This window comes from Micromonospora sp. NPDC023633, from assembly GCF_040640035.1.
Classification (GTDB): Bacteria; Actinomycetota; Actinomycetes; order Mycobacteriales; family Micromonosporaceae; genus Micromonospora.
In genome coordinates this window covers 1-52,948 of record NZ_JBFABB010000042.1, presented here as the reverse complement: position 1 = coordinate 52,948, position 52,948 = coordinate 1, and the positions used below count along the sequence as shown (strand labels likewise).

The 52,948-nt window shown below is 74.1% G+C and carries 46 protein-coding genes; 18 read left to right on the top strand and 28 right to left on the bottom strand.

Annotation, left to right across the window (positions count from 1 at the left end):
• Positions 1 to 98 precede the first annotated feature (98 nt).
• The 3 genes from nudC to AB0G13_RS15585 form a co-directional block, all read right to left on the bottom strand.
• Positions 99 to 1,037, bottom strand: a complete 939-nt coding sequence (nudC, locus tag AB0G13_RS15595; RefSeq protein ID WP_357874349.1) for an NAD(+) diphosphatase — start codon at positions 1,035 to 1,037, stop codon at positions 99 to 101.
• On the bottom strand, positions 1,034 to 2,377 hold the full coding sequence (locus AB0G13_RS15590) for a pitrilysin family protein (RefSeq protein ID WP_357874346.1): 1,344 nt from the start codon (positions 2,375 to 2,377) through the stop codon (positions 1,034 to 1,036). The genes nudC and AB0G13_RS15590 overlap by 4 nt, the downstream gene beginning before the upstream one ends.
• Positions 2,378 to 2,492: 115 nt before the next feature.
• Entirely contained in the window at positions 2,493 to 3,803 is a 1,311-nt protein-coding gene (locus AB0G13_RS15585) for a pitrilysin family protein (protein WP_357874343.1), read from the bottom strand.
• Between the two features lie 263 nt (positions 3,804 to 4,066).
• Here AB0G13_RS15585 and AB0G13_RS15580 point away from each other — a divergent pair, with 263 nt between their 5' ends.
• From AB0G13_RS15580 to AB0G13_RS15565, 4 genes are read left to right on the top strand one after another with little or no spacing between them, the layout of a single operon-like run.
• Complete coding sequence (locus AB0G13_RS15580; RefSeq protein WP_357874340.1) at positions 4,067 to 5,131, top strand: ABC transporter substrate-binding protein; 1,065 nt, start codon at positions 4,067 to 4,069, stop codon at positions 5,129 to 5,131.
• Entirely contained in the window at positions 5,128 to 5,907 is a 780-nt protein-coding gene (locus AB0G13_RS15575; protein WP_357874337.1) for an ABC transporter ATP-binding protein, read from the top strand. Before AB0G13_RS15580 ends, AB0G13_RS15575 begins: the two co-directional genes overlap by 4 nt.
• Positions 5,897 to 6,781, top strand: a complete 885-nt coding sequence (locus AB0G13_RS15570; protein ID WP_357874334.1) for an ABC transporter permease — start codon at positions 5,897 to 5,899, stop codon at positions 6,779 to 6,781. Before AB0G13_RS15575 ends, AB0G13_RS15570 begins: the two co-directional genes overlap by 11 nt.
• 1 nt (position 6,782) lies before the next feature.
• Positions 6,783 to 7,232 carry an Rrf2 family transcriptional regulator gene (locus AB0G13_RS15565; protein WP_357874331.1) on the top strand — a complete coding sequence of 150 codons (450 nt, stop codon included), beginning with the start codon at positions 6,783 to 6,785 and terminating at the stop codon, positions 7,230 to 7,232.
• 30 nt (positions 7,233 to 7,262) lie between these two features.
• Here the strand turns inward: AB0G13_RS15565 and AB0G13_RS15560 are convergent, their stop codons facing one another.
• The 7 genes from AB0G13_RS15560 to AB0G13_RS15530 all read right to left on the bottom strand — a co-directional run bounded on the left by AB0G13_RS15560 (position 7,263) and on the right by AB0G13_RS15530 (position 18,071).
• On the bottom strand, positions 7,263 to 7,442 hold the full coding sequence (locus AB0G13_RS15560) for a hypothetical protein (RefSeq protein WP_357874329.1): 180 nt from the start codon (positions 7,440 to 7,442) through the stop codon (positions 7,263 to 7,265).
• A gap of 178 nt (positions 7,443 to 7,620) precedes the next feature.
• Positions 7,621 to 8,952: a DEAD/DEAH box helicase gene (locus AB0G13_RS15555; protein WP_357874326.1), complete on the bottom strand. Its 1,332-nt coding sequence runs from the start codon at positions 8,950 to 8,952 to the stop codon at positions 7,621 to 7,623.
• A gap of 223 nt (positions 8,953 to 9,175) precedes the next feature.
• Positions 9,176 to 9,379: a cold-shock protein gene (locus AB0G13_RS15550; RefSeq protein ID WP_007464836.1), complete on the bottom strand. Its 204-nt coding sequence runs from the start codon at positions 9,377 to 9,379 to the stop codon at positions 9,176 to 9,178.
• Positions 9,380 to 9,584: 205 nt separating this feature from the next.
• A complete protein-coding gene (locus AB0G13_RS15545) occupies positions 9,585 to 12,971 on the bottom strand; it encodes an ATP-dependent DNA helicase (RefSeq protein ID WP_357874323.1) in 3,387 nt (1,128 codons plus the stop codon).
• Positions 12,968 to 16,486 carry an ATP-dependent DNA helicase gene (locus AB0G13_RS15540; protein ID WP_357874320.1) on the bottom strand — a complete coding sequence of 1,173 codons (3,519 nt, stop codon included), beginning with the start codon at positions 16,484 to 16,486 and terminating at the stop codon, positions 12,968 to 12,970. The genes AB0G13_RS15545 and AB0G13_RS15540 overlap by 4 nt, the downstream gene beginning before the upstream one ends.
• A 177-nt stretch (positions 16,487 to 16,663) precedes the next feature.
• Positions 16,664 to 17,209: a TIGR00730 family Rossman fold protein gene (locus tag AB0G13_RS15535; protein WP_357874317.1), complete on the bottom strand. Its 546-nt coding sequence runs from the start codon at positions 17,207 to 17,209 to the stop codon at positions 16,664 to 16,666.
• A 1-nt stretch (position 17,210) separates the two neighbouring features.
• A complete protein-coding gene (locus tag AB0G13_RS15530) occupies positions 17,211 to 18,071 on the bottom strand; it encodes a TIGR00730 family Rossman fold protein (protein WP_357874315.1) in 861 nt (286 codons plus the stop codon).
• 225 nt (positions 18,072 to 18,296) lie between these two features.
• Between AB0G13_RS15530 and AB0G13_RS15525 the strand changes: the two genes are divergently transcribed.
• Positions 18,297 to 18,458: a hypothetical protein gene (locus tag AB0G13_RS15525; RefSeq protein ID WP_199729509.1), complete on the top strand. Its 162-nt coding sequence runs from the start codon at positions 18,297 to 18,299 to the stop codon at positions 18,456 to 18,458.
• An 87-nt stretch (positions 18,459 to 18,545) separates the two neighbouring features.
• On the opposite strand, the gene dapE is transcribed toward AB0G13_RS15525, so the two are convergent.
• Positions 18,546 to 19,619 (bottom strand): succinyl-diaminopimelate desuccinylase, encoded by a 1,074-nt coding sequence (gene dapE / locus AB0G13_RS15520; RefSeq protein WP_357874312.1) that lies wholly within the window; start codon positions 19,617 to 19,619, stop codon positions 18,546 to 18,548.
• A 105-nt stretch (positions 19,620 to 19,724) separates the two neighbouring features.
• Here dapE and dapD point away from each other — a divergent pair, with 105 nt between their 5' ends.
• Positions 19,725 to 20,681: a 2,3,4,5-tetrahydropyridine-2,6-dicarboxylate N-succinyltransferase gene (gene dapD / locus AB0G13_RS15515; protein ID WP_357874309.1), complete on the top strand. Its 957-nt coding sequence runs from the start codon at positions 19,725 to 19,727 to the stop codon at positions 20,679 to 20,681.
• Between the two features lie 51 nt (positions 20,682 to 20,732).
• Here dapD and AB0G13_RS15510 read toward each other — a convergent pair whose 3' ends face one another.
• Positions 20,733 to 24,101: a S8 family serine peptidase gene (locus AB0G13_RS15510; RefSeq protein ID WP_357874307.1), complete on the bottom strand. Its 3,369-nt coding sequence runs from the start codon at positions 24,099 to 24,101 to the stop codon at positions 20,733 to 20,735.
• A gap of 98 nt (positions 24,102 to 24,199) precedes the next feature.
• On the opposite strand from AB0G13_RS15510, the gene AB0G13_RS15505 reads away from it, so the two are divergent.
• Together AB0G13_RS15505 and AB0G13_RS15500 are read left to right on the top strand one after the other, a co-directional pair.
• Positions 24,200 to 24,757, top strand: a complete 558-nt coding sequence (locus AB0G13_RS15505; protein ID WP_357874305.1) for a sugar O-acetyltransferase — start codon at positions 24,200 to 24,202, stop codon at positions 24,755 to 24,757.
• Positions 24,758 to 24,859: 102 nt separating this feature from the next.
• Positions 24,860 to 27,487 carry a hypothetical protein gene (locus tag AB0G13_RS15500; RefSeq protein WP_357874302.1) on the top strand — a complete coding sequence of 876 codons (2,628 nt, stop codon included), beginning with the start codon at positions 24,860 to 24,862 and terminating at the stop codon, positions 27,485 to 27,487.
• A gap of 98 nt (positions 27,488 to 27,585) precedes the next feature.
• On the opposite strand, the gene AB0G13_RS15495 is transcribed toward AB0G13_RS15500, so the two are convergent.
• From AB0G13_RS15495 to fdxA, 5 genes are all read right to left on the bottom strand, one after another.
• Positions 27,586 to 28,260: a nucleoside/nucleotide kinase family protein gene (locus AB0G13_RS15495; RefSeq protein WP_357874299.1), complete on the bottom strand. Its 675-nt coding sequence runs from the start codon at positions 28,258 to 28,260 to the stop codon at positions 27,586 to 27,588.
• A complete protein-coding gene (locus tag AB0G13_RS15490) occupies positions 28,260 to 28,904 on the bottom strand; it encodes an SIMPL domain-containing protein (protein WP_357874296.1) in 645 nt (214 codons plus the stop codon). Before AB0G13_RS15490 ends, AB0G13_RS15495 begins: the two co-directional genes overlap by 1 nt.
• Before the next feature lie 143 nt (positions 28,905 to 29,047).
• Positions 29,048 to 30,100 (bottom strand): prephenate dehydrogenase/arogenate dehydrogenase family protein, encoded by a 1,053-nt coding sequence (locus tag AB0G13_RS15485; RefSeq protein WP_357874293.1) that lies wholly within the window; start codon positions 30,098 to 30,100, stop codon positions 29,048 to 29,050.
• 16 nt (positions 30,101 to 30,116) lie between these two features.
• Positions 30,117 to 31,223, bottom strand: coding sequence for a succinyldiaminopimelate transaminase (gene dapC, locus AB0G13_RS15480; RefSeq protein ID WP_357874354.1), 1,107 nt, complete (start codon positions 31,221 to 31,223; stop codon positions 30,117 to 30,119).
• Positions 31,220 to 31,546 carry a ferredoxin gene (fdxA, locus tag AB0G13_RS15475; protein ID WP_091422126.1) on the bottom strand — a complete coding sequence of 109 codons (327 nt, stop codon included), beginning with the start codon at positions 31,544 to 31,546 and terminating at the stop codon, positions 31,220 to 31,222. Before fdxA ends, dapC begins: the two co-directional genes overlap by 4 nt.
• A gap of 79 nt (positions 31,547 to 31,625) precedes the next feature.
• On the opposite strand from fdxA, the gene AB0G13_RS15470 reads away from it, so the two are divergent.
• On the top strand, positions 31,626 to 32,585 hold the full coding sequence (locus AB0G13_RS15470) for a GNAT family N-acetyltransferase (protein ID WP_357874290.1): 960 nt from the start codon (positions 31,626 to 31,628) through the stop codon (positions 32,583 to 32,585).
• Positions 32,586 to 32,606: 21 nt separating this feature from the next.
• On the opposite strand, the gene AB0G13_RS15465 is transcribed toward AB0G13_RS15470, so the two are convergent.
• The 3 genes from AB0G13_RS15465 to mshB form a co-directional block, all read right to left on the bottom strand.
• The gene (locus AB0G13_RS15465) at positions 32,607 to 33,074 is read right to left on the bottom strand and encodes a hypothetical protein (protein WP_357874288.1); all 468 of its coding nucleotides are present in this window, start codon (positions 33,072 to 33,074) and stop codon (positions 32,607 to 32,609) included.
• A 78-nt stretch (positions 33,075 to 33,152) separates the two neighbouring features.
• Positions 33,153 to 33,590: a hypothetical protein gene (locus AB0G13_RS15460; protein ID WP_357874351.1), complete on the bottom strand. Its 438-nt coding sequence runs from the start codon at positions 33,588 to 33,590 to the stop codon at positions 33,153 to 33,155.
• A 17-nt stretch (positions 33,591 to 33,607) separates the two neighbouring features.
• On the bottom strand, positions 33,608 to 34,534 hold the full coding sequence (gene mshB / locus AB0G13_RS15455) for an N-acetyl-1-D-myo-inositol-2-amino-2-deoxy-alpha-D-glucopyranoside deacetylase (RefSeq protein ID WP_357874287.1): 927 nt from the start codon (positions 34,532 to 34,534) through the stop codon (positions 33,608 to 33,610).
• An 87-nt stretch (positions 34,535 to 34,621) separates the two neighbouring features.
• Between mshB and AB0G13_RS15450 the strand changes: the two genes are divergently transcribed.
• Entirely contained in the window at positions 34,622 to 36,766 is a 2,145-nt protein-coding gene (locus AB0G13_RS15450) for a prolyl oligopeptidase family serine peptidase (RefSeq protein ID WP_357874285.1), read from the top strand.
• 71 nt (positions 36,767 to 36,837) lie between these two features.
• Here the strand turns inward: AB0G13_RS15450 and AB0G13_RS15445 are convergent, their stop codons facing one another.
• From AB0G13_RS15445 to AB0G13_RS15425, 5 genes are all read right to left on the bottom strand, one after another.
• Positions 36,838 to 38,580, bottom strand: coding sequence for an ABC transporter substrate-binding protein (locus AB0G13_RS15445; RefSeq protein ID WP_357874283.1), 1,743 nt, complete (start codon positions 38,578 to 38,580; stop codon positions 36,838 to 36,840).
• A 154-nt stretch (positions 38,581 to 38,734) separates the two neighbouring features.
• Positions 38,735 to 39,721 carry an ABC transporter permease gene (locus AB0G13_RS15440; protein ID WP_357874281.1) on the bottom strand — a complete coding sequence of 329 codons (987 nt, stop codon included), beginning with the start codon at positions 39,719 to 39,721 and terminating at the stop codon, positions 38,735 to 38,737.
• 10 nt (positions 39,722 to 39,731) lie between these two features.
• The gene (locus AB0G13_RS15435; RefSeq protein WP_357874278.1) at positions 39,732 to 40,739 is read right to left on the bottom strand and encodes an ABC transporter permease; all 1,008 of its coding nucleotides are present in this window, start codon (positions 40,737 to 40,739) and stop codon (positions 39,732 to 39,734) included.
• Positions 40,736 to 41,845 (bottom strand): dipeptide ABC transporter ATP-binding protein, encoded by a 1,110-nt coding sequence (locus AB0G13_RS15430; RefSeq protein ID WP_357874275.1) that lies wholly within the window; start codon positions 41,843 to 41,845, stop codon positions 40,736 to 40,738. The genes AB0G13_RS15435 and AB0G13_RS15430 overlap by 4 nt, the downstream gene beginning before the upstream one ends.
• Positions 41,842 to 42,945 carry an ABC transporter ATP-binding protein gene (locus tag AB0G13_RS15425; RefSeq protein WP_357874273.1) on the bottom strand — a complete coding sequence of 368 codons (1,104 nt, stop codon included), beginning with the start codon at positions 42,943 to 42,945 and terminating at the stop codon, positions 41,842 to 41,844. Before AB0G13_RS15425 ends, AB0G13_RS15430 begins: the two co-directional genes overlap by 4 nt.
• A 209-nt stretch (positions 42,946 to 43,154) precedes the next feature.
• Between AB0G13_RS15425 and AB0G13_RS15420 the strand changes: the two genes are divergently transcribed.
• The 6 genes from AB0G13_RS15420 (at position 43,155) to AB0G13_RS15395 (ending at position 50,528) form a co-directional block, all read left to right on the top strand.
• Entirely contained in the window at positions 43,155 to 43,277 is a 123-nt protein-coding gene (locus AB0G13_RS15420) for a hypothetical protein (RefSeq protein ID WP_357874270.1), read from the top strand.
• Between the two features lie 113 nt (positions 43,278 to 43,390).
• On the top strand, positions 43,391 to 44,827 hold the full coding sequence (locus AB0G13_RS15415; RefSeq protein WP_357874268.1) for a TldD/PmbA family protein: 1,437 nt from the start codon (positions 43,391 to 43,393) through the stop codon (positions 44,825 to 44,827).
• A gap of 82 nt (positions 44,828 to 44,909) precedes the next feature.
• Positions 44,910 to 46,373, top strand: a complete 1,464-nt coding sequence (locus AB0G13_RS15410) for a metallopeptidase TldD-related protein (RefSeq protein WP_357874265.1) — start codon at positions 44,910 to 44,912, stop codon at positions 46,371 to 46,373.
• Positions 46,374 to 46,678: 305 nt separating this feature from the next.
• The gene (locus AB0G13_RS15405) at positions 46,679 to 47,485 is read left to right on the top strand and encodes a hypothetical protein (protein ID WP_357874263.1); all 807 of its coding nucleotides are present in this window, start codon (positions 46,679 to 46,681) and stop codon (positions 47,483 to 47,485) included.
• 12 nt (positions 47,486 to 47,497) lie between these two features.
• Entirely contained in the window at positions 47,498 to 49,426 is a 1,929-nt protein-coding gene (locus AB0G13_RS15400; protein WP_357874262.1) for a fumarate reductase/succinate dehydrogenase flavoprotein subunit, read from the top strand.
• Positions 49,427 to 49,430: 4 nt separating this feature from the next.
• Positions 49,431 to 50,528 carry a succinate dehydrogenase/fumarate reductase iron-sulfur subunit gene (locus AB0G13_RS15395; protein ID WP_357874259.1) on the top strand — a complete coding sequence of 366 codons (1,098 nt, stop codon included), beginning with the start codon at positions 49,431 to 49,433 and terminating at the stop codon, positions 50,526 to 50,528.
• Positions 50,529 to 50,604: 76 nt separating this feature from the next.
• Here the strand turns inward: AB0G13_RS15395 and AB0G13_RS15390 are convergent, their stop codons facing one another.
• Positions 50,605 to 51,042 carry a (deoxy)nucleoside triphosphate pyrophosphohydrolase gene (locus AB0G13_RS15390; RefSeq protein WP_357874257.1) on the bottom strand — a complete coding sequence of 146 codons (438 nt, stop codon included), beginning with the start codon at positions 51,040 to 51,042 and terminating at the stop codon, positions 50,605 to 50,607.
• A 183-nt stretch (positions 51,043 to 51,225) separates the two neighbouring features.
• Here AB0G13_RS15390 and AB0G13_RS15385 point away from each other — a divergent pair, with 183 nt between their 5' ends.
• Positions 51,226 to 51,531, top strand: coding sequence for a 4a-hydroxytetrahydrobiopterin dehydratase (locus tag AB0G13_RS15385; protein WP_357874254.1), 306 nt, complete (start codon positions 51,226 to 51,228; stop codon positions 51,529 to 51,531).
• Positions 51,532 to 51,985: 454 nt separating this feature from the next.
• Here the strand turns inward: AB0G13_RS15385 and AB0G13_RS15380 are convergent, their stop codons facing one another.
• Positions 51,986 to 52,276, bottom strand: a complete 291-nt coding sequence (locus AB0G13_RS15380) for a VOC family virulence protein (protein ID WP_357874251.1) — start codon at positions 52,274 to 52,276, stop codon at positions 51,986 to 51,988.
• 100 nt (positions 52,277 to 52,376) lie between these two features.
• On the opposite strand from AB0G13_RS15380, the gene AB0G13_RS15375 reads away from it, so the two are divergent.
• Positions 52,377 to 52,739: a PH domain-containing protein gene (locus AB0G13_RS15375; protein ID WP_357563583.1), complete on the top strand. Its 363-nt coding sequence runs from the start codon at positions 52,377 to 52,379 to the stop codon at positions 52,737 to 52,739.
• Here the strand turns inward: AB0G13_RS15375 and AB0G13_RS15370 are convergent.
• Positions 52,732 to 52,887: a hypothetical protein gene (locus tag AB0G13_RS15370; RefSeq protein WP_357874248.1), complete on the bottom strand. Its 156-nt coding sequence runs from the start codon at positions 52,885 to 52,887 to the stop codon at positions 52,732 to 52,734. The genes AB0G13_RS15375 and AB0G13_RS15370 overlap by 8 nt on opposite strands.
• Positions 52,888 to 52,948: the final 61 nt, after the last annotated feature.

Sequence of the window (52,948 nt, the reverse complement as noted above, 5' to 3'; positions counted from 1 at the left end):
CACACCGGGCCCGCCGCCGGCGACCGGGCCGCCGCCCGGCTGCTCGACGCCGCACCCCGCCGCGCCGCCGCCCGGCAGGACCGGGGGCGGAAACCGGCTCAGCAGTGCCCGTCGAGCCAGCGGTGGATCAGGAAGAGCGCGATCGACGACGGCGGCGGCAGCACCAGCCGGGCGCCGCCCACCTCCACCGGCCGTCCCGCCAGGGCCGCGCCGATCTCCCTGCGGGAGAACCACCGGGCGTACGCGATCTCGGTCGGGTCCACGTGCACCGGATGCTCCGGGTCGGCGGTGGCGAGGAAGCCGAGCATCAGCGAGCCGGGAAACGGCCAGGCCTGGCTGCCCGCGTACGCGATGTCCTCGACCGGGACGCCGACCTCCTCGCGGACCTCGCGCAGCACCGCGGCCTCGGCCGACTCCCCCGGCTCGACGTAGCCGGCGAGGCAGGAGAACCGGCGCTCGCCGGCGGTGTGCGGCCAGGTGGCGTTGTTGCCGAGCAGGCACCGCCCGCCCGGGCCCGCGACGCCGTCGTGCACCAGCACGATCATCGCGGGATCGGTACGCGGCCAGACCCGCTCCCCGGCCGGGTCCACCCGGGACCAGCCTGCCTCGTCCACCTCGGTCGGGTGCCCGGTGGTCGACGAGTAGCGGTGCCGCAGGTGCCAGTTGAGAAGTGCCAGCGCGGTGGTGAACAGCCCGGCGTCGCGGTCGCCGAGCAGGTGGCCGACCTCGCGCAGGTGCGCGGCCCGGGCACCGGGCACCGTCAGCAGCGGGGCGTCCACGGCGAAGACCGGCACCCCGTCCGGCTCGACGCCGAGGAACATCGGTGCCGTCGGCTCGGGCAGCCCGGCCGGGTCGAGCAGCACGAGCGTCGGCGGCGACGTGTCGGTACGCACCAGCGCCCGGCCGCCGTCGGCGGAGTCGAGCACCAGCACCCGGGCCTGGCTCCACGCCCGCGCCAGCCAGTCGGGGTCGGTGCGCCGGTGGGCCGCCCGGTCCAGGGTGGAACGGGCCAGCGGCGGCGCGGCCTCCCCGCTCACGGCCGCGCCGGCTCGGTGGTGACCGGGGCGAGCGCCGCCACCTGCGGCCCGATCCGTTCGGCGTCACCCAGCACGACGGTGACCGCCCGCGCCGGGGCGAGGTAGCGGGCCGCCGCATCGGCCACGTCGCCCACGGTCGCCTTCGCCAGCCGGGCGGCGTGCTCGGCCAGGAACTCCAGGCGCAGCCCGCTGCCGGCGTACGCGCTGGTCAGCGAGGCGAGCCCGGCCTGGGTGGACATCCCGAGCTGGAGGGTGCCGAGGGCGTACTGGCGGGCCTGCTCCAGCTCGTCCTCGCGGGGCGGAAGGCTGGCCAGCCGGCCGAGTTCGTACGTCGTCTCCAGCAGCGCCGGCCCGGTGACCTCGGTGGCCACGTCGACGGCGGCGACCAGCACCGACCCGGCCACCGAGTGCTCGACGACGGAGTGCCCCCCGTACGTGTAGCCCTTGTCCTCGCGGATGTTCTCCACCCAGCGGGAGGAGAAGTAGCCACCGAAGATCAGGTTGGCCAGTTGCAGCGCGGCGTGGTCGGGGTGGGTGCGGGGCACCGCCGGCAGCGCCATCCGCAGCGAGGACTGCACCGCCCCCGGGCGGTCGACCAGCAGCAGCGGCCCGGGCTCCAGCGGCGGGGCGGGTGGCAGGTCGGCGGTGTGCCCGGCGCCGTTCCACCCCGACAGCGCCTTCTCGGCGGCGTCCAGCGCCCGCTCCGGCTGCACGTCACCGACCAGCACCAGCACGGCGTCGGCGGGGTGCACCCGTTGGGCGTGCAGGGTCCGCAGCACTCCCGGCCGGACCGCCCGGACCGCCTCCGGTTCGGGGGTCTGCACCGCGTACGGGTGCGTGCCGTAGACCCGCCGCAGCAGGGCGGTGCGGGCCAGGTGCGCGGGCTGGCTCCGCGCCACGTGGATCCGGTCGATCAGCCGGTCCCGCTCGGTGGCGACGTCGTCGTTCGGGTAGCTCGCGTCGGTCAGCACCTCCGCGAGGATCTCCAGCATCCGGTCCAGCCCGGTGACCAGCCCGGCGCCGGAGAGCATCAGCCGGTCCGGGTCGATCCCGGCGGAGAGCCCGCCGCCGACCTTCTGCAACTCGGCCGCGATCTGCACGCTGGACATGCTCTGCGTGCCGGAGAGCAGGGTCTGCGCCAGCATGGCGCCCCGGGCCAGGTGGGTGCGGCCGAACGGCATCCACAGCCGCACCTCCACCAGCGGCACCGCCGGCCGGCGTACGGCGATCACGGTCAGCCCGTTGCCCAGCGTGCGCTCGGCCTGCTTCGGCAGCTTGAGCCTGCGGTTCGGGCCGAGCGGTGGCAGCGCCCGCGGCGCGGCCTGTGCGGTTGCCGTCACTGGCTCTCCTTCGTTCGCGACTGCGGGGCTCGCAGACCCGGCTCACTCCTCGCGCTCACCTGACTCGCCTTCGTTCGCGACTGCGGGGCTCGCAGACCCGGCTCACTCCTCGCGCTCACCTGCCCCCTCCGGGGATGACCTCGATGGACGCGCGGCGCTCGGGCCGCAGGGTGGCCGCGGCGGCGCGGACCTGTTCGTCGGTGACCTCGCCGACGAGCCGGGGCAGGTCGTTGAGCAGCCCCGGCTCGCCGCGCTGCTGCTCCAGCACGGCCATCTGCAACGCCCGGCCGAGCACCGCGTCGGTGTCGCGCAGCAGGTGGGTCGCCATCCGGGCCTGGGTGCGGGCCAGTTCCCCCTCGGCCACGCCGTCGGTGGCCAGCCGGTCCAGCTCCTCGTCGATGGTGCGCAGCACCTTGTCGACGTCCCCGCCGGGCGGCAGGTGCGCCTGGAGCAGCAGCGCCGTCGGGTCCCGCACGTCGAACGGGTCGCCCATGAAGCCGACGTAGCCGCCGAGGCTGGTCACCGCCCGGTCCCGCTGGACCAGCCGCTCGACCAGCCGGGACGCGTCGCCGTCGGTGAGCACCTCGGCCAGCACGACGTACGGCAGGTAGGCGGCGAAGTCGGTGATCGGGTCGGGCACCCGCCAGGCGCCGGCCACCGCCGGCAGGGGGGCCAGCTTGTCGGTGTACGAGGTGCGCCGCTCCTCGGTCAGGTCGGGCTCGGTGAAGTCGGGCCGCGCCGGGGCGGGCCGCGCCGGCACGTCGCCGAAGTGCCGCTCGATCAGCGTGGTCGCCTCGGCGACGTCGACGTCGCCGCTGACCGCCAGCACCGCGTTGCCGCTCGCGTAGTAACGGCGGAAGAAGTCGGCGGCGTCGTCGACGGTGGCCGACTCCAGGTCGACGAAGGAGCCGTAGCCGTCGTGCGCGTTCGGGAAGGTGTCGAACATCACCGGCGGCAGGGTCAGCCAGGGGAAGCCGCCGTACGGGCGGTTGAGCACGTTGACCCGGATCTCCTCCTTGACCACGTCGACCTGGTTGCGCAGGTTCTCCTCGGTCAGCCGGGGGCCGCGCATCCGGTCGGCCTCCAGGAACAGCGCCCGCTCCAGGGCGTTGCTCGGCAGGGTCTCGAAGTAGTCGGTGTAGTCCAGGTGGGTGGAGCCGTTGAAGGTGCCGCCCGCTCCCTGCACGTGCCGGAAGTGCGCCAGCTTCTCCAGGTTCTCCGAGCCCTGGAACATGAGGTGCTCGAAGAGGTGGGCGAAGCCGGTGCGCCCCTCGGGCTCGGAGCGGATGCCGACGTCGTAGACGACCGCCACCCCGATCACCGGGGCGCTGCGGTCGGGCGTCAGGACCACCCGCAGGCCGTTGTCGAGGGTGAACCGCTCGACCGGGTACTTCGTCGCTGGAATTCTCGATCTCCGCGCCGCCACGGGGTCGACCCTAGCGCGTCGGCACCCCCGCCACCGGCGACCTCTCGCCAGCCGCCCCGACCGGCGCCCGGGGCGTCGCGCCCACCTTCCCGGCCGACCGGGGTCGGCGGGCGGGCCACCCGCCGCAAAACCCATCGAACCAGTAGAGATTGCCGCTTTGTTCGGGACGCGGATCCCGGCATGTGGTTGGCCCTTGACGTCAACTCACCGGCTGACCCACTCTTCCTACCAACTAAGTAGGAATACTGCGGATTGGATGGACGATGAGACGGCTCCCCCTGCGTCGGTGGGTCTCCCTGGCCACCCTCGCCGTCATCGGCGCGGCGACCCTGGGCACCGCCGCCGCCTGCGGCGACGACAGCGAGAGCGCGGGCGGCGGCTCCGGCCCGACCACGCTGCGGCTCGGCTACTTCCCCAACATCACCCACGCGCCGGCCGTGGTCGGCGTGGAGAAGGGCATCTTCGCCGAGAAGCTCGGCGGCGACGTCAAGCTGGAGACGAAGACCTTCAACGCCGGCCCGGCCGCCATCGAGGCGATCTTCTCCGGCGCGCTCGACGCCACGTACATCGGCCCGAACCCGACCGTGAACGCCTTCTCGAAGTCCAAGGGCGAGGCCGTCCGGGTCATCTCCGGCGCGGCCTCCGGCGGCGTCGCGCTCGTCGTCAAGCCCGAGATCACCTCGGTGGAGCAGCTCCGGGGCCGGAAGATCGCCACCCCGCAGCTGGGCAACACCCAGGACGTGGCCGTCCGCCACTGGCTCAAGGAGAAGGGCCTCACGACCACCAAGGAGGGCGGCGGCGACGTCAAGATCATTCCGCAGGAGAACGCCCAGACGGTGGAGACGTTCAACAGCGGGGCCATCGACGGCGCCTGGGTGCCCGAGCCGTTCGTGTCCCGGCTGGTCAACGCCGGGGGCAAGGTGCTCGTCGACGAGCGCGACCTCTGGCCGGACCGGAAGTTCGTGATCACCAACCTGATCGTCAGCACCAAGTTCCTCAAGGCCCACCCCGACGTGGTGAAGAAGCTGGTCGAGGGTCAGGTCGCCGCGAACGAGTTCGTCAACGGCAGGCCCGACGAGGCGCACCAGGCCATCTCCGACCACATCGGCAAGATCAGCGGGAAGCCGCTGGACCTCAAGCTGATCAAGCAGGCCTGGCCGACCCTGGAGTTCACCAACGACCCGATCGCCTCGTCGCTGAAGACCGGCCTCGACCACGCCGTCGCGGTCGGGCTGACCCAGCCGGTCAGCCTCGACGGCCTCTACGACCTGACCCACCTCAACGAGGTGCTCAAGGGCCAGGGCAGGCCCGAGGTCGGCCAGCCATGACGTCGACCACGACGACGCCACGCAGCGCGACCGGCTCGGTCGCGCTGCACGGCGTCACCAAGGTGTACGGGCGCGGGGCGAACGCCGTCGTCGCCCTGGACGGGGTCTCCCTCGACGTCGCGCCCGGCGAGTTCGTCTGCCTGGTCGGGGCCTCCGGCTGCGGCAAGAGCACCCTGCTCAACCTGGTCGCCGGCCTCGACCGGCCCAGCGGCGGACGGATCACCCTCGACGAGGGCGTCGACCCGGGACTGATGTTCCAGGAGCCGGCCCTCTTCCCGTGGCTGACCGTCGAGGGCAACGTCGAGGTGCCGCTGAAGCTGCGCGGGCTGTCCCGGGCGGCGCGGCGGGACCGGGTCGCCGAACTGCTGGGCACCGTGCACCTGGCCGACTTCGGCCGCAAGCGCCCGCACGAGCTCTCCGGCGGCATGCGCCAGCGGGTGGCGCTGGCCCGCACCCTCGCCCTGGACACGCCGGTGCTGCTGATGGACGAGCCGTTCGGCGCGCTCGACGCGATGACCCGGGACATCCTGCACGACGAGCTGGAACGGATCTGGACCGAGCGGCGGCTCAGCGTGCTCTTCGTGACGCACAACGTCCGCGAGGCGGCCCGGCTCGCCGACCGGATCATCCTGCTCTCCAGCCGGCCCGGCCGGATCATCTGGTCCACCCCGGTCGACGTGCCCCGGCCGCGCCGCATCGACTCCCCCGAGGTCGCCGCGATCGCCGCCGAGGTCACCGACCGCCTGCGTACGGAGGTGGGCCGCCATGGCCGGTGACACCCTCGCCACCGTCCCGCACACCGACGCGGAGATCTCCGGGCTGGACGCCTTGGAGTTGGCCGGCCGGGAGGAGAGCCGCACCCGGGCCAGCCGGCTCTGGGCGGCGACCTGGCCGAAGCTGGCCGCCCTCGCCCTCGCCGTCGGCGCCTGGCAGGTCGTGGTCTGGACCGGCTGGAAGCCCGAGTACTCGCTGCCCGGCCCGGTGGCCGTGGGTCAGGAGCTGCTCCGGCAGGTCAGCGGCGTCCAGCTCTGGGACGGGCTGGCCACCACCCTGCGCCGGGCGGCCCTCGGCTACCTCTTCTCGGTCGCCGTGGGCCTGCTGCTCGGCCTCGCGGTCGCCCGGTCGCGGATCCTGCGGGCCGCGATCGGCTCGATGATCACCGCACTGCAGACCATGCCGTCGATCGCCTGGTTCCCGCTGGCGATCCTGCTGTTCGAGCTGAGCGAGAAGGCCATCTTCTTCGTGGTGGTGCTCGGCGCCGCGCCGTCCATCGCCAACGGCGTGATCGCGGGCGTGGACTACGTGCCGCCGCTGCTGCTGCGCGCCGGCCGCAACCTCGGCGCCCGCGGGCTGAACCTGTACCGGTACGTCATCGCGCCCGCCGCGCTGCCGGCCATCGTGGCCGGTCTCAAGCAGGGCTGGGCGTTCTCCTGGCGCAGCCTGATGGCCGGCGAGCTGATCGTGGTCGGCATCTCGCAGACCTCGCTGGGCGCGCAGCTGACCTACTCGCGGGAGCTCTCCGACTCGCCCTGGCTGATCTCCACCATGATCGTGATCCTGGTGCTGGGCCTGGTGGTCGACGCCGCGTTCGGGGCGGCGGACAAGGCGATCCGGCGTCGCTGGGGCGTGCTGGACCAGGCGGGCCAGTGACGTGTACGTCTCCGCGCGCAGTGACTACGCGCTCCGGGCCATGCTCGTCGTCGCCGCCGCGGCCCCCGGCGGTGGCGGCGAGCTGGTCAAGGCGGGGGCGCTGGCCGACAGCCAGGGCATCCCGCTGAGCTTCCTCCAGGGCATCCTGGTCGACCTGCGCCGGGCCGGTCTGCTCGTGAGCCACCGGGGCACCGAGGGCGGGTACGCCCTGGCCCGCCCCGCGGTCGAGATCAGCGTCGGCGACGTGCTCCGCGCGATCGGCGGGTCGCTGACGACCGTCCGCGGGCTGCCGGCCGAGCGGGCCGGCTACGCGGGTGTGGCGACCGGCCTGCGCGACGTCTGGCTGGCCGTGCACGGTGCGATCGCCCTGGTGGTCGACCGGACCACCCTCGCCGACCTGCTGGGTGTGCAACACCGGCCGTCCGGCGCCGGGGAGACCCGCGCCCGCTGACGCCCGGCCGCCGGCGGGCGGCGGCGGTGCTCAGCCGGCGGTGGACGCCGGCCGCTCCGTCGGGCTGCGAAGCTCGACCGGAGCGGCCCCGTCCGGGGTGACGTGCCACGGCGCGAACACCACGACCACGGCGAGCAACAGCCCGGCCAGCGCCACCGCGAGCACCAGCAACAGTTCCCGCGCCGCGCCCGAGCCGGCGTCGCCCACCATGGTCACCCCTCCCACGCCCGGGCGGTCCCGCCCGGATCTTTCCCCCGCCCTCAGCTTCCACCACCCGCGGCGGCGGAAACAGTCGCCGATCGGACGTAACGTCCGCTGATTCCGGACTCAGTGACCGGCTCCGGGCACGGGTGCCCGGAGCCGGTGGGAGGAGCGGTTGGGGAGTCGGTCAGGAGGCGTGCGGAGCGCGGGGACGGCGGGAGCGGCGGGGCCGCCCCGAGGCGCGGTGCGGAGCCCGGCCGCCGTCACCGGCGCGACCGGCCGACCGGCCGCCGGCTGATCCGGAGGAGGCGGCCTGCGGCGGGGGCGGCGCGATCGTCACCGGCACGCCGGACGGCTCCCGGGCACCGGTCACCCGGGCCAGGGCCTCGTCGCCGGGACGCACCTGGACGGACTCGGGACGGATGCCGGCGGTCGACATCAGCCGGGACACGTCCCGGCGCTGCTCCGGCAGGACCAGGGTGACCACCGCGCCGGACTCCCCCGCCCGGGCGGTACGCCCACCACGGTGCAGGTAGTCCTTCGCCTCGGTGGGCGGATCCACGTTGACCACCATGTCCAGCCCGTCGACGTGGATGCCCCGGGCCGCCACGTCGGTGGCGACCAGCGCCGTCACCTGCCCGGTGCGGAACTGCTCCAGGATCCGGGTGCGCTGCGGCTGCGACTTCCCGCCGTGCAGCGCGGCCGCGCGTACCCCCTTGGACAGCAGCTGCCGGGCGAGCCGGTCGGCGCGGTGCTTGGTGCCCATGAACAGGATGGTGCGGCCCTCGCGGGCGGCGATCCAGGTCAGGGCGGCCGGCTTGTCCGCCGCGTCGACGTGCAGCACGTGGTGGGTCATCGCGGTCACCGTGGCGGTGCCCGGGTCGACCGAGTGCGAGACCGGGTTGGTGAGGAAGCGGCGCACCAGGCGGTCCACGCCGCCGTCGAGGGTGGCCGAGAAGAGCATCCGCTGCCCGTTCGGGGCGACCTGCTCCAGCAGCTTGGTGACCTGCGGCAGGAAGCCCATGTCGGCCATCTGGTCGGCCTCGTCGAGCACGGTGATGCCGACCTGGTCCAGCCGGGCGTCACCGCGGTTGATCAGGTCGTGCAGCCGGCCGGGGGTCGCCACGACCAGCTCGGCGCCCGCGCGCAGGGCGTCCGCCTGGCGTTGCAGCGACAGCCCGCCGACGACGGTGGCGCAGCGCAGCCCGACGGCCCGGGCGTACGGGTCGAGCGCGGTGGTGACCTGCTGGGCCAGCTCGCGGGTCGGCACCAGCACCAGGGCCAGCGGCCGGCCCGGGCGGGCCCGACGGCCGGCGGTGCGGGACAGCAGGGGGAGCCCGAAGGCGAGCGTCTTGCCGGAGCCGGTGCGGCCCCGGCCGAGCACGTCGCGGCCCGCGAGCGAGTCCGGCAGGGTCGCCGACTGGATCGGGAACGGCTCGGTGATGCCCTGGGCGGTCAGCTCGGCGAGCAGCGCCGGGGCCAGCCCGGTAAGGGCGAAAGAGGGTACGACGGTGGTCATGCGGAAGCCTTCCTCGACGCGGCACGTGTCGAGGGAGGGCGCCGAAGGCGGCGCTGTCACCGGCGGACCAGGCCGCAGGTGACTCACAAGCACGAACCGAAAGGGGTACGGGGCCCGGCCCGCCGCCGTCTTGCCGCCTGCTCACGCAGGTCGACGACGCGGCGGACCGGTCCCGTCACCGCGCCCGGAGGGCGCGGTGGGTGTTACCTAGGAGATCCGAAGATCAGAGCGGGCGGATGTTCTCCGCCTGCGGGCCCTTCTGGCCCTGGGTCACCTCGAACTCGACCCGCTGGTTCTCGTCCAGGCTCCGGTAGCCGGAGGACTGGATGGCCGAGAAGTGGGCGAAGACGTCGGCGCCGCCGCCGTCCGGGGTGATGAAGCCGAAGCCCTTGTCAGCGTTGAACCACTTGACGGTGCCAATAGCCATTTTTGTTTCGTCTCCTTGACGGAACGTCGAACCCGCACTTGTTGCGGGCTCGAAGAGGAGCGCGCCACGCGGAACTGCCTGGCTCGCTTGTCGCTTCTGGTCGCCCCGCCCGGAGAACTCCGGACACAACAAAGAGCGCCTGGGCCACAATCCTCCAGGCGCACACAGAGTCTCTGGGAACCATAACTGCAACGCGACCAACCTATCACGGATTCGGCCCAGCACCACCGTCTGCCGGAATTTCCGGTACGGAAGCGATCAGCGCGGTCAGCCCGTCCGCGTCGAGCAGGTCCGCCGGGCGGACCGTGACCCCGTCCCGCACGTAGTGGAACGCCGCGCCGACCCGCTCCACCGGTACGCCGGCCAGCTCCGCCCAGGCCAGTCGGTAGACCGCGAGCTGCACGGCGGCCACGTCGGCGGCGGCGCCGGCGGGCTGCCGGCCGGTCTTCCAGTCGACCGCGTCGAACCGCCCGCCGGGCCGGGCGAAGACGGCGTCCATCCGCCCCCGCACCACGACCCCGGCGATCACGGTGGCGAAGGGCACCTCCACCTCGACCGGCACCCGGTCGGCCCACTCGCTGGCCAGGAAGCGCTCCTGGAGCTCGGCCAGCGCCTCGTCCGGCGCCGCGTCCGCGTCGGCCGCGCCCGGCAGCTCGTCCAGGTCGAGCAGCCGGTCGGCGCCGAACCGCTGCTCCAGCCAGGTGTGGAAGGCGGTGCCCCGGCGGGCGTACGGATTGGGCTCGGTGGGCACCGGGCGGCGCAGCGCGCGGGCCAGCGCCGCCGGATCCCGGCGCAGCGCCACCAGCTGGGTCACCGACAGCTGGCCCGGCAGCGCCACCTCGACCGCACCGGACTGCCGGGTCAGCTCGGCCCGCTCGGCGAGCAGCAGGTCGGCCTCCCGCCGCCACCGCGCCACGTCCGGGTCGTCGACCGGCTGATCCGGGCTTTCGCCGGAGGCCCCGTCGCCGTCGGCGAGGAAGCGGCGGACCAGGGCGGCCGCCTCCGCCAGCGCCGGCCGCCGTGCGCCCAACGGGTCGGCCGGCCACTCGGCGCGCAGCACCACCTCGGTCGTCGGGTTGACCGCGTCGCCGGGCGGCTCCGGCGCCCACTCGTCGACCAGGTGCCCCGCGCCGGCGTCCAGGCAGGCGTCGTGCACCTCGCGCAGCAGCACCGACGGGCCGCGCGGGCGTTTGGTGCCCTCCCCCCACCAGTAGCCGGAGCAGAGCAGCAGCCGCCGGGGCCGGGTCACCGCCACGTACGCCAGCCGGCGTTCCTCCCGCTCGTCGTGCGCCCGCCAGGCGTCGGTGAAGTCCTCCAGCGCCCGGGCCACCCCCCGCTGGTCCTCGGCCTCGGCGAGGCCCAGCTCGGGCAGCCCGTCGGCGTCGCCGCGCAGCGGGAACGGCAGCACGCCGAGCCCGCCGAGCCAGTGGTCGGAGTTGCGCACCGGCCCCGGCCAGACGCCCCGGCTCAGCCCGGCCACCGCCACCACGTCCCACTCCAGGCCCTTCGCGGCGTGCGCGGTGAGGATCTGCACCGCGCCCTCGACCACCTCCACCTCGCCCGGGGTGAGGCCGCGCTCCTCGTCCTCGGCGGCGGCCAGGTAGGCCAGGAACCCCGACAGGGTGGCACCCGGCGTCTCGCCGCTGAACCGGGCGGCGACGTCGCCGAGCGCGTCCAGGTGGCCCCGGGCCAGGCCGGCGTCCCCGGCCCCGTCCCGGCCGGCCCGCACCGCCACCTCCACGTCCAGACCGATCGTCCGCTCGATGTCCGCGATCAGCTCCGGCAGGGACTGGTCCAGCCGGTAGCGCAGCAGGCCCAGCTCCCGGGCGTACGCCCGCAGCCGCGCGTAGCCCTCCGCCGAGTACGCCTGCGCCGGACCCGGGTCGGCCAGCGCCTCGACCAGCGTCGCCTCGTCGAGCAGGTCCGGGCTGATCTCCGGGGTGCCGTCGTCGGCGAGCCTGCGCCGGGCCGCCGCGATGGCCTTCGCCCGGCGGTGCAGGGCCACCAGGTCACGGGGCCCGATCCGCCAGCGCGCGCCGGTCAGCAGCCGCAGCAGCGCGGCCCCGTCCGTCGGGTCGGCCAGCACCCGCAGCGTGCACACCACGTCCCGCACCTCGGGGGTGTCCAGCAGGCCGCCCAGGCCGACCACCTCGACCGGGAGGCCGCGCTCGCGCAGCGCCGACTCGATCGCCGGGATCTGGCTGCGCAGCCGCACGAGCACGGCGGTGGTGGGCCGCAGCGGCACCGGGATGTGCTCGGGCAGCGCGCCCGGCATCCCCGCCGCGCCGCGCCAGGCGTGCAGCACGCTGTCGGCGATCCAGTCGGCCTCGTCGGCGTACGTCCGGAGCAGGGCGCAGTGGACGGTGCCGCCGGCGGCGCCGCGGGCGCTGCGGTGCGGGACCGGCTCCCGGACGCTCATCGCCGCGCGCAGCTCCGGCACCCGCGCGCCGGCGGCCCGCAGCGGGGTGGCCAGGGCGTTGGCGACGCCGAGGATCTCGGGCCGGTTGCGCCAGCTCGTGGTGAGGCCGAGCATCTCGGCCGGCGCGCCGTCGGCGCGGGCGAACTCCGTGGGGAAGCGGTCCAGGGTGCCGGCGCTCGCCCCGCGCCAGCCGTAGATCGACTGGCAGGGGTCACCGACAGCCGTCACCGGGTGCCCGCCGCCGAAGAGCGCGTTGAGCAGCACCACCTGGGCGTGGCTGGTGTCCTGGTACTCGTCCAGCAGCACCACCCGGAAGCGGTCCCGCTCGATCTCGCCGACCCCCGGGTGGTCCCGGGCCACCCGGGCAGCCCGGGCGAGCTGGTCGGCGAAGTCCATCGCCTCGAAGTCCTCCTTGCGCCGGGCGTACGCGCGCACCAGCGGGAGCAGCTTCAGCCGGGTCTGCTGGAGTTGCAGCGCCCTGCGGACGTCGGCGTAGACCCGGCCGGGGCGCGCCTGCACCTCGGCGAAGAACCGGCCCGTCCAGGCGGCCAGCGCGTCCGGGTCGACCAGGTGCTCGTCCAGCTCCCCGGCGAGCGCCAGCACCGCGTCGGTGACCGTGCTCGGCATCCGGTCCACCCCGGACATGTCGCCGTCGTAGTTGCGCACCAGCAGGTCGACCAGCTGCCAGCGGGACGCCTCGGTGAGCAGGCGGGTGGACGGCTCGTAGCCGGCCCGCAGCCCGTGCTCGGTGACGATCCGACCGGCGTACGAGTGGTAGGTGGAGACGGTCGGCTCCCCGGCCAGCGGATCGTCGAGCGGGTCGCGCCCCCGCCGCCCGAGCCGCCGCACCAACTGGTCGAGCCGGGTACGCACCCGGTGCGCCAGCTCCCCGGCGGCCTTGCGGGTGAAGGTGAGCCCGAGCACCTGCTCCGGCCGCACGTACGAGTTGGCGACGAGCCAGACCACCCGGGCGGCCATCGTCTCGGTCTTGCCCGACCCGGCACCCGCCACCACCAGCAGCGGCTCCACGGGGGCAGCGATGATCGCCGCCTGCTCCCGGGTCGGCGCGGGCAGCCGCAGCAGCTTCGCCAGCTCCACCGGGGTGTACCGGGGACCGGCGTCGGCGACCCGGGGCGCGGGGGTCGCGCTGCTGAACAGGGCGGGCTGCGTCAAGTCTTCTCCGGGCGGTGCACGGTCGGCGGCTCGACCACCTGGCGGCCCTGCCCGGACACCGGGCAGCTCGTCCGCACCGGGCAGACCCGGCACTTCGAGTTGGCGACCGCGGCGAAGGTGGCGGCGGCCATCGTATCGGCGGTGCGCCGCACCAGCGCGGTCGCCCAGCCGGCCTCCGGACCCTCCCCGGCCGGCGGCTGGCTCTGCTCCCTCGCGTCCTTCGCGCCGGTGCCGAGCTGCACCAGGGCCGCCCCACCGGACTCCTCGCCGAAGTCGGCGAAGGCTCCCGCCTCCACCGCCGCCTGGTAGGCGCCGAGCTGCGGGTGCTCGGCGAGGTCGTGGGCCGTGACGGCGGTGGACTTGCCGGTCTTCAGGTCGATCACGACCAGCCGGCCGTCCTCGTCGACCTCCAGCCGGTCCACCCGGCCGACCAGCTCGACCGGCCGGTGCGGGTCGTCGAGGCGCACCGCGAACTCGTGCTCGATGGCGAGCAGCCGACGCGGGTTCGCGGCCAACCAGCGGAGCAGCTTGTCCACCATCGCCTCGGCGCGGCTGTGTTCCGGCCCGACCATCCAACGGGCGGCCAGCTCGATCGCGTCGAACCGGGCGGCGACGTAGTCCAGCAGGGCACCCCGGTCGGCGCTGGCGTCCTCGGCGAGCATCGCGGCGGCGTGCACCAGGTTGCCGACCCCCTGGGCGGCGCTGGCCGGCGGGCTGCCGCCGTGCCGCTCCAGCAGCCAGCGCAGGCTGCACCGCAACGCGCTCTCCATCGCCGACGGAGTGACCCGGACCGGCTCCCCCTCCTCGACCAGCGGGCGGTCGTCGGAGAGCTGCCGCAGCCCCCACCAGTCGTCCGGGTGCGCGCCGGCCACCCCGGCGGCGGCGAGCCGGGCCAGCTCGGCAGCCGCCGCCTGCCGCCGGGCGTAGGGCGCGGCCGGGTCACTGACGGCGGTACGCAGCTCCGCCACCAGCGCCGGCAGGGTCAGCGCCCGGGGCGGCCGGCTCACCGGCAACGCGCCCGGCCGGTCCGGTTCCTCCTCGGCTCCGGCGGGACCGCCGTCGCTCGGGGGCGGAGGGCCGTCGCCCGGGGGCGGAGGGCCGTCGCCCGGGGGCGGAGGGCCGTCGCCCGGGGGCGGAGGGCCGTCGCCCGGGGCGGGCGGATCGGTCGGGCCCAGCTCGTAGAGGAAGCGGCTCGGCTGCTCCTCGTGGTCGTCGCCGCCCACGGCGGCAGAGGCGACCGCGCTGACCAGCAACCGCCGCCGGGCCCGGGTGACCGCGACGTGGAACAGCCGGCGCTCCTCGTCGAGCAGCGCCGAGGTCTGCCCGACCAGGGCGGCCACCGCGCCCGCGCCGGCCGTCCGGCCGGCGAGCACGTCGACCAGGCGCTCCGAGCCGAGCAGGCTGCCCCGCAGCCGCAGGTCGGGCCAGACGCCCTCCTGCACCCCGGCGACCGCCACGAGATCCCACTCCAGCCCCTTCGCGGCGTGGGCCGTGAGCAGGCGCACCGCCTCCCCCCGGTCGGCGGTCGGGGCGAGGGTGTCGGCCGGCAGGTCCTGGCCGAGCACGTGGTCGAGGAAGACCTCCGTGCGCGCGCCGGGCAGCCGGTCGGCGAACCGGGCCGCCGCGTCGAAGAGCACCATCACGGCGTCGAGGTCGCGGTCGGCCGCCTCGGCGCGGCGGCGCCGCGCGACGTCGCCCTCGCCGGCCACCGTCTGACCACGGCCGGTCGCCGCCGACCACAGCTCGGCGAGCCCGCTGGCCCGCCAGACCGCCCAGAGCACGTCCTCCGCCGTGGCGCCGGGCCGCGCGGCGGCCTCCCGGGCGACGGCCAGCAGGCCAGCCACCGTCTGCGCCGGCTCCGCCCAGTGCCGCTCGATCCCGGCCAGCTCCGCCGGGTCGCGCAGCGCCTCCACGATCAGCTCGCCGGAGGGCCGGCGGTCGCCGCCGGCCAGCGCCAGGGCGCGCAGCCCCTGCCGCAGCCGCCGCTCCGCCAGCGGATCGGCGCCGCCGAGCGGCGAGTGCAGCAGGGCTACGGCGGCCTCCTCGTCGAGCCGCTCGGGCTCCAGGGCGCAGCGCAGCAGGAGCAGCAGCGGCGCGACCGCCGGTTGCAGGTGCAGCGGCAGGTCCTCGCCGTGCACGACGGTGGGCACCCCGGCGGCGTGCAGGGCGCGTTGCAGCGACGGCAACTGCCGCCCGGTGGAGCGCACCAGCACGGCCATCTCCGACCAGGGCACGCCGCCGAGCAGGTGCGCCTCGCGCAGCGCGTGCGCCAGCCAGGCCGCCTCGCTGGTGGCCGAGCGGAAGGTGCGTACCTCGACCGAGCCGGGCGACGCGTCGGGCAGCGGGTGCAGCCGGCGGTGCGCCGCCGGGCCACGCAGTCGCCGCGCCAGCCGGCCGGACGCGGCCAGCAGCCGGGCACCGGCCCGGTAGGAGGTGGTGAGCACCACCTGTGCCGCGGGCGCCCCGGAGGCGGTGCGGAAGCGGTGCGGGAACGTCGCCACCCCGGCCGGGTCCGCGCCACGGAACGCGTACGTGGAGGAATCCGGGTCGGCGAACGCCACCAGGGGCTTGCCGCCCCCGGCCACCGTCGCGAGCAGGTCCTGCTGGGCCGGGTCGGTGTCGGCCAGCTCGTCGACGTAGACGTACGCCAGCCGCCGGCGCTCGGCCGCGAGCAGCTCGGGGTCGTCGAGCAGCATCCCGGTGGCGGCCCGGACCAGCTCGGCCGGGTCGTACGCGACAGAGCCACGGTTGCTGACGTCGCGCAGGGCGAGCACGGCCACGTACTCCCGCAGGAAGCGCGCGGCGGCGGGCCAGTCGGCGCGGCCGAGCTTCTCGCCCAGCCGGGCCAGCTCGACGGGGCCGACGCCCCGCTCGGCGGCGCGCATCAGCAGGTCGCGCAGCTGCGCGGCGAAGGCCCGGGTGCGCAGCGCCGGGCGCAGGTCCTCCGGCCAGCCCACCGGGTCGTCGTCGGGTTCCTCGCCGACCACGTCGAGCAGCTCACGGATGATCAGATCCTGCTCCGGACCGGTGAGCAGCCGGGGAGACGGCTCGCCGCGCTCGGCCGCGGCCCGGCGCAGCAGCCCGAAGGCGTACGCCGGAAGGGTGCGCACCAGCGGCTCGCGCAGCACGCGGTGCCCGTCCTCGGCGGCCCTGGCCTCGATCCGCTGGCGCAGCGCGGTGGCGCCCCGGCGGCCGAAGGTGAGCACCAGGATCCGCTCCGGGTCGACGCCTTCGGCCACCCGCGCGGCGACGGCCTCGACCAGCGTGCCGGTCTTGCCCGTGCCGGGGCCGCCGAGCACCAGCATCGGCCCGTCGGTGTGCGCCACGATCTCGGCCTGGCGCGGATCGGTCAGCCGCGCCGCCCCACGTTGCGCGTCCCCGCCGGCCGGCCCACCGGACCGCCGTTCACCCTCGACCGGCCCCTCGGACCGACCGTCGCCCCGGGCCGGCCCGCCGGGCCGGTGGTCCCCCCGGACCGCCTCGGCAGGCCGGCGCACCAGCCGGTACGCCTGCATCCGTCCATCCCACCACGCCGGTACGACACCCCCACCCCGCCACCCCGCCCGCGCACCCCCGGGCGCACCCTCCCGGATGGAGTCGGCGTCGATCATGAGGTTGGCCGCACGGTTCGCCCCTTTCGTCCCCGCCAACCTCATGATCGACGCGGAGGTACGGGGGGCGGGGCGGGTGGGTCAGGTCAGGTGGAGTTCGAGGGCGTCCAGGGCGGCGGGGACCGTGTCGGTCACGGTGAGCAGGCCCAGGCCGGCGGGCTTGAGGAAGGTCTGGTCGGCCAGGGCGCCCAGCCAGTCGAGCACCGGGCGGTAGAAGCCGTCGGTGTCGACCAGCACCATGGGCTTCGTGTGCAGGGCCAGGGTGGCGGTCGTCCAGACCTCGAACAGCTCGTCGAGGGTGCCGAGCCCGCCCGGCAGGGTGAGGAACGCGTCCGACTTGTCGATCATGAGGGTCTTGCGGCTGGCCATCGAGTCGGTGACGAGCAACTCGTCCGACGCCAGGTCGGCGACCTCCAGGTCGACCAGCGACTGCGGGATCACGCCGACCGTCCGGCCACCGGCGGCCCGCGCCCCGTCCGCCAGCGCGCCCATCATGCCGACGCACCCGCCGCCGCTGACGAGGGTGTGCCCGCGCCGGGCGATCTCCGCGCCCGTCTCGGCCGCGAGGTCCAGCCAGCGCTGGTCGAGCGTACGGGAGGAGGCGCAGAACACGCAGATCGCCGCCACGTCAGCGGTCCCGGTTCCCGTCGCCCGCCTCGGCGGCGGCCTGCTGCTCGGCGGCGGTGACGGCGACGGCCTCCTCGCGGACCGCCTCCTGCTCGACGTTGAGGGCGGCCTCGGCCTCCACGATGTGCCGGACCGCCGCGTCGACCTCATCGGTCACGCAGATCAGCTCCAGGTCGACCGGGCCGATCTTGCCGTCGGCGGCCATCGTGTCCCGCAGCCAGTCCAGCAGGCCGCTCCAGTAGGCCGCGCCCATCAGCACCACGGGGAACCGGGTGACCTTGCCGGTCTGCACCAGGGTCAGCGCCTCGAAGAGCTCGTCCATGGTGCCGAACCCGCCGGGCAGCACGACGAACGCCTGGGCGTACTTGACGAACATGGTCTTGCGGGCGAAGAAGTAGCGGAAGTCGATGGCCAGGTCGACCCAGTCGTTGAGCCCCTGCTCGAAGGGGAGCTCGATGCCGAGGCCCACCGACAGCCCGCCGGCCTCGCTGGCCCCCCGGTTGGCCGCCTCCATCACGCCCGGCCCACCGCCGGTGATCACCGCGTAGCCGGCCCGGGCCAGGGCCGCGCCCAGCGCCTCGGCCATCCGGCACTCCGGGCTCTCCGGCCGGCTGCGGGCGGAACCGAACACGCTGACCGCGGGGGGCAGGTCGGCGAGGGTGTCGAAGCCCTCAACGAACTCGGAGAGGATGCGCAGCGCCCGCCAGGCGTCCTTGGTCTTCCAGTCGCCGCGCCCCCGCGAATCGAGCAGGCGCTGGTCGGCGGTGCTGCTCGTGATCGCCTGCCGACGCAGTGTCACGGCCCCCCGGTGCCGCTCCCGTCCCGGCTCGCGGCCGGCCTCCCGCCCGTTGCTCTGACCCATGGGAGCAACCGTAGTGGAGTGGCACCTGCCAGGTGCGCGGCACCGCGACCCGGCCCGCCGATGACCGACGGCCGGGGGCGACGGCCGGACCGGGCAACGGGCAACGGGCCGGACGACGAGCGAAAAAGTATTTCCGGATCTTGGGCAACTAATTCAGTCGCACGGACGTCTTACTATTCACATACCGGGTATGCCCCGGCGCGCGCCTTCGGGGGAGGAGCCAGCGTGATCAGCAACAGCGAGATGATCCGGATCCGGCGGCAGATGCAGCGCCGCATCCGCGACGTGGTGGCCGAGCGCCGCCGTGCCCGCCTGATGGAACCGTCCACCGACCAGGGCGGCCAGACCGACGCCCGGCCCACCGCCGACGCGTCCACCACCGTCTGAGCCGCACCGACAGCACCGCGAGCGGAAGGTCCGCGTCATCCGACGCGGACCTTCCGTCCATGCGGGGGACGCCCCGCCCCCGGGGGCTCAGGCGGAGGCGAGCCAGCGGTGCAGGGTGGCGGCACCGTCGCGGATCTTGCTGATCTCGACGTGCTCGTCGGGGTGGTGGGCCAGGTTGGGGTCACCGGGACCGAAGTTCAGCGCCGGGATGCCCATCGCGGCGAACCGGGCCACGTCCGTCCAGCCCAGCTTGCCGATCGGCGCGGCACCGACCGCCGCGAGGAACTCCTGGGCGGGCGCCGCCTCCAGCCCGGGCGGGGCGCCGGCGGCCGAATCCGTGATCCGCACCTCGAAGCCGGCGAAGACCTCGCGCAGGTGCGCCTCGGCCTCGGCCGGGGTCCGGTCCGGCGCGAACCGGTAGTTGACCTCCACCTCGCACCGGTCGGGCACCACGTTGCCGGCCACGCCGCCGTGGATGCGGACCGCGTTCATGCCCTCCCGGTAGTCGCAGCCGTCGATGGTGACCCGGCGCGCCTCGTAGTTGGCCAGCCGGTCGAGCACCTCGCCGGCCGCGTGGATCGCGTTCACCCCGTGCCAGGAGCGGGCCGAGTGGGCGCGAACGCCGGTGGTGGTGACGACCGAACGCATGGTGCCCTGGCACCCGGCCTCGACGATGCCGTACGTCGGCTCCAGCAGCACCGCGAAGTCCGCCTCCAGCCACTCCGGGTGCGCCTCGGCGACCAGGAAGAGGCCGTTGTACTTCGACTCGATCTCCTCCGCCTCGTAGAAGAAGTACGTCACGTCGTAGCGCGGGTCCGGCAGGCTCACCGCGAGGTGCAGCGCGTACGCCACCCCGGACTTCATGTCCGAGGTGCCGCAGCCGTACATCAGGTCGCCGCGCATGGTCGACGGGAAGTTGTTGTTCAGCGGCACGGTGTCCAGGTGGCCGGCGAGCACCACCCGCTGGTCACGGCCCAGGTCGGTCCGCGCCATCACCGTGTTGCCGTGCCGGTACGTGGTCAGGTGCGGTACGCCCCGCAGCACCTCCTGCACGCAGTCGGCGATCGCCTTCTCGTTGAGGGACACGGACTCCATGTCGACCAGCGCACGGGTCAGCGCCACCGGATCGGCCAGGACCTCGGGGGTCAGCGGGTTCTCCATGGTTCGCACGGTACCGTCAGTTCTGGCGAGCGCGCGGAGCGAGCGTTCCGGGACGGCCCGGGTAGGACGCGCTCGCCGCCCGCAGCACGAACGAGAGGTGAATCAGTGACGTCCGAATCCGCCTGGGGCATCGGCCTGGCCACCGTGACCGCTGACGACCAGGTGCTCGACACCTGGTACCCGACCGGCAAGCTGGGCCTCGGCGAGCTGCCGCTGGTCGCCGGCGAGGACGAGGCGGACGTGCTGGACCTGCCGCCGGGGGCCGTCGGCGACCGGGCGCTGCCCGGGCTGCGTACCGTCCAGGTGGTCACCGTGATCGGCTCGCTGGACGACCCGATCAAGGACGCCGCCGACGCGTACCTGCGGCTGCACCTGCTCTCCCACCGCCTGGTGCGGCCCAACGAGCTCAACCTCGACGGCATCTTCGGCAAGCTGGCGAACGTGGCCTGGACCTCCGCCGGGCCGTGCCCCCCGGAGCGGGTGGACGAGCTGCGCGTCATCGAGCGGGCCGCCGGCCGCCACCTGGCCGTGTACGGGGTGGACAAGTTCCCCCGGATGACCGACTACGTGGTGCCGTCGGGCGTGCGGATCGCCGACGCCGACCGGGTGCGACTCGGCGCGCACCTGGCGGCCGGCACCACGGTCATGCACGAGGGCTTCTGCAACTTCAACGCCGGCACGCTCGGCGCCTCCATGGTCGAGGGACGGATCGTGCAGGGCGTGGTGGTCGGCGACGGCTCCGACGTCGGCGCCGGCGCCTCCATCATGGGCACCCTCTCCGGCGGTGGCACCGAGAAGGTGCGCATCGGCGAGCGCAGCCTGCTCGGCGCGAACGCCGGCATCGGCATCTCGCTCGGCGACGACTGCGTGGTGGAGGCGGGCTGCTACGTCACCGCCGGCTCGAAGGTCACCCTGCCGGACGGTCGGGTGGTCAAGGCCCGCGAGCTCTCCGGGGTGGACGGCCTGCTGTTCTGGCGCAACTCGGTCACCGGCGCGCTGGAGGCGAGGCCCCGCACCGGCCGGGGCATCGAGCTGAACGCCGCGCTGCACGCCAACGACTGACGGTCGCCCCGCCGGGTCCGCGGTTGGCCGCGGACCCGACGGGGGTACGCCTCAGCGCAGGCGGTACGCCTGGATGACGCGCTGGGTGACCGTGTTGCCGGCGGTGTCCCGTGCGGTGGCCCGCAGCGAGACGTGTCCGGTGCCGGCGGGGTGCCGCACGGTGGCCGTCCAGCCGTCTCCGCCGGGGTGGACCCGGGCCGGCTGCCAGGTCTTCCCGCCGTCGTAGGAGACGTCGACGGTCAGCGCGGCGACCTGGGCCGAGGGCGCGCCCGGCTGCCGCTGCACCTGGACCGGGATCACGAAGCTCCGGCCCGCCGGGGCGGCGTTCTCCCGGTCGAGCCGGGGCGTGAACCGGATCGCCGACGCCGGCAGCGCGGCCCGGTCGTCCCCGGCGACGTGCCGGGACCGGAACGTCCACGTGGCCGCCACCTCGGTGGCGAGGTCGGTGAAGCTCCGCTTCGACGACACCTCCAGCCGGTAGTCGGCCGCGCCCGGCGGCACGTCGAACCCGCCGTATGCCGGTTCGTTAATCTCCCCGACCAGCACCCCGTCGCGGTAGAGGGCGGTGCGGGCGGTGTCGGCGACCGAGCCGCCGGGGTGCCCCTCGGCGTCACTGTGCAGCGGCAGGTTCACCGCGATGCGGTCGCCCTGGCGGGTGATCCCGGCCGCCGGGAACGACGGCCCGTACGGCGCGCTGTTCCAGCTCTCCCGGTAGTGCCGGCCGGCCCGCAGGCTCCGCTCCTCGGAGAACAGGATCGCCTTGGTGTCGTTCCAGCCGTCCGGGGTCGGCACCCCGAAGTCCAGCTCGGAGGACCAGCGCAAGCCCCGGGTGTTGTAGCGCTCGACCCGCTGTCCCGGCGTGGCGGTGGGCAGGCCGACCGCCCAGCCGCCGAGGTCGGGATCCCGGTGCGCGAAGACCAGGCGGTCGGTGACCAGCCCCGGGCTGCCGCCGTTGAACCGGTGGGTGACGGTGGCCAGGTCCTTCGCCCGGTAGTGCCGGACGAAGCCGGTCGGCATCCGGCCCGGCACGGCCTCGTTGAGGGCGTAGAGGTAGGGGCTGCTCGCCGCCTCCAGGTCGGCGAACTGGCTGCTGACCGTGGCGACGAACCGTTGCGCGGGCACCGGTTGCCCGAGCCCGGCGGTGAAGAGACCGTCGAAGTCGGAATCCAGCAGGCCGAAGGTGTAGCTGCCCGCCTCGGCGAGGAAGCTCGCCTCGGTGACGACGAGCGCCGGGGTGGCCGAGCGCTGCGGGACGCTCATCTCGATCGGCTTGCCCCGTCGGGCGTCGAGGGTGATCCGCGTGTCCCCGCCGACCACCAGCTCCGGCTGGACGAGCTGGGTGGCCGCGGTGAACTCCTCGCCGTCCACGTCGAACACGTAGCTGACCAGCCCGTACCGGCCCTTGGGGACCCGCAGCTCGGCGGTGCCGTCCGGGTCGTACAGGTCGTACGGGTTCAGCTCGTCCAGGGAGACCAGCGTGGTCCCGTGCTCGCCGGCGGGCGCGCCGGCGCGGTTCAGGTGCCGGGCGGTCACCGTGTAGCTCTCCACCTCCCGGTGCACCGCCAGCGGGGTGGTGGCCACCACCGCGCCGTCGGAGCGGGCGACGATCCGGCCGGTGTAGTGGCCGTCCGGGCCGTCGACCCGGGTGTCGGCGGTTACGGTGGCACTCGCCGTGCCACCGCCCGGCACGGCGATCCGGCTCGCGCCGAGGGTGAACATGCCAGCCGGGGCCGGCTTGCCGTCCGGACCGGTCGCCTCGACGGCCAGGTCCAGGTCGGCCGTGGTCGCGCCGTCGTTGCGCCAGGTCACCGTGCGGGTGATCGGGGTGTCGTCGCCGTGCGGCCAGAGTGCCCGCCCGAGCGACACGCTCGGCGGGTCGCTGGTCACGGTCTGCCGGATCGCGTCGGCCACGTCGACCCGCCCGGCCCCCTGCTCGTACGCGGTCAGCTCGGGTTGCGGCTTCGCCGAGGACGTCAGGAGGGCCTTGAGCCGGTCGGCCTTCCCGCCGTGCTTCTGGGCGAGCAGCGCCGCCGCGCCGCTGACGTGCGGGGCCGCCATCGAGGTGCCCGACAGCGCCACGTACCCGTTCCCGGCCGGGTCGCCGATCACCCCGTCCCGGCTGCGCGCCGCCACGATCCCCACGCCGGGGGCGGTGATGTCGGGCTTGAGCGCGTCGTCACCGGTGCGGGGGCCACGGCTGGAGAAGTCGGCGAGGCTGTCGTCCCGGTCGACGGCGCCCACCGAGAGGGCGGCGTCGGCAGTGCTGGGGGAGCTGACCGGCGCGAACCGGCCGGAGTTGCCGGCGCTGATCACGAAGAGGGCGCCGGTCTGCGCGGTGAGCGTGTTGACGGCCTCCTCCAGCGGGTCGACCTCCGGGGTGTCGAAGCCGCCGAGACTGAGGTTGACCACGTGGGCCCGCTGCTCGACCGTGGCCCACTGCATGCCGGCGAGGATCGCCGACTCGGGACAGCCGTACGTCTCGCAGACCTTGCCGTCGAGAAGCGTCGCGTCCGGGGCGACACCCCGCATCCGGCCGCCGGAGGCGGCGCCGCTGCCGGCGATGGTCGAGGCGACGTGGGTGCCGTGCCCGACGACGTCGCCCGGCGCGGACTCCTCGGTGAAGTTCCGCACCTGCGCCACCCGGCCGGCCAGGTCCGGATGCGTGGCGTCGATCCCGGTGTCCAGCACGGCGACCCGCACGCCCCGGCCGGTGTAGCCGGCCCGGTACGCCTCCGGCGCGCCGATCTGCGGCACGCTACGGTCGAGCGTGAGCTGCCGCCGGCCGTCGAGCCAGATCCGGTCGGCACCCCCTGCCGCGCCGACCCTCGCGCCGGCGGCGGTGACCGCCGCCCAGACCTCGGCGGCCCGCCGCTTGCTCGCCGTGGCGGCGAGCCCGCCGACGGCGGGCAGCTCGCGGGTGACCGTCACCCCGCCGGGCAGGGCGGAGCGCCGGGCCGCGCCGGTGCCGCCGGTGATCAGCAGGGGCAGGTCGTCGCGCCGGGCGTCGTCGTAGCCGGCGGCGACCAGTTCGGTGACGTCGAACAGCCGCCGGTCGATCCGCCCGTCCCGGATCGGCGCCAGGGCGTCCTCGGGTACGACCGAGAGGTGGCCCCGCTCCCGTCGGGTCAGGAAGCGGACGTCCTCGCGCCCGGGCGCGGGTCGCACGCTGGCCCGGGAGCCGCTGAGAGTGACCCGGTCGCCGGTGAGCAGGGTGACGGTGGCCGAGCGGCTGCCGGCGCCTGCCGCCGGGGACGGCGGGGTCGCGTCAGGACGGACGGTCGGGGCGGCGGGCTTCTGGGCGACGGCCATGCCGGGGGTGCCGAGCACCATGCCGAGCACCAGGCCGAGACCGAAGAGTTTTCTTCTTCGCTGCAACGGATCCTCCTCGTCGGGCGTTACTACCTGTAGGGAGAGACGCATTGACAGTCATCAGGGTTGCATACCGGGTATGCAAAATGAAGTCGCGAAGATGACGGACCAGCCAACGAACGGAACCGCCCCTCGGAGATGATCGGTTCATGACCTCCATGAAGGAACGCATGCTGGCCGGCGAGCCCTACATCGCCGACGATCCGGAGATCGCCGCCGACCTCGACCGGGCCACGCGACTGATGGAACGCTTCAACACCAGCCCGGCCGCCGAGCCCGAGACCCGGCTCGCGGCCCTGCGCGACCTGCTCGGCGAGGTGGGCGAGGGAGCCTGGGTCCGACCGCCGCTCCACGTCGACTACGGCTGGCAGGTCCGGATCGGGCCGCGCAGCTTCGTCAACTTCAACGCGGTCCTCCTCGACGTCGCCCCGATCACCATCGGCGCCGACGTCCAGATCGGACCGAACGTGCAACTGCTCACCCCCACCCACCCCGTCGAGCCCGGGCCGCGCCGCGACAAGTGGGAGGCGGCCAAGCCGATCACCATCGGCGACAACGTCTGGCTCGGCGGCGGGGCCATCGTGCTCGCCGGCGTCACCATCGGGGAGAACACCGTCGTCGGCGCAGGCGCCGTGGTGACGAAGGACCTGCCGGCGAACGTCGTCGCCGTGGGTAACCCGGCCCGCGTCGTACGCCAGCTCGACTGACCCCCATCAAGCCCGCCACCTGCACAAACACCCTTCCGACACTGGCGCGTCGACCCCGGCGCACGGCACTGTGGGTGGTGACGTCGTCACCGGGAGGCGAGCATGGTCGGTCGGGTGCTCGAACTGCGCGTGCACGGGGTCTCCAACACGCCCCCCGGTCAGATCCTCGGCCTGCGCCCGGCACCCGGGGGCGACGCGCCGCCCCCGCCGTGGCTCGTCGCGGGCGGGCCGGTCACCGGCTTCTACCGCTCCCCCGTCGCCGAGCCGGCCGAGCCGGTCGTCGTGGAGGCGTACAGCTGGGGGCGGCTGACCTCCGGCGCGCGGACCGCGCGGGACGTGGAGCGCGCACTGTGGACGCTGCTGCTTCCGTTCACGCTGGCCAACGTCGCGCTGCACGCCCGGCCGTCCATCCCGGCCGATTCCCGCACCGAACGCTGGAACAGCGCCTCGGGGATCACGGCCTGGCTGATCCGGCTGTTCTGCCTGAGCCTCACCGGCACCTGCGCCCTCACCCTCACCGCCGTCGGGGTCGACCTCGTGGGCTGGCAGTGCGTCGACGACGACTGCCTGCGCCGGATCCCCGGACCCTGGGAGTTCCTGGGGCGGGGCTGGTGGAGCGAGGGTGCGAGGCCGTTGGCCGTCGGCCTGCTCGTGCCGCTCGGCGTGCTGGCCCTGCTCGGGCTCGTGAGCTTGCGGACCTACCAGTACGAGGCACAGATGCCCGCCGAACCGGTTCCCCCGCCGAGCGCCCGGCAACCGGTGGGGGCCCCGGCGGACGGGCGGGAACGATCCGAGGCGGGTCCGGCCGCGCCCGAACCGCCCCCCGGCCCGCCCGACAACCCGTTGCAGGACCGCACCTTCTGGGTCGGCGAGGGCCAGTTGCGCAGGGGCGCCGTGCTGCACCTGTGCACCGGCGTGGTCGTCGCCGCCGCCGTACCGCTCGGTGCCGTCCTCGCGGTGGACCCGCCCCGGGGCGGCCGCGCGGCCGTCGCCTGGCCCACCGTGGCGGCGCTCGCCGCCGTCGTGCTGGTCGCGGTCGTGGCGCTCGCGCGGCCCGGGCTGACCCGGCGCGCGGGGGCCACCCCGCTCGGCGGATGGAGCGTCGCCGTCGCCGTGCTCGCCGGTACCGGGCTGGTCGGGACGATGCTGATCCTGCTGCTGCCCGACGGTCCCGCCGGCACCACCCTGGCCGACCTGCGCCCGGCGCCCGACTGCGCCCGGCATCCCGTCGCGCCGACCTGTGCGGCCGACCGGTCGCTGCCCGGCCTCGACTGGATCATCGCCTGGCTGGGCACGGGACAGTTGCTGCTGCTGATCGCGATCGGGTCCGCGGCCCGGTCCGGACGGCGGGCGCTGGCCGCGCCGGCGGCGGCCGCCCTGCTGCTCACCCTCGGGTTCGCCTGGTTCACCGGCTGGCTGCCCGGGCTGCCGCCCGCGCCCGCGACGCTGGAGTTCTGGACGGTCGTCGTCCCGGTCGTCGCCCTGGCTGCCACCGGCCTGCTGCTGCCGCGCGTCCCGTCGCCGGCCGAACGACAGCCGCTGGCGCCCCACACCGACCTGGCCTGGGGCGGCAGGGCTCCGGCGGTCATCGCCGGCTTCGGCTGGATGCTCTGCGTCTCCTACAGCGCCGGGCTGCTCTACTGGGTCACCGGCCGGCTCAACGACCGGCCGGCACCGGGCGGGCTCTCCCCCGTGGTGCCCCCGGTTCCGGTGCTGTGGGCCGGGCTCGTCTTCGCCGTCGCCCTGCTCGTGCTCGCCGCCGCGGTCGCCCGGGCCGGGCTGCTCTACCTCCGTCTCCGCCGGGACGAGTACGCGAAGGCGACGGCACAGACCGACCCGCTCTCCGCGCACGACCTGCGGCGCTGCCGCGACGTCAGCGCGTGGCAGGCGCTGCACCGGCTGGTCGGCGAGCACGCCGTGCGGCTGGTCGGCTGCTACGCCGTCGTGTCGGCCGTGCTGGCGACCCTCGGCTGCGCCGCCCTGCTCTCCCGCAGCCCGCCGCATCCCAGGCAGGCGACCGGCGGTGCCGCGGTGGTCGAGTGGATCTCCGAGGTGGGCGGGCGGCTGCTCGGTTGGCTGCCGGTGCTGATCGCCGCGATGGGCCTGCTGGTCTACCGCAACGAACTCGTCCGCCGCTCGGTCGGTGTGGTCTGGGACGTGGGCACCTTCTGGCCCCGGACCGCGCACCCGCTGGCCCCGCCCAGCTACGCCGAACGGGCCGTACCCGAGTTGCAGACCCGCACCGCCGGGCTGCTGGCGCTCGCCGAGGACGACCCCCGGAGCGTGGACGGGATCATCCTCTCCGGGCACAGCCAGGGCACGGTGATCTGCGCGGCGGTGATCCTCCAGCTGCCCGCCCGCTCGCGCCGGCGGATCTGGTTCCTCTCGTACGGCTGCCAGCTGACCCGGCTCTACGGGCGGGTCTTCCCCGGGTACTTCGGCCCGGACCGGCTGCCGGTGCTGGCCGAGGCGCTGACCCCGCCCGGCGGTCGGGTCCGCTGGACCAACTTCTGGCGGGACACCGACCCGCTCGGCTGGCCGGTCACGGCGGGGGAACGGGACGTGCCCGTACGCGACCCGGAGGCGCTGCACCCCAGCGACGGGGAGGTGGCCGACCCGCCGATCCGCAACCACAGCGCCTACCCGGAGGCGCCCGAGTTCCACCGGGAACGCTCTCGGGTGGCGTGGCTGCTGCGCCGGGGCGTCCCGGCACCCCGGCGCCCCGGCTGACCCGGCTCGCGCCGGCGACGGCCGCCACGGCCGGCCGACCGTCTCAGCCGTCGCGGCCGGCCGATCCGCCTCAGCCTTCGCCAGCCGCCCGATCCGCCTCAGCCTTCGACGGGCGGCCGGTGCGGCTCGACGGGTGGTGGCTCGGCGAGCCGGACGACCAGGTCGGCGCGGTGCGCGGTGCCGGCCACCAGGGTGGCGTTGGTCTCGTCGCTGCCCGTCGCCCACGCCCGGGCCTGTTCCGCCGACCGCCCGTACGCCTCGTGCCGGGCGGTCAGCCGGCGCAGCCGCAGCTCGGCGTCGAGGTCGAGGAACCATGCCTCGTGCAACAGCTGCCGCACCTCGTCCCACGGCGTCGCCGCCACCAGCAGGTAGTTGCCCTCGGTGACCACCAGCCGCACCGACGGCGGCACCTCGATCGAGCCCGCCACCGGCTCCTCCAGGTCGCGACGGAACGCCGGCGCGTAGACCGCCGTCGGCTCCAGCCGGCGCAGGCGGCGCAGCAGCGAGACGTAGCCGTTGGCGTCGAAGGTGTCCACGGCGCCCTTGCGCTCCGCCCGGCGCAGGCGGCGCAGCTCGGCCTGGGCGAGGTGGAAGCCGTCCATCGGCACCAGCCGGGCCGTCGGGCCGACCGCCTCGACGATCCGCTCCGCCAGCGCTGACTTCCCGGCGCCGGGCGGCCCGGCGATGCCGAGCAGTTGCCGCGGGCCGGCCTCGGCGAGGGCCCGCGCCCGCGCCACCAGCTCGTCGGTCCCGACGACCCGGGTGCCGGCCATCAGCCGAGGACCGGCTCGCTGATCGCGAACCGCGCCTGCACCGCGGCGTGCACCGTCTGCGGCTGCGGGTCGAGTTCCAGCTCCGGCGGGCTGCTCTCGGCGCCGTCCATCGCGTACGCCATCCGGCTCATCATCGGCTGCTCCGCCGCGCCCGCGTCGGCCAGCTCGATCAGGGCGGTCACCCGGGCGCCGAGCGCCTCCGCGTACTCGCGGGCGCGCAGCAGCGCGTCGGCGAGCGCGGCGTGCCGGGCCTCCCGGTGGGCCGGGCTGCCCGGCCGCAGCGACCACCACGGCCCGGCCACCTCGACCTGGTCCTGGTCGGCCAGGCGCAGCATCAGCTCGCCGAGCGCGGTGAAGTCGCTGACCGTCACGGTGGTGGTCACGCTGCCGCTGTACGCCACCACCCGCTCACCGGAGCGCCGGGTCTCCGGCCTGACCTGGAGCTCGCCGGTTTCCCGCCGGTCGATGCCGGGGCCCTCGCCGTCGAGCAGCACCCGGACGGCGGCGGCCCGCTCGGCCAGCCGGGTCAGCGTGGCCTCCCGGTCCCGGTCACGTGCCCTGGCGGTCACCGCGAACCGGGCGATCTCCGGAGCGACCTCCCGGTACGCCTCGCCGCGCACCACCACCACCGGCCCGTCCACCATGCCCTCACCCTAACCGCGCGCCCACCGGTCCGCCCGCCGTCCACGACCACCGTCCGACGGGCGCGAGCGCGAGCGCGAAGGGATCGTGGCCGTTCGCCCGCCCGTCCCGGCCGGGCCGGGCGGGCGCGAAATCCGGAAGGAGCTCAGGCCGGCGCGGGGCCCGCCGGGACGTGCGCGGTGTAGGAGACCGTGCCGGCCACGTCCCGGCAGGTGCTCAGGTGTCCCCCGCCTGCTCCCAGCCGCCGCAGCCAGGCCACCTCGGCGGCATGGTCACCAGCGGCCGGGAACTCCCGGACGAGGGTGTCGAACGGGCGGGCGAGCAGCGCGGAGCGGGCCTTCCCGGCCTCGTCGTACAGCGCGATGAGGGATGCCGCGTCACCGACCCGCAGCGCGTCCGTCAGCCCGTCGAGGAAGGCGGTGACGCCGGCCAACTCGGTCAGCACCCGGTCCCGGTTGCCCAGCAGCATGTTCGCGGTACGCACGGCCGGGGTGCCGGCGACGCGGGTGCCGTCCCGGAAGCTCCCGGCGGCGAGCGCGAGGACCGCGTCGCGCAGGGCGCTGCGCTGCGCCGCCCCCGCCAGCGCCCCGGCGAGCAGGTGCGGGATGTGGGAGGCGAGCGCGGCGGCCTGGTCGTGCTCCTGCGGGGACATCGGCACCACCCGGGCGCGGAACACGTCGATGACCAGGCCGGCGAGCCACCGGAACGCGGTTGTCGCCGGGCCCGCGGACGGGCAGAGCACCCAGGCGGCGGAGTCGAGCAGCGTGGCCGTGGCGGAGGTGAGCCCGGCGGATCCCGCGCCGGCCATCGGGTGCCCCGGCACGAACCGGTCGACGAGCCCGTGCCGGGCGGCGAAGGTCGCCAGCTCGGCCTTCGTGCTGCCGACGTCCGTCAGTACGCAGTCGGGCGGGGCCGCCCGGGCGACCCGCAGCAGGGTGTCCGAGAGCGTGCGCAGCGGGCCGCAGAGCAGGACCACGCTGCGGCCGGCGACCGCCTCGTCGAGCGTCTCCGGGGCCTCGACGCCCTGCCGCCGGGCGTGCCGGCGGGTCGCCGGGTCCGGATCCCACCCGGCGACGTCCAGACCGGCGTCGCGCAGCCGGAGCAGGACGGAACCACCGATCAGGCCGGTGCCCACGACCGCCGCCCGCTCCCCGGCCCACCGACCGGTCGGGTCCGGCCGGGACGCGTCGTCGGTCATGACCGCGCCTCGGCGCTCAGGCGCTCAGCCGGCCGGCGACCGCCGCCACGTGCTCGTCGGACTCGGTCAGCGCCACCCGGACGTGCTGCCGGCCACCCGGGCCGTAGAAGACGCCCGCGGCAGCCAGAATGCCCCGCCGGGCCAGCCAGTCGACCGTCTCCCAGCAGTCCTCGCCCCGGGTCAGCCAGAGGTAGAGCCCGGCCTCCGAGTGCTCGACGGTGAAGCCGGCGCCGGTGAACGCGGCGTGCAGGGTGTCCCGCCGGGCGCGGTAGCGCTCCCGTTGCTCGTCGGCGTGCCGCTCGTCGCGCAGCGCGGCCACCATCGCCGCCTGCACCGGCGCCGGCACGATCATCCCGGCGTGCTTGCGGACCTTGAGCAGCTCCGCCACCAGCGCCGGGTCGCCCGCCACGAATCCCGCCCGGTAGCCGGCCAGGTTGGACCGCTTGGAGAGCGAGTGCACGGCCAGCACGCCGTCGTACGAGCCACCGCAGACCTCGGGCGAGAGCACCGAGACGGGTTCGGCGGACCAGCCCAGCGGCAGGTAGCACTCGTCGCTGGCGACCACCGCGCCGCGCTCCCGGGCCCAGTCGACCACCTTGCGCAGGTGCGCCGCAGGCAGCACCCGGCCCGTCGGGTTGCCCGGCGAGTTGACCCAGACCAGGCGCACGCGGGAGGTGGGGCCGACGGCGGTCAGCGAGTCGGCGCGCACGACCGTGGCGCCGGCGAGCCGGGCCCCGTCCTCGTAGGTCGGGTAGGCGATCGACGGCACCACGACGACGTCGCCGGGCCCGATCCCGAGCAGCGTCGGCAGCCAGCCGACCAGCTCCTTGGAGCCGATCGTCGGCAGCACGCCGAAGCCGTCGACGCTGATGCCGCAGGCCCGTGCCACCCAGGCCGCGATCGACTCGCGCAGCACCGGGGTGCCGGCGGTCAGCGGGTAGCCCGGCGCGTTCGACGCGTCGGCCAGCGCCTGCCGGATCACCTCGGGCACCGGGTCGACCGGCGTACCCATGGAGAGGTTGATCATGCCCTCGGGATGCGCCGCGGCCAGTGCGGCCGCGGCGCCCAGGGTGTCCCAGGTGAACTCCGGCAGCCGCGACGAGACCGGCGCGGGACGGTTCAGTGGCCCTCGCCGCGCGGCGGCTGCGCGGCGACGAAGGTCGCGTCCTTCTCGACCTTGCCGATCTTCGAGGCGCCACCGGGCGAACCCAGTTCCTCGAAGAACTCGTAGTTGGCGCCGGTGTAGTCCTTCCACTGCTCCGGGACGTCGTCCTCGTAGAAGATCGCCTCGACGGGGCAGACCGGCTCACACGCACCGCAGTCGACGCACTCGTCGGGGTGGATATAGAGCATCCGGTTGCCCTCGTAAATGCAGTCGACCGGGCATTCCTCGATGCAAGCCTTGTCGAGCACATCCACGCACGGTTCGGCGATGATGTAGGTCACCGGTCTTCTCCTCCGCAAGACACGCCGCGATCACCCGCGACGGTAAGAGCCTAGTATCTCGCCGGGGAGGGGGTCGATCGTGCTCCGACAGCAAGATGTGGGACACCGGATCGTGGTCCGCCGAATCGTGGGGATTCGCGAAGGTCGGCCGCTCTTCTCGGACGCCCTCGGCGAACTGGTCGAGCTGAGCGAAACCCATCTCACACTCGCCACCGCGCAAGGCCGGCTCCGGGTCCCGATGGCCGAGGTGCACCGGGCCAAGCGGGTGCCGCCGACGCGCCGGCCCACCGCCGCGGCGGTGGTCGAGCTGGAACTGGCCGCCGACGAGGCCTGGCCCGCCGCCGTCCGGGGGCGGCTCGGCGACTGGCGGCTGCGCGCCGCCGACGGCTGGACCGGCCGGGCCAACTCGGCGCTGCCCGTGGGCGACCCGGACCGGCCCCTGCCCGCCGCCCTCGACGCGGTGGAGCGCTGGTACGCCGACCTCGGCCAGCCGCCGATGGTCAACACGCCGCTGCCGCTCGCCGCCCCGGTCGGCGCGGAGCTGGACGCCCGTGGCTGGGGCGGCCGGCCGCCCGTGCTGGTGCAGACCGTGCCGCTGGCGGGGCTGTCGCCGGCCGCGCCGGAGCCCACCGGAGCCCCGCCGGTCGAGCTGGCCGCCGGCCCGTCGGACGACTGGCTCGCCGTCGCCGCCGGCCGCAAGGGCGGCCTGCCGGACGCCGCCCGGCACGTGCTCACCGCCGTGGACCAGGTCCGCTTCGCCCACGTGTACGCCGGCGGCACCCTGCTCGCCATCGGCCGGGGCACGGTCACCGGGCAGGGGCGCTGGCTCGGGCTCAGCCTGGTCGAGGTGCTGCCCGAGGCGAGGCGGCAGGGCCTGGCGGGACGGATCATCCGTGCGCTCGCCGCCTGGGGCGCGGCGACCGGCGCCTCGCACGCCTTCCTCCAGGTTGAGCAGCGCAACACGCCGGCCGTGGCCCTCTACCGCAGCCTCGGCTTCACCACCCACCACACCTACCTCACCCGCACCCCGCCCGCCTGAACCCGGCCCGGCGGGGTCGGGTCAGCGGCGGACGACGCGGCGGGGCTTGGTCGCCCTCAGCTCGGCGTACCGCTTGAGCGACTGCGAGCGGTGGTCCAGGCCGAGCGCCGTGAGGAGCAGGTAGCCGAGCAGCGCGCCGACGCCGGCCGCCGCGAGGTAGAGCCAGATCTGGGCGAAGAAGGTGGCCGCGCCCCCGCCGAACGGGTTGTCGCCGACCAGCAGCGGCCCGACCAGCACCGTCAACAGCAGCGCGAGCCCGACCGCGGCGGCCAGATCCGCCCCCCAGGCGGCGACGGGCCGACGCTTCCCCCAGACGAAGGCGACCGCGGCCAGGACCAGCCCGATCACCACGAACATCCCCAGCGACACCCGGTCGGCGGCGGCCGTCTCGTCGCCGTCGAAGCCGAACCGGGTGACCAGCCGGGCGACCACGTTGACCGCGAACAGCGCGACCGCGAGAACCCCGATCGCGCGCCACCGCTCACTCATCGCACGCCTCCCGCCGTACCGCCCGCTCCGGTGGCGGGCTTCCTGGCAGGAATGTCTACCACCGCGACCGGTGCGTCGTCAGTCCCCCGACCGGACCGGTGGCGGTGCCAGGATCTGCCGGAAACCCATCACCGCGAAGGTCATCGCGCCGGCCACGATCATCGCCAGGCCGACCCAGTTGTCGCCGGTGACGAGCAGGTCCCCCTCGGCGGTGCGGACCGCCGCGACCGCCATCAGGACGAACCAGGGCGTCGCGGGCAGCGCCACCGCCCACCGGCGGCCGACGGCCTCGTGCGCGAACCAGCTCAGGGCGATGTTCGCACCGATGGCGACGAGCACCGAGACGCCGATCAGCTGCCCGCCGACCCGGAGCGTGGCCAGCAGCAGCTCCAGGGTCGCGGTGAGCGTCCCGGCGAGGACGGCGACCAGCCCGCCGGCCACCCGCAGGGCGAGGTCGAGCAGCCGCCGGGACCGTCCGGACGGTGGCGGGACGCTCTGCTCCGGGGCGGCCGACATCGACGCGACAGGCAGGGTCACCGGAGGCCGGCCGCCGCGACCGGGGACCGGCCCGGGCCGTCGGCGACGTCGAGCCCGGCGAAGAGGTCGTCCTCCCAGCCGTACGGGCCGCTGCCCGGTCCCCTCTCCCCCACCGCGAGGGTGTAGTACTCCACGCCCATGAACTCGCTGCCGAAGTTGCCGGCGATCGTGTAGAGCCAGGAGGCGTCGGGGATCTGGGTGGCGTGCGCGCGCATCGCCGCCTCCTTGGCGGCGTGCTGGTCGGTGGCGTCGATCCGGGCGGCGATCTGCGCGTCCGGCGTGCCGAAGGGCAGCTCCGAGATGTCCTGGATGCCGGCGAAGGGGTTGTCCGTCGACTCGGCGAAGTGGGTCAGGCCGGCCTCCAGCACGCTGAGCGGCATCGCGGTCCAGTAGACCTTCGCCGGGGCGAAGCCCTCCGCGCCGGCCAGCTCGTGCGCGCGCATCGCCACCCGGTGCGCCTGGATGTGGTCCGGGTGCCCGTAGAAGCCGTTGTCGTCGTACGTGACCATGACCTGCGGGCGTACCTCCCGCATGATCTCCAACAGGTGCTTGGCGGCCTCGTCGAGGTCGGCCTGCCAGAAGGCGCGGGGGTGCTCGTTCGTGGCGAGGCCCATCATGCCGGAGTCGCGGTAGCGGCCGGCGCCGCCGAGGAAGCGGTGGTCGGTGACGCCGAGCGCGGCGCAGGCGGCGTTCAGCTCGGCGATCCGCCAGCCGCCGAGCTGGTCGGCCTCGGCCGCGGCGAGCTGGGCCAGCGCCGGCACGTGGATCTCGCCCTCCTCGCCGAGGGTGCAGGTCACCAGGGTGACGTGGGCCCCGGCGGCGGCGTAGTGCGCCATCGTCGAGCCGGTGCCGATGGACTCGTCGTCGGGGTGCGCGTGGACCAGCAGGAGGCGGCGGTCAGGCAGCGTCGTCACGCCGGTCACTCTATCCGGCGGTTCCCCTCCGCCGGCCCTGACGCGTCCGCGCAGGTCGGCCACATCACCCCCGGTCGCCGCTCTACGATCGGGGCTGTGGACTTTCCGGAGCTGGCCGCCCGCACCCGCCGGTTCAGCCGCGGGGCGCCGCGGGCGGTCACCGTGGCCGACGACGGCTCCCGGGTGGTCTTCCTGCGCTCGGCCGGCCCGGAGGACCCGGCCGACGCGCTCTGGCTGCTCGACGTGGCGACCGGCGAGGAGCGGCTGGTCGCCGACCCGGCGGCGCTGCTCGGGGCCGACGCCGACGCCGACGCGCTGAGCCCGGGCGAGCGCGCGCTGCGCGAGCGGCTGCGGCTGAGCGCCTCCGGCATCGGCTCGTACGCGCTGGACGGCGCCGGGCGGGTGGCGGTCTTCGCGCTGGCCGGGCGGCTGTTCCGGGCCGACCTGGTGCACGGCGACGTGGTCGAGGTGGCCACCGTCGGCCCGGTGCTCGACCCCCGGCCCGACCCCACCGGGCAGCGCCTGGCCTACGTCACCGACGCCGCCGAGGGGGTGCGCCGGGGGCAGCTGCGGGTTGTCGAGCACGACGGCACGGACACCCTGCTGGCCGGCGAGGACTCCGGGGTCACCTGGGGGCTGGCCGAGCACATCGCGGCCGAGGAGTTCCACCGGTTCCGCGGCTACTGGTGGGCGCCGGACGGCCGTTCGGTGCTGGCCGCCCGGGTGGACGAGTCCCGGGTCCAGCGCTGGTACCTGCACGACCCGGCCGATCCGGCGAGCCCGCCGACCACGGTCGCGTACCCCCGGGCGGGCAGCGCGAACGCCGAGGTCAGCCTGCACCTGCTGGACCTCGACGACGGCTGGGTCGACGTGCACTGGGACCGGGAGACCTACCCGTACCTGACCGCCGTGCACTGGGCCGACGGGGGGCCGCTGATCACCGTGCTGCGCCGTTCCCAGCAGCACGGCCTGGTGCTCGCCGTCGACCCGCGCACCGGCGAGACCCAGGTGCACGCCGAGCTGGCCGACCCGCGCTGGGTGGAGCCGATCCCCGGCACCCCGGCGCACCTGCCGGACGGCCGGGTGCTCGTCGGCGGCGAACTCGCCCACGACGGGTACGACGCCCGCTGCCTCTTCGCCGACGGCACCCTGCTCACCCCACCGTCGCTCTACGTGCGGCGGGTGGTGGGGCGGCTGCCCGGCGGCAGCGGCCCGGCCGACCTGCTGGTGGAGGCGAGCGACGGGGAGCCGAGCGAGCGGCACCTGTTCCGGGTGCGCACCACCATCGGCGGCGGCGTCGACGCCCGCCGGATCACCACCGACCCGGGCTGGCACACCGCCGCCGTGGGCGGGGACGTGCTGGTGGTGGGGAGCGCCACGCTCGACCACGCGGGCACCCGGTGGACGGTGTGGCGGGGCGAGCAGGAGGTCGGCGTGCTGCGCTCGCTCGCCGCCACCCCGCCGTACGCGCCGCTGCCGCTGCTGGAGCGGGTCACCGACCGGCGGCTGCCGACGGCCGTGCTCTACCCGGACAACTACGTCACCGGCCGGCGGCTTCCGGTGCTGCTGGACGTCTACGGCGGGCCGGGGCACCAGGAGGTGCTCGCGGCCCGCGCGGCGTGGCTGGAGCGGCAGTGGTGGGCCGACGCCGGCTTCGCGGTCGTCACCATCGACAACCGCGGCACGCCGGGCGTGGCCCCCTCCTTCGAGAAGGCGATCCACCGGCGGGTGGCCGACGTCGTCCTGCTCGACCAGGTGGACGCGCTCACCGCGTTGGCCGGCAAGCACCCCGACCTGGACCTGGACCGGGTGGCGGTGCGCGGCTGGTCGTTCGGCGGCTGGCTGGCCGGGCTGGCGGTGCTGCGGCACCCGGAGCTGTTCCGGTGCGGCATCGTCGGGGCGCCGGTCACCGACTGGGCGCTGTACGACACGGCCTACACGGAGCGCTACCTGGGCCTGCCGGACGACGGCACGGACATCTACGCGCACCACTCGCTGGTGGAGCTGGCCGGCGAGCCGGTGCAGCGGCCGGACGAGGCCCGGCCGCTGCTGCTGGTGCACGGTCTGGTCGACGACAACGTGGTGGCCGCGCACACGCTGCGGCTCTCCGCGGCGCTGCTGGCGACCGGCCGGCCGCACTCCGTGCTCCCGCTGACCGGGGCGACCCACATGGCCGCCGGGGGCACCGCCGAGCGCCTGCTCAGGCTCGAACTCGACTTCGTCCGCCGCCACCTCGGATAGGGACGCGCGGCGGCGGACGCACGAGGCCCCGGTCGACGGCGTCGTCGACCGGGGCCCCAGGTGCGGTGCGGTTACTGCTTGACGAACGCGTTCACGAACGACGGGTAGCCGAAGACGCTGGAGATGAAGACCCCACCGGCCTTGGAGCCGTGCACGAGGTAGGCCACGTCGACGTAGAGCGGCACCACCGGGGCGTGCTCCTTCATGATCCGCTCGTCGAGCTTGGCCCACTCCGGGCCCTGCTCGGTCGGCGGCAGGGCCAGAATCCGGTCGAACTCGGCGTTGATCGCCGGGTCGTTGAAGTACGACTGGTTGCTGTTGCCCTCGGCCTTGATGGTGCGGCCGTCGTAGAGCACCGGCAGGATCGAGGCGCCGCTCGGCCAGTCCGCCGCCCAGTTACCGATGTACAGGTCCCAGGGGTTGTCCTTCTTCTTGATCTCGTCGAGCTTCGAGTCGTCCGGGATGTTCCGGACGGTGATCTTGAAGCCGGCCCGCTCCAGGTTGCCCTTGAGCTGGGTGGCCATCTGCTGCTCGGTCGTGTTGTCGGCGACGCCGAGGACCAGCTCCGGCGTCTGGCCACCGAGCAGCTCCTTGGCCTTGTCGACGTTGCCGTTGGCGCCGGCCGGGTACGCGTCGAAGGCCTTGTAGCCGATGGTCGACGACGGCATCAGGGTGGTCATCGGGGAGGCGACGGTCTGCCCACCGACGGACTTGATCAGGCCTTCCCGGTCGATGGCGTAGTTCAGCGCCTGGCGGACCTTCAGGTCCTTCACCCGCAGGTTGTTGATGACGAGCTGGTTGGCGCTCGGCGTCGGGGAGAGGATGCTGCGCTGCTTCAGCGCCGGGTCGTTGGCGACCTTGCCGACCAGCGAGGCGGGCACGTAGTTGAAGGCGATCGCGCTCTGGTCGGCGCCGTTGTCGGCGATCACCCGGTTGTTCGCGGCGTCGGCGGTCGGGCCGAAGCTCCAGACGAACTGGTCCGGGTACTGGTGCCGCACCGGGTCGGTGTTCGCGTCCCAGTGCGGGTTGCGGTCCAGCGTGATCTGCACGCCGACCTGGTTCTTCGCGACCTTGTAGGGGCCGGACGAGAACGGCGCGTGGTCCAGGTTGACGCCGGTGTCCTTGTCGGCCGGCAGCGGCGCGGTGGTCGGCAGCGAGACCGCGAACGGCAGGTCACAGCGGGGCTTGGTGAACTCGAAGCGCAGGGTCTTCGCGTCCGGGGTGGTCAGGCCCGGCGGCAGCGAGGTCTTGTTCTTCTTGAAGTCCCACTTGGTGTCGAACTGCGGGCTGTCGGCCAGCCACTCCTGGATGTAGGTCGGACCGCCGGAGAGGTCCGGGTCGAAGGAGCGGGCGATGCCGTACGCGATCTCCTTCGAGGTGATCGGCCGGCCGTCCTCGAACTTGACGCCGTCCTTGACCTTGAATTCCCAGACCTTGCAGTCGTTGTTGACGTTGGTGCCCGGCGTCTCGGCCAGGTCGCCGACGAGGACCAGGCCGCCCTTGCCGTCGTCCTTCCACGTGGTCAGGTAGCGGGAGAACAGGGGCGACGTCATCAGGCCGGCGAACGAGTACGTCCGCTGCGGGTCCAGGTGGGAGATCGGGGTCTCCCGGATGATGGTGAAGGTGCCGCCCTTCTGGGCGCCGGGCACCTCCGCCGCCGGCCCCATGGAATCCTTCGGGTCGGTCGCGATGACCCCGGTCTGCTGCCGCTCGGTGTCCACCGTGGTGCCCTCGCCCGTGTTCTCCGAGCAAGCACCCAGTGCCACAACCAGTGCGATCGCGCCGCCTGCGGCGGCCGCTACGCGTGGTCGCATCTCCTACCTCCTCCACCCAGGTGACCGGCGTGAACGCCGACGTCCCGAGGATCGTAAAGAAGAAAACCTACAAGTTGTGTAACAGTTGTCGATAAATTTCACCGCCGTCCGGCCGACGGACGTCCCGCTCCGGCCCGGCGGCCGGCACGGCAGGTCAGCCCAGCCGTACGCGGGGGTCGATGGCGGCGTATAGCAGGTCGACCAGCACGTTGGCGAGGACCACGAAGACCGCCGAGATGAGCACGGTGGCCATGATCGTGGGCAGGTCGCCGGCCCGCACCGCCTCGACGGCGGTCCGCCCCAGCCCCTGGAGGCCGAACGTGGTCTCGGTGATCACCGTGCCGCCCAGCGCCGCCCCGACGTCCAGGCCGGCGATGGTGACCACGGGCGTGATCGCGGCGCGCAGCGCGTGCCGCCCGTACACCTTGGGTTTCGCCAGGCCCTTCGCCCGCGCGGTGCGGACGAAGTCCTCCGAGAGCGTCTCCAGCATCTGCGCCCTCGACAGCCGGGCGTAGATCGCGGCGAAGAGGAAGGCCAGGGCGACCCAGGAGAGCACCAGCCCGCTGGCCCACTTGACCGGACTGTCCAGCAACGACGTGTAGCTCGGCACCGGCAGCAGGCGCAGGTTGTAGACGAAGACCAGCAGCAGCACCGCCCCGACGAAGTAGAGCTGCAGGGAGGCGCCGGTCAGCGAGAAGCCGATCGCCGCACGGTCCAGCCAGGTGCCCCGGCGCAGCGCCGAGACCATGCCGAGGCCGACCCCGAGCAGCAGCCAGAGGATGGCCGCGGGGAGCACGATGCTCAGCGTCACCGGCAGCACCCGGGTGATGGTGTCCAGCACCGCCTCGTTGTTGACGTACGACCAGCCCAGGCAGGGCGCGTCGCACCTGCCGCCCTGGGCGCTGCCCAGGTCGCGGCCCGTGAAGATGCCCTTCATGTAGCCGGCGTACTGGGTGATGAGCGGGTCGCGCAGGCCCAGCTCCTCGCGGACCCGCTCGAGCCGCTCGGGGTTGCAGTTCTTCGGGCACATGCCGGTGACCGGGTCGCGCGGCAGCGCGAAGAACATCAGAAAGGTCAGCACGCTCACCGCGAAGAGGGTGAGCACCGCGGAGAAGATCCGCTTGATCAGGAAGCGCGCCATCGGACCACCCCTACCGGGACGACTTCGGGTCGAGCGCGTCGCGCAGCGCGTCGCCGAAGAGGTTGAACGCGAACACGAGCGCGAAGATCGTGATGCCGGGGAAGAAGACGAACGCCGGGTCGGTCTGGAGGTAGTCCAGGCTCTGGTAGATCATCCGACCGAAGCTCGGCGTCTCCTCCGTCAGCCCGACGCCGATGAACGACAGCGCCGCCTCGCTGGTGATGAACTGCGGCACCGCGAGCGAGAACGACACCAGGATCGGCGCCCAGATGTTCGGCAGCAGCTGCCGGAAGACCATGTGTCCCAGCCCGGCGCCGCTGGCCTTGGCGGCCTCCACGAACTCCCGCTCGCGCAGCGCGATCACCTGTCCCCGGACCAGCCGGGCGGTGCTGGTCCAGCCGAAGATCGCGAAGACCGCGATCAGCACCCCGACGCCGAAGGCCGGGTCGACCGCGTCCCGCTCGCCGTAGAAGCGCAGCGTCAGCGTCGGGGTCAGGGCCAGCGCGATGACCAGGAACGGCATGGCCAGGGTCAGGTCGGTGATCCAGTTGATCACGGTGTCGAGCCAGCCGCCGAGGTAGCCGGCGAGCGCGCCGAGCGCGATGCCGAGCACCGCCGTGATCACCGCCGCCGCGAAGGCGATCAGCAGGGAGGTACGCAGGCCGTAGATCAGCCGGATGAAGATGTCCCGGCCGAGGTTGGGCTCCAGCCCGAAGAAGTGGTCGCCCGACACGCCGCCGGCGTAGCCCAGCGGCATGCCGAAGCCGTCCAGCTTGTTCTGGAACTGGTCGCGCGGGCTGATGCCGTAGAGCGCCTCGATCAGCGGCGCGGAGAGCGCCACCAGCACGAAGACGACCAGCATCACCCCGCTGACCATCGCCGTGCGGTCGCGGCGCAGCCGGATCAGGGCGAGCTGGCCGGGCGAGCGGCCGACGAAGCCCTTCGCCTTCGGCGCGTCGGCGTCGCCGCCCGACTCGATCTCGACCAGCGCCACGCCCTCCACCGGGGACATGCTCATCTCGACACCTCCTCGACGTCCGCGCCGGCCGTTTCCGACCCGGCGGCCGGGTCGGCGCTCACCGCTGCGGCGTCCGGGCCCGCGTCGACCGGCCCCTGCTCCGGGAAATGGCAGGCCGCGGCCTGGTCGCCGCCGTCGCGGGGCACCAGCGCCGGCTCCTCCGTCGCGCAGATGTCCTGCGCCTTCCAGCAGCGGGTGCGGAACCGGCAGCCCGACGGCGGGTTCAGCGGGGTGGGCACGTCGCCGGCCAGCCGGATCCGGCCGGCCGGGCCGAGCTTGGTGACGTCCGGGATCGCCGAGAGCAGCGCCCGGGTGTACGGGTGCTGCGGGCGCTCGTAGATGTCGTCCCGGTCGCCGATCTCGACGATCTTGCCGAGGTACATGACGGCGACCCGCTGACAGAAGTGCCGCACCACGGCCAGGTCGTGGGCGATGAAGACGAACGCCAGGCCCAGGTCGCGTTGCAGGTCGCGGAGCAGGTTGACCACCTGCGCCTGGATCGACACGTCCAGGGCGGAGACCGGTTCGTCGGCGACGATCAGCTTCGGCCGCAGGGCCAGCGCCCGGGCGATGCCGATGCGCTGCCGCTGGCCGCCGGAGAACTCGTGCGGGTACCGGTTGTAGTGCTCCGGATTGAGCCCGACCAGCTCCAGCAGCTCCTGCACCCGCTTCTTCACCCCGCCCGGCGGGTCGATCCCGTTGACCTGCAACGGCATCGCGATGATCCGGCCGACCGTGTGCCGGGGGTTCAGCGAGGCGTACGGGTCCTGGAAGATGATCTGGAGGTCCTGCCGCAGCGGACGCAGCTCCCGGCGCCCGGCGTGGGTGATGTCCCGCCCGGCGAACTCGATGCTCCCCGCGCTGGGTTCCAGCAGCCGGACCAGCATCCGCCCGGTGGTCGTCTTGCCGCAGCCGGACTCGCCCACCAGGCCGAGCGTCTCGCCCGGCCGCACGTCGAAGTCCAGCCCGTCCACGGCCCGGACCAGTCCGGTGCGCCGCAGACCGTTGCGCACCGGGAAGTGCTTGGCCAGCCCGCGCACCCGCAGCAGCGGCTCCCCGGTCTCGGCCGGTCGCACCGGCGCCGTGTCTGCCTGGGCACTACTCATCGGGCCACTCCCACCTGGGCGATGTCCTCCGCGTACAGCAGCGTCCGGTCGTCGGCGGAGAGGTGGCAGGCCACCAGGTGACCGGGCGCGCCCGCCGGGCGCAGCTCGGGGACCTCCGTGCGGGACCGGTCGCCGTTGCGGCCGGCGTACCGGCAGCGCGGGTGGAAGGCGCAGCCGGACGGCAGGTTGATCAGGCTGGGCGGGTTGCCCTTGATCGGCACCAGGTCCGCGTCCGCGTCGCCGTGCAGCGAGGGCACGCTGGAGAGCAGACCCCAGGTGTACGGGTGCTGCGGCCGGCGGAGCACCTGCTCGACGCTGCCGTGCTCGACGGCCCGCCCGCCGTACATGACCAGCACCTCGTCGGCGACCTGGCTGACCACGCCCAGGTCGTGGGTGATCAGGATGATCGCGGAGTGGAACTCGGCCTGGAGGTCGGCCAGCAGGTCGAGGATCTGCGCCTGTACCGTCACGTCCAGCGCGGTGGTCGGCTCGTCGGCGATGACCAGGTCCGGGTCGTTGACCAGCGCCATCGCGATCATCGCCCGCTGCCGCATGCCCCCGGAGAACTCGTGCGGGTACTGGTCGAAGCGGCGGGCCGGCTGCGGGATGCCGACCCGGCCCAGCATGTCCACCGCGCGCTGCCGGACCTCGCGCTTGCCGGCCTTCGGGTGGTGCACCCGGTACGCCTCGGCGATCTGCTTGCCCACCGTGTAGTACGGGTGCAGCGCGGACAGTGGGTCCTGGAAGATCATCGCCATGTCCCGGCCGCGCAGCCGGCGTACCTCCTCGTCCGGCAGGCCGACCAACTGGCGGCCGCCGAGGGAGATCTCCCCGGTGATGCTGGTCCGCTTGGCGTTGTGCAGGCCGAGGATGGCGAGCGAGGTGACGCTCTTGCCGGAACCGGACTCGCCGACGATGCCGAGGGTGCGCCCGCGCGCCACCTCGAACGACACCCCGTCGACGGCGCGCACCACGCCGTCCTCGGTGTCGAAACGGACCCGCAGGTCGCTCACCCGCAGGTAGGGGTCCTGGCCGGAGCGCTGCTCCGGCACGCTGGGGCGGTCCGGTTTCCCGGACGGCGCCGACTCCGGCCTGTCCACGACCGCCTCCCTCAGTGACGAAGAGAACTTACAGGAAAGCACTGAGGGTGAAAATAAGCTACATAGCCGGGGGCTGTCAGCGGGCCACAGCGTAACGACTCTGCAACGGGCCTGAACACCCCTCACCTCGGCATTCACCGGCGTTGACCTGCCGCGTCCGGACAGATGGGTGCGACGATGGGCGCGGCAGTCCCGGAAGTCCCCGGCACGTGCACGTCCACCAGCGGCAGGGCGGCCACTACGTCGAGCGATCGGTGACCAGGGCCGGTGAGGTCCTCGAGCTGACCGAGCCGGTGCGGGCCACGATCCGGCCGGGGACTCTGCTCTCCTGACGGATGTCGGTGTGCTCGCCTAGGGTCGGGCGCATGAGCGAGCACCAGCGAGCGAATCAGCGACGCGGTCCGGTGGTGCCTCAGGACGGCACGAAGCGCGGCGAGGTGCCGTCATGAGCGAGTTCGACGCGGCGACCGCCGCGGTGCAGGCCGCGCTCGACGCGGGGGCCCGTTACGCCGACGCGCGGGTGATGCACCGCCGCTACGAGTCGATGTCCGCCCGCAACGGCGACATCGAGGAGCTGACCCAGGACGAGAGCATCGGGCTGGGCGTCCGGGCACTGGTCGGGTCGGGCTGGGGCTTCCACGCCGTACCGGACCTGTCGGACGCCGCCGCCCGCGAGGCCGGCCGGCGCGCCGCGCGGATCGCCGCCGCGAGCGCGCGGGTGCCGGGGCCGCCGATCGACCTGGTGCCGGTCGAGGCGGTCACCGCGAGCTGGGCGTCCCCCTGCGCGGTCGATCCGCTCGGCGTGCCGCTCTCCGCCAAGGGCGACCTGCTGGTCGGGGCGACCCGCGCCATGGCCGAGCACGGCGCCGACGTGGCCGAGGGCCTCTACCAGGTCTGGGACACGGCCAAGTGGTTCGTCTCCAGCGAGGGGCACCGGATCGACCAGCGGATCCGGGAGTGCGGCGGCGGCATCTCCGCCACCTCCGTCGGCGACGGCGAGACCCAGCGCCGCTCCTACCCCAGCTACCGCGGCCAGTACGGCACCACCGGCTGGGAGCTGGTCGAGTCGCTCGACCTGGCCGCGCACGCGGCCCGGATCGCCGAGGAGTCCCGCGCGCTGCTCACCGCGCCGCCCTGCCCCGCCGGCGAGACCGACCTGATCCTGGGCGGCGAGCAGCTGGCCCTCCAGATCCACGAGTCGGTCGGGCACGCGATCGAGCTGGACCGGATCCTGGGCTGGGAGGCCGCCTTCGCCGGCACCTCCTGGTTGGACCTGGCCCGGCTCGGCTCGCTGCGCTACGGCTCCGAGCTGATGAACGTCACCATCGACCCGACCATCCCCGGCGCGCTGGGCAGCTTCGGCTTCGACGACGAGGGCTCCCCCGCCGTGCGCCGGGACGCGGTGCGCGAGGGGCGCTGGGTGGGCGTGCTCGCCGGCCGCGACTCGGCCGCCGTCGCCGGCCTGGACCACGGCGGGAGCGTACGCGCCGACGGCTGGGCCCGGCTGCCGATGGTGCGGATGACCAACGTGGGCCTCGAGCCCGGCCCGCACACCCTGGAGGAGATCGTCGCCGCCACCGACGACGGGGTGCTGATGGACGTCAACCGGTCCTGGTCCATCGACGACAAGCGGCTCAACTTCCAGTTCGGCTGCGAGATCGGCTGGGAGGTGAAGAGGGGCCGGCGGGGGCGGATGCTGCGCAACCCCACCTACACCGGCATCGGGCCGCTCTTCTGGCGCTCCATGGACATGCTCTCCTGCGAGACCGTCGCGTGGGGCACCCCGAACTGCGGCAAGGGTCAGCCGGGGCAGACCGGCCACACCGGCCACCCGGCCGCGCCGGCCCGCTTCCGCAACGTCCGCGTGGGAGTCCGCGCGTGAGCGCGAGGAATGAGCGAGCGCAGCGAGCGGGTCCCGCAGCCGCGAACGAGGGCGGCGCGCCGAGCGAGCGAGGGGATGCGGCATGAGCGAGCTGGAGATCGCCGGTCAGGTGGTGGAGCTGGTCCGCCGGCTCGGTGGGCCCGACGCGCAGGCCGAGGCCGTGGTCACCCGGGCCGACCTGGCGCTGACCCGGTTCGCCAACTCCTACATCCACCAGAACGTGGCCGAGTCCGGCGTCGGCGTCCGACTACGGCTGCACGTCGACGGGCGGACGGCCGCGGGCAACGGCAGCGTGGTCAGCGCCGAGGGGCTGCGCGCGCTGGTGGAACGCACCCTCGCCGCCGCGCGGCTCTGCCCGCCCGACCCGGCCTGGCCCGGGCTCACCCCGCCGACGCCGACGCCGACGCCGGCCGCCCCGGCCGTCGACGAGGCCACCGCGTACGCCGAGCCGGACGAGCGGGCCGAGCGGGTGCGCGCCTTCGTGGCGGCGGCCGGTGGGCTGGAGACGGCCGGCTACTGCCGCACGGCGCACCGGTCCTCGGCGTTCGCCAACTCGGCCGGGCACACGGCGTCGGGCCGCGCCGTCGAGGCGGCGATGGACGGCATCGCCCGCACGGGCGGCTCCGACGGTGTCGCCCGGCTCTGCGCCGACCGGCTGGCCGATCTCGACGGTGCCGCGCTCGGCGCCCGGGCCGCGGCCAGGGCGCGCGCGGCGGCCGATCCGGTGGAGCTGCCGCCCGGCCGCTACGAGGTCGTGCTGGAGCCGGCCGCGGTCGCCGACCTGCTCCAGAACCTCTCCTGGTACGGCTTCAACGGCAAGCGGTACGCCGAGCGGCAGTCCTTCGCCGAGCCGGGGGCGGCCCAGTTCGACGCGGCGGTCACGCTGGTCGACGACCCGCTCGCCGGCTCCGGGCTGCCGTTCGACGTGGAGGGCACGCCCCGGCGGGCGCTGACCCTGGTCGAGGCGGGCACCACGCGGGCGGTGGCGCACGACCGGCGTAGCGCCGCCGAGGACGGCGCGGCCCCGACCGGGCACGCGTCGCCGACCGCCGCCACCTGGGGGCCGATGGCCCGCAACCTGCGCCTGTGCCCCGCCGCTACGGCCGGGGCCGGCACCGGTGGCGGGCCCGCCACCGCGACGCCGAGCGGCGCGGCGTCGCACGGCGTGCCGGGCGCGACCGGCGGCGCGACGGTGGGCGGCGCTCCGGCGGAGGTGGTCGACGCCGACACCGCCGCGCTCGTCGAGCGCGTACGGCGGGGGTTGCTGGTCAGCGACCTCTGGTACACCCGGGTGCTCGATCCGAAGAGCCTGGTCCTCACCGGCCTGACCCGCAACGGCGTCTGGCTGGTCGAGGACGGCGTGGTGACCCGGGCGGTCCGCGACCTGCGCTTCACCGAGTCCTACCCCCGCGCCCTCGGCCCGGGCGCGGTGCTCGGGGTCGGCCGGCGGGCGGTACGCCAGCCGGACCGGACGGAGGGGGTGTGGTGGGAGGCGCCGCCGCTGCGGCTCGCCTCGTGGAACTTCACCGGCGGCGCCTCCGGCTGAGCCTCCCCGGGCGGGCGACGCTACGGGGTGAGTCGCTGCCCGTACGCGGGACAGGCGTCCGGTGAGGTTCTTAACATCCGGACATCGATCATCGTTCAGGGCTTTCCACCGGCCGGGACACACGGGACACTGCCTTGCGCGGACGGCTCGCGAAGATCGGCGTAACGTGTGTCACTTAGCTGCGCCGTATTGCCGGCGCAGTCGTTGGTGTGCGCATGACGTGGCAAGCGGGTGCGGGTTCGCCGGTCCGCGTGCCGACCGGAACTTGATCCGCCCGTGAGGGTCCTGTCAGGGAGACGACTCTAATGACATCAACGGCAACGAGGCCGCGGGGAGCGCGGGCGCGCGCCGCCATCGCGGCGAAGACGTTGCGTACCGACCGCTGGTGGCTCGCCCCGCTGATCACCGTGATCGGGCTCGGCGCCTGGGTGGCGTACGCGACGGTCCGGGTCTTCATGCACAAGTGGTACTGGGTCGAGGACTTCCACTACCTCACCCCGTTCTACTCCCCCTGCGTGACCGACCGGTGCGTCGAGGGCGCCGCGCACTTCGGACGGTTCCTGCCCGGCTGGTGGATCATCCCGGACGCGGCGCTGACGCTGCCGTTCCTGCTGCTGTTCCGGCTCACCTGCTACTACTACCGCAAGGCCTACTACCGGTCGTTCTGGCTGTCGCCGCCCGCCTGCGCGGTCCCCGACGGGCACCAGGCCTACAGCGGCGAGACCCGCTTCCCGCTGCTCGGCCAGAACCTGCACCGCTACTTCTTCTACGCCGCCGCGATCATCTCGCTGATCAACACCTGGGACGCGATCCTGGCCTTCCACTCCCCCAAGGGCTTCGGGTTCGGGCTGGGCAACATCATCCTGCTCGGCAACGTGGTGATGCTGTGGGCGTACACGATCTCCTGCCACTCGTGCCGGCACATCATCGGCGGGCGGCTCAAGCACTTCTCCAAGCACCCGGTGCGCTACCGGGCCTGGACCTTCGTCTCCGCCCTGAACGTCCGGCACATGCAGCTCGCCTGGATCACCCTCGGCACGCTGGCCCTGACGGACTTCTACGTCATGGCGGTCGCGGCCGGCTGGTTCAACGACCTGCGGTTCATCAACTAGAGGGCCCCTGACATGACCAACACCACGCGAATCGAACGACACCACTACGACGTCGTCGTGATCGGGGCCGGCGGCGCCGGCCTGCGCGCGGCGATCGAGGCCCGCCTCGCCGGCAAGAAGACCGCGATCATCTCCAAGTCGCTCTTCGGCAAGGCGCACACGGTGATGGCCGAGGGCGGCGCCGCCGCCGCGATGGGGAACGTGAACAGCCGGGACAACTGGCAGGTGCACTTCCGCGACACGATGCGCGGCGGCAAGTTCCTCAACAACTTCCGGATGGCCGAGCTGCACGCGAAGGAGTCGCCGCAGCGGATCTGGGAGCTGGAGACGTACGGTGCGCTCTTCGACCGCACCAAGGACGGGAAGATCTCGCAGCGCAACTTCGGCGGCCACGAGTACCCCCGCCTGGCGCACGTCGGCGACCGGACCGGCCTGGAGCTGATCCGCACCCTCCAGCAGAAGATCGTGTCGCTCCAGCAGGAGGACAAGCGCGACCACGGCTCGTACGACGCCCGGATCAAGGTCTTCTCCGAGACCACCATCACCGAGCTGCTGCTCGACGGCGACCGGATCGCCGGCGCGTTCGGCTACTACCGGGAGTCCGGCGAGTTCGTGCTGTTCGAGGCGCCGGCGGTGGTGCTGGCGACCGGCGGCGTCGGTCGCTCCTACAAGGTCACCTCGAACTCGTGGGAGTACACGGGTGACGGGCACGCGCTGGCGCTGCGGGCCGGCGCGACGCTGATCAACATGGAGTTCCTCCAGTTCCACCCGACCGGCATGGTCTGGCCGCCGTCGGTGAAGGGCATCCTGGTCACCGAGTCGGTGCGCGGCGACGGCGGCGTGCTGAAGAACTCCGACGGCAAGCGGTTCATGTTCGACTACGTCCCCGACGTCTTCCGCAAGCAGTACGCGGAGACCGAGGAGGAGGCGGACCGCTGGTACACCGACCCGGACAACAACCGGCGCCCGCCGGAGCTGCTGCCGCGCGACGAGGTGGCCCGGGCGATCAACAGCGAGGTCAAGGCCGGGCGGGGCACGCCGGCGGGCGGCGTCTACCTGGACATCGCCTCCCGGAAGCCGGCGGAGGAGATCCGTCGCCGCCTGCCGTCGATGTACCACCAGTTCAAGGAGCTGGCCGACGTCGACATCACCAAGGAGCCGATGGAGGTCGGGCCCACCTGTCACTACGTGATGGGCGGCGTCGAGGTCGACCCCGACAGCGGGGCCGCGTTCGGCCACGTGCGGGGGCTCTTCGCCGCGGGCGAGGTGTCCGGCGGCATGCACGGCTCCAACCGGCTCGGCGGCAACTCCCTGTCCGACCTGCTGGTGTTCGGCAAGCGCGCGGGCGGCCACGCCGCCACGTACGCCGACAGCCTCCCCGCGCGCCCGAAGGTGGGCGTCGCCGCCGTGGAGGCCGCGGTGGAGACGGCCCTGGCCCCATTGCAGCGGGACACCGGCGAGAGCCCGTACACCCTCCAGCAGGACCTCCAGGCGGTGATGGGGGATCTCGTCGGGATCATCCGCCGGGAGAGCGAGCTGGAGGACGCGCTGGTGCGGCTGGCGGAGCTGCGGGAGCGGGTGGCGAAGGTCAGCGCGAGCGGCGGCCGGCGCTACAACCCTGGCTGGCACCTGGCGCTCGACCTGCGCAACATGCTGGTGGTCTCGGAGTGCACCGCGAAGGCGGCGCTGGAGCGGCGGGAGTCGCGCGGCGGCCACACCCGGGAGGACCACCCGGCGATGGACCCGGCGTGGCGTCGGGTCAACCTGGTCTGCTCGCTGGACGGCGACACGGTGCGGCTCGATCGCAAGCCGCTGCCGAAGATGCGCGCGGAGCTGATCGGCCTCTTCGACCGCGCGGAGCTGGCCAAGTACCTCACGGACGAGGAGCTCGCCGAGTTCGACGCCCTCGTCGCCGACGCCGAGACCGAGAAGGAGCGCTGACGCAATGGGTAACCAGGACTCCCCGGCGCCCGGCAAGCCGGGCGCGAAGCGCCAGTTCCGCATCTGGCGCGGCGACGAGAACGGCGGCGACCTCCAGGACTACATGGTCGAGGTGAACGAGGGCGAGGTCGTCCTCGACGTCATCCACCGGCTCCAGGCGACCGACGCCCCCGACCTGGCCTGCCGCTGGAACTGCAAGGCCGGCAAGTGCGGCTCCTGCTCGATGGAGATCAACGGCAAGCCGCGGCTGAGCTGCATGACCCGGATGTCCACCTTCACGGAGGACGAGACGGTCACGGTCACCCCGCTGCGCACCTTCCCCGTCATCCGGGACCTGGTCACCGACGTCTCGTTCAACTACGAGAAGGCCCGGGAGACGCCGGCGTTCGCGCCGCCGGCCGACCTGGCGCCCGGCGAGTACCGGATGCAGCAGGTCGACGTGGAACGCTCGCAGGAGTTCCGCAAGTGCATCGAGTGCTTCCTGTGCCAGAACGTCTGCCACGTCATCCGCGACCACGAGGAGAACAAGCAGGCGTTCTCCGGGCCGCGGTACTTCATCCGGGCGGCCGAGCTGGACATGCACCCGCTGGACGCGCAGACCGACCGCAAGGAGTACGCGCAGGCCGAGCAGGGCCTCGGGTTCTGCAACATCACCAAGTGCTGCACCGAGGTCTGCCCCGAGCACATCAAGATCACGGACAACGGGATCATCCCCATGAAGGAGCGGGTCGTCGACCGCAGGTACGATCCCCTCGTGTGGCTTGGTAGCAAGATCTTCCGGAGGGGTCAGGTGCCTCAGACCAGCGTGACCAGCGAGCACGTCAGCGGTGCGGTGCGCGGCAGCGCGGCCCACGGGGGCGTGCACTCGCACGCGGGCGGCTCCCACGACCCGCGGGCCGAGGTGCAGGCGCAGCGCGGCGTCAACTGGGACCGCGAGGTGCCGAGGCCGACCGCGCCGGCCGTCGACGACCACGGCAAGCTGCCGCTGACGGAGCTCACCTTCGACCGGGCGGCGGCGCCGTCGCCGTTCGGCGACGACGTGACCTTCCCGCTGCCGCCGGAGCACCTGAACTTCGCCCACCCGGAGCAGGACAAGCACTGAGTGCGCTGACGATGACGGGGGCCGCGGCTGATGCCGCCGGCCCCCGTCCCCTTTCGGCCCGGGTGTCCGCTTCCGCTCAGGCCGACAGGAGGGGCCGAAGCGCGGCGACGATGGGTGCGTCGGCGGGCAGCCAGGTGACGCTGTCCAGTTCGTCGGCCGAGAGCCAGCGCAGCGCCGAGTGCTCCAGGGCCTGCGGCTGGTCGTCGTGCAGCAGGCGGGCCGCGTACACCTTGAGCACCGAGCGGCCGTGGGCCATCCGGACGTTGCGGCCCACCCGGTCGCCAATCTCCACGCGGACGGCCAACTCCTCGGCGCACTCGCGGGCGAGCGCGGCGGTCTCGCTCTCGCCCGGCTCCACCTTGCCGCCCGGGAACTCCCACATGCCCGCCACCTCGGGCGGGGCGGAACGGGCGCAGGCGAGCACCCGACCGTCCCTGATGATCGCCGCTCCGACGATCACCCTGAGGTCCCGTCGCTCGGCCTGCCCGCCGCCATTCGCCCGTTCGGTCCGCACGGGCGTCCAGCGTGCCAGATCAATCGGCGGTTTGGGTACCGTGGCCGACCGTCAGGGCAGGAGAACCCGGAAGTGTGGGCGTGGACACACCCAGCATGCGACGACAGACTGGAAGGCACCGACAAGACACGGGACGGCGACGATTTGGCCACAAGCCGGCAACGGCGCCTGGGAGGTGCGGTGATGCGCGCGCTGTTCAGCGGTCGATCCAAGCACGACTACCTCAGCGACGCCCTCACCCTCCTCACCGGCTGGATCCGGGAGGGTGAGCAGATCCGACGCACCCTCACCATCGACGACACGCAGCACGCCGCCCTCACGGAGCGGGTGAAGGTGGTCGCCGACGCGCTGCACCTGCGTCCGGAGATCAGCCGCCGTGCCGACCAGACCCAGATCCGGGTCGGGCACGGCAACGCGCCGCTGAGCGAGGGCGAGGTCCTGCTGGCCGCCCGCATCGAGGACGCGTACCGCGCGGTCACCCAGCCCTGACCCCACCCCGACCCGGCGTCGACGCCCGGTTCGGGCGGTCGACGCGGCGGCGAATCGGCTGAGAAGAGCCTGGGAGGGATGATGTTTCCCTGAAGGGTGCGCGGGTATCAATCCGGCGCGGGAGCAGACAAATGGGACCGTGAACCGCGCGACCGACCGGCTGACCGACCACGACGGCCACCACGTGGACCACGACGTCCGGCACGCGCACCGGCCCGGCGACGAGACCAAGCCGTCCTGGAAGTCCGCACCGCGCCCGGAGCCCCGCCCCGCATCCCCTCGATGCGTCGGCGGGGCTCCGCGCGTGCGGGGCGCGGCAACCAACGGCGGCGACGAGCCGCAGGGCGACCCATCGCTGCCGGCACCCGACCGCCCGGCGGGTCGCGGTCCGGCGGAGCGCGACCGCCGGCGGCGCTGGCCCGATGCGTCGACCCGGACGCGGCCCCGCGGCCGCTCAGGAGGCGTCCCGGGGGTACCAGCGCAGCTCGACGGAGTTGCCGTCCGGGTCCCGCACGTAGATCGAGGTGGCGCTGCCGCGCGCGCCGAACCGGCCCACCGGCCCCTCGGTCACCGTGAAGGCGCCCGATCCGACGACCTCCGGCCAGTCCAGCGGCTCCACCACCAGACAGAAGTGGTCGACGTTGGATCCGCCCCGGTCCCGGCGGACGAGGTCGATGATGGTCCCCGCGTCGACCCGTACCGAGGGGAACGGGACCGCGCCGGCCCGCCACTGGTCGACCCGCACCGGGGCCAGGCCGAGCAGGCCGCAGTAGAAGTCCAGCGCGCGCTCGTGCTCGCCCGCCGGGAGTGATCTTGGGCTGGCGCGCCCTGCCTACCGTGGGGGCATGGCGAACGCGACGTACGACCGCAAGGAGCAGTTCCAGCAGATCCAGAGCGGCCTGCTCCACGGAGAACAGATCATCGCCGTCTACGACGCCGTCGGCACCGGCACCGGTTTCATCGGCCTGACCGACCGGCGCGTCATCATCCAGGACCGCTCCTTCGTCGGCAAGCGGTACGCCATCACCAGCATCCCGTACTCGAAGATCACCAGCGTCAGCGTGGTCAGCAACAAGTCGTGGGGCGGCTCGTTCTTCTCCACCGGGGCCATCGCGATCCACGTCGGCACGCACACCTACGAGGTGGAGTTCCGGGGCGCCGAGAAGAGCCACCACGTGCACAACGTGATCCTGCACCACATCAGCTGAGCTGGTCGGCGCGCTCCAGCAGGGCGCGGCGCTCCGCCCCACCGTGCGCGTCGGCGGCCCGCCGGAACAGGGCGGCGGCCCGCTCGCGGTCGCCCTGCCGGGCGGTCAGCTCGGCCTCGGCCGCGACGGCGAGCGGGTAGCCGTCCATTGCCGCTGCACCTGCAACCGGCGGTCGCGCCGCTGCTGCTCCTGCTGCGCTGCGCCCTGGA

Excerpts from the sequence above, each read along its gene's own strand:
- AB0G13_RS15580 (WP_357874340.1), top strand. The coding sequence starts at position 4,067 with ATGAGACGGCTCCCCCTGCGTCGGTGGGTCTCCCTGGCCACCCTCGCC.
- AB0G13_RS15575 (WP_357874337.1), top strand. The coding sequence starts at position 5,128 with ATGACGTCGACCACGACGACGCCACGCAGCGCGACCGGCTCGGTCGCG.
- AB0G13_RS15570 (WP_357874334.1), top strand. The coding sequence starts at position 5,897 with ATGGCCGGTGACACCCTCGCCACCGTCCCGCACACCGACGCGGAGATC.
- AB0G13_RS15560 (WP_357874329.1), bottom strand. The coding sequence starts at position 7,442 with ATGGTGGGCGACGCCGGCTCGGGCGCGGCGCGGGAACTGTTGCTGGTG.
- AB0G13_RS15555 (WP_357874326.1), bottom strand. The coding sequence starts at position 8,952 with ATGACCACCGTCGTACCCTCTTTCGCCCTTACCGGGCTGGCCCCGGCG.
- AB0G13_RS15550 (WP_007464836.1), bottom strand. The coding sequence starts at position 9,379 with ATGGCTATTGGCACCGTCAAGTGGTTCAACGCTGACAAGGGCTTCGGC.
- AB0G13_RS15540 (WP_357874320.1), bottom strand. The coding sequence starts at position 16,486 with ATGCAGGCGTACCGGCTGGTGCGCCGGCCTGCCGAGGCGGTCCGGGGG.
- AB0G13_RS15530 (WP_357874315.1), bottom strand. The coding sequence starts at position 18,071 with ATGGGTCAGAGCAACGGGCGGGAGGCCGGCCGCGAGCCGGGACGGGAG.
- dapE (WP_357874312.1), bottom strand. The coding sequence starts at position 19,619 with ATGGAGAACCCGCTGACCCCCGAGGTCCTGGCCGATCCGGTGGCGCTG.
- AB0G13_RS15510 (WP_357874307.1), bottom strand. The coding sequence starts at position 24,101 with ATGCGTCTCTCCCTACAGGTAGTAACGCCCGACGAGGAGGATCCGTTG.
- AB0G13_RS15505 (WP_357874305.1), top strand. The coding sequence starts at position 24,200 with ATGACCTCCATGAAGGAACGCATGCTGGCCGGCGAGCCCTACATCGCC.
- AB0G13_RS15500 (WP_357874302.1), top strand. The coding sequence starts at position 24,860 with ATGGTCGGTCGGGTGCTCGAACTGCGCGTGCACGGGGTCTCCAACACG.
- AB0G13_RS15495 (WP_357874299.1), bottom strand. The coding sequence starts at position 28,260 with ATGGCCGGCACCCGGGTCGTCGGGACCGACGAGCTGGTGGCGCGGGCG.
- AB0G13_RS15490 (WP_357874296.1), bottom strand. The coding sequence starts at position 28,904 with ATGGTGGACGGGCCGGTGGTGGTGGTGCGCGGCGAGGCGTACCGGGAG.
- AB0G13_RS15485 (WP_357874293.1), bottom strand. The coding sequence starts at position 30,100 with ATGACCGACGACGCGTCCCGGCCGGACCCGACCGGTCGGTGGGCCGGG.
- AB0G13_RS15465 (WP_357874288.1), bottom strand. The coding sequence starts at position 33,074 with ATGAGTGAGCGGTGGCGCGCGATCGGGGTTCTCGCGGTCGCGCTGTTC.
- AB0G13_RS15460 (WP_357874351.1), bottom strand. The coding sequence starts at position 33,590 with ATGTCGGCCGCCCCGGAGCAGAGCGTCCCGCCACCGTCCGGACGGTCC.
- AB0G13_RS15445 (WP_357874283.1), bottom strand. The coding sequence starts at position 38,580 with ATGCGACCACGCGTAGCGGCCGCCGCAGGCGGCGCGATCGCACTGGTT.
- AB0G13_RS15440 (WP_357874281.1), bottom strand. The coding sequence starts at position 39,721 with ATGGCGCGCTTCCTGATCAAGCGGATCTTCTCCGCGGTGCTCACCCTC.
- AB0G13_RS15435 (WP_357874278.1), bottom strand. The coding sequence starts at position 40,739 with ATGAGCATGTCCCCGGTGGAGGGCGTGGCGCTGGTCGAGATCGAGTCG.
- AB0G13_RS15430 (WP_357874275.1), bottom strand. The coding sequence starts at position 41,845 with ATGAGTAGTGCCCAGGCAGACACGGCGCCGGTGCGACCGGCCGAGACC.
- AB0G13_RS15415 (WP_357874268.1), top strand. The coding sequence starts at position 43,391 with ATGAGCGAGTTCGACGCGGCGACCGCCGCGGTGCAGGCCGCGCTCGAC.
- AB0G13_RS15410 (WP_357874265.1), top strand. The coding sequence starts at position 44,910 with ATGAGCGAGCTGGAGATCGCCGGTCAGGTGGTGGAGCTGGTCCGCCGG.
- AB0G13_RS15405 (WP_357874263.1), top strand. The coding sequence starts at position 46,679 with ATGACATCAACGGCAACGAGGCCGCGGGGAGCGCGGGCGCGCGCCGCC.
- AB0G13_RS15400 (WP_357874262.1), top strand. The coding sequence starts at position 47,498 with ATGACCAACACCACGCGAATCGAACGACACCACTACGACGTCGTCGTG.
- AB0G13_RS15395 (WP_357874259.1), top strand. The coding sequence starts at position 49,431 with ATGGGTAACCAGGACTCCCCGGCGCCCGGCAAGCCGGGCGCGAAGCGC.
- AB0G13_RS15385 (WP_357874254.1), top strand. The coding sequence starts at position 51,226 with ATGCGCGCGCTGTTCAGCGGTCGATCCAAGCACGACTACCTCAGCGAC.
- AB0G13_RS15375 (WP_357563583.1), top strand. The coding sequence starts at position 52,377 with ATGGCGAACGCGACGTACGACCGCAAGGAGCAGTTCCAGCAGATCCAG.
- AB0G13_RS15370 (WP_357874248.1), bottom strand. The coding sequence starts at position 52,887 with ATGGACGGCTACCCGCTCGCCGTCGCGGCCGAGGCCGAGCTGACCGCC.